Here is a 40,417-nt window from a genome sequence, read left to right as displayed (position 1 = left end):
TGGCGTGTTATCGATACGCCGGTGCTGGACGAAGCCGGGCCGTGGGAGACACCCCGCCAAAGCCGATCATCACGTACGGAATTGATGACCCGCCCCGGCGTACTGGCCTGCGGCCTTTTGTGTGCAATAGCTCTGAACTTGGTCGTCGTCGTCTTGGCTACGCGAGAGCAACTGACGCCACAATTCCCGTTGTCCGATCAGGCGCTTGAGACGCTTGAGCCACAGGTGACTGTCAAGCCGTTCGTCAGTTTGTCATCCGCACCGGAAGGCGTGGCATTCGCCGCTGACCTGTCCGAGGAACTGCTGACGAGCCTCGCGAAGCAGAAGCGTCTGCAGGTTTTTGCGGAAAATGGGCCGGTTAGTTCGGGGGCCGGTGACCGAGGCAGGCAAATTCCGCACCGGTACTTTGTTGAAGGCAGCATTCGCCAGGCAGCGGATAAGTGGCGCGTCAGCACGCGCCTGATCGACGCTCGTACGACTGCAGTGAAATGGGCCTACTCAACAAACGGCGAACTGCGGACCGGATCAAACTTGGCGGCCGAGCTGGCCGATTTGATTACCCTTCAATTGGACACCGCAGCGGCGGCATCATACGCATCGACGCGCACTGCAAGTCCTTCGAAACCACTGTCCGAGGTCGACAGCGGAGGATGGCCTTGAGATCGGCTTCGGAAGGCTCAATCTAGCAATTTTTGCCCAGTCACGCTTCAATTGGCCAGATTCCGGTCGACGTTTAAGACTCGGCCTATCGGTAGGCCAAGATCGCCTTAGCGCGCGGGAACCGTTCTGATTTTCTCCGGTTTTTATCCTGCCGCTTTCGAGCGCCGGTGAAATCCTTCATCGACGTGTTTAGGGGCATCCTCGGAAGGCGGTAGGGAGGCGCGTCAGAGTCGCACCTTCGGTGCGGCTTCCTTCGACTCTCTGCAAAATATCGTCCTGGAGGATGACGATGCAGAACTCGACCCAAACCCGCATTCTGCCGACATTCGAACCTATTGAGACCCCCGAGCAATTGCGCGAGGCACTTGAGCGCTTGCGACGGCTTGAGATCGCGGCCGAGGATTCTCCCCGAGCACGGGAGCGGGCCGAGCTTGAGCTCAACATCTGTCGCTATCTCGCTCGATGCGAAATCCGCGTGCGCTAGAATGAATACAGCATTGTATCAGGCACTTCTCGCACTCCTCGTCGAGGCCCACGACGTCACCGCTATGGCTCACAACGTGCTGGGGCCGGTCGATATTGACCCGGCCACCATCGACGCCGACGCACTCGCCGAAGCGTCCGACAAGCTCAGGCGACTCCCGGCGGAGATGGTGGCGCTGCAGTATAGTGGGGTTCGGTAGTTAAGCCCTGAACGCGGCTCGTGATGCAATGCCTCCCTCGGCCAGCACGGCGTTCCGATATTCGTGACGATCGGTGATTTCTTCTCCGACCCAAGCAGGAAGGTTGAGGGGCTGGTCAGCGCGTGTCAGCTCCACTTCCGCTAGTACCAAACCGGAGTGGGCGCCCCGAAACTCGTCAATATTCCAGATCAGACCCTCAGCTTCGACGATGTATCGCACCTTCTTAAGTTCGCGGTTTTCGCAGAGCGTTCTGAGTATCTCTTCACCGTCCGCAAGTGGTATCTCGTATTCGAATTCGGCCCGAGCGAGGCCAACGCGCGGCCCCTTTATCGCCAAGCACGCTTTGTCTGAAAGGCAACGAACTCGGACGGTGGCCTCTAATCCGACCGGGCTCAGGTAGCCTTGACGAAGCAAGCTTGCGGATCTGGCGCTCTGGCGCCATCCATCGCCGGTTACCAGAAATTTCCGTTCGATTTCTATAGCCATTGGCCAACATCACAAGGTTCGTGCCACTCCGAAACTACGGCCGAAGGCGGCGGTTCCGATCGGCCTTGATCTTGCGAACCGTTGCCCTGCTCCCAAAATTTTTCCCTGCGGTCCACTTCTAGGGAAAAGGAGGCCGTTTTCGCGCCCAAAAGCGACATGCCTACAGGAAGCCGATGCTGGGCAACGGCGGCTTCCTTCACTTGGCCGCTGGGCGCTCTGGCGGGCTTTTCGCGGCGCTGGAACCTCCTGAACTCGACCGCGTTCACCATCCGGATTTCCGAGAGGTGCCCGATCTGGCCAAGGTCGGACAAGGGGCTGGAGGCCCAGCGAACCCCGCCACCACCGTGGCGGGGTTTGCCGTTTCGGTGATCGCGACTACCGATTTGCGCACTAGCTCTCCAGGTCCCATCGATGCGGCCCGCGCTCGCTATCGCTCGGCTTTCCGATCGCCCCCTGTAGCCAGGTATCGCGACACCGCCAATTCCAAGCGGGTCCGCTCCTGAGCCAACGCGCTATTCGGCGGGGCGGACTCTAAGGCCCGCAACCTTGCCAATGCGGCCCGGTATTCAAATGGATTGGTTACGCGGAAGAAGACGAAGGCGACGCCATCCTGTTTCGAGTTGTCCATGATGCAGCCCCTTGTAACGAACATCAGTGACGAGCGATTCAACTGGCGTGATTGGATCGCTGTTCCAATCATTCAGCATCTGCCCTGGAGGGCTCTTTCGCACCTCTGGAACCCAGCGCCCCGCTCCGCATTGACACCTGTGGTATTGCGTCTGGAGTAAGAGTGCCATGGTAGCGGCGCGTGCGAACTGGAAGGGCAATCTGAAATTCGGCGAGATCAGGTCCGGTGGCGCTCTATACGGGTGCGAGCACCGCGGCGCGCGTGTCATTCGCGACCGAGCGGCGCGCGTCGAAGAAGGCGGCATAGCCTGACTTAAGCCCATTTGCGGTCCAGGACTCGGCCCATCGGTAGGCCGAGATCGCGGTAACGCGCGTGCGATCGTGCGGGCTTTTTCGCGCAGTCGGAACCCGGCTCCACGCGCCGCACTTCCTCCCTCAATCATTTTCAGCGTTCACGTCGCCACAATCGAACGCGATGCGCCCTCGATAGATCACTCGCCGATTCAGCTCCACCTGCATTGTCATCTCGCAACGGTCGCTGTCGGCTAGCGCATCGTACGCGGCCTCGGCAAAGGCCTTTCGCGCTTCCCGTCGGGCTGCGATGTCGCTTGGCAAATCAAGATCGACGGAGTGCGAGCGGTCGTTGTTGGTGATGAAGCGATACAGAGGCATGGCAAGTCTCAAAACCTACGCGGGTGAAGCTCAATCGCCGGCTGTCGTGGAAGCCGTGGGGGTAGTGATGTGCTCGAACGGCATTTCGCTGCTCCTTCGTCTGGAAGTGCGAACATGCGGGATGCCATCCAGTTCCACCGGAACGAATCACATCGGCGCCCGTTCGCGACTCGTTGGGCTGTTGAGTTGCGTTCGATGTGTGCGCGTCGGATTCTCAGAGCCGGGCTGGGCTGCGACACCGTCAAGGGGCCGCCGCTCAGCCGCCGGCGGAAGATCGTGCCTGAACGCGTCGAGCCGTGCGGGGCGCGGTTGAGCCGCAAGATTCCGCGCAGCGATGACTGGTACGCTTCCCGCCTCGTCCACCAAGAGCTTTTTGAAGCGCGCCGAAATCCGCTGTCCAACCCGAGCGCCTGGGCATCCTTTATCCGCTGGTGCGGACGTAGAAATCGTCTATGCCGCCGGAGACGCTATCCGCCCGGGCTTTGACCAGTTTGATCGTGGGATAGCGCGCCAGCTGCCGCCGCCTCGGCCAGGATGTCGAGCGGTGGCTTGTGATCGTGGCCGAGCATGCCATGCGAATGACCGGCGAAGCGATTCCGCGGCAGGCCGGTATCGAGAACGGAAACGTTGCGGCGGGCGCGGCCGAGTTGGAGGGCGCCGGCGAGATCGGCAAAGCTGCCTCCGATTACGATGACGTCGTCCGTGATGGTCGGCTCCGAATTGTTGATGAAGAGGGATGGATTCGGCTTGGCGTCAGCTTTGGCGCCCTCGATGCCGGTGGGCCGACCTTGCGACAACAACACGTCGACCTGCCGCAGCTTCGCGACGATCTCTTCAGGCTAATGCTTCCTCTGCGCCATAGCGGCAACCTCCAAGGCTCCAAAAGCCTACTTCACGGAGGACCACTTTTCAGGGGGCAGGCCAACGGGCGCGGCGCTTACTTACTGCACCCTGCCTTCGCATCGGCAGTACCTTTGACATGATCCATGGTTGTCTGGTTTCTGGGCCCTCCAACACCGCACTCAGATGACAACGATCTTGCACGATCTCATGCTGCCGCTGCACCACGTGAACTTCAGCCCGTGAAGATCCGGCAGATCGAGATCTTCCGTTCCGTGATGGCGGGCGGCTCCACCATCGCGGCGGCCACCGCGCTAGGGCTTTCGCAATCGGCCGTCAGCCGCCAGCTCACCCAACTCGAGGAGGAGCTGGGCTTCGAGCTCTTCGAGCGCAGAAAGGGGCGTCTGCTGCCGCGGCCTGAAGCTTTCGCCCTGATGGACGAGGTCGGCGAACTGACCTCGCTTGTCGCGCGGCTGAAGCGCTACACCGAGGATCTGCGAGCCGGAACCGTCGGCCAGCGCTTCCTGAAGGTGGCGGTGCCGCATTCCTTCATCGCGACGCTGATGCCGGAGGTGATCGAGACCTATCTGTCTGAGCGACGCGACGCATCGGTCGAATTGATCGGCGGCCATTACGACGCGATCGAACAGATGGTACTGGCGCGCGTCGCGGACATCGGTTTCGTTGGCCTGCCGCCGCGCGACAAGGGCTTCGATGCCCGCGAGATCGTGCGCTCCGAATCCGTCTGCATCATGCCATCAGGCCATCCGCTCGCGGCCAAGGCGACCCTGACGCCGCGCGACCTGTCGGGGCACGGCATTATCATGCTGGGCCGCCAACGCCCGGCGCGCCTGCGCTTCGAGCGGCTGTTGCGGCGGGCCGGCGTCTTCCCGATTGTGCGCATCGAGGTCCATTCCGTCGAGGCCACCTGCGGCCTGGTCGCGCGCGGGCTCGGCGTCGCCGTGGTACCGGAGCTGATCGCCGGGCTCTATCGGCACCTGCCGATCGAGCAGCGCCCCTTCAGCCCCTGCATCCACGGCGCCTACGGCATCGTCACGCTCAAGGGCGCGCCGCTCTCGCGCTCCGCTGAAGCCTTCATCGAGATCCTGAAGAACCGGCTCGAGGCGCAAGGCAAAGCATAGCCCGATGCGCTTTGCGCATAAGGTTGCGCGGGCTTCCGGTGCCGCCCATGGTCGCCACGATACGTGAACGGCGATCACGCCGCCGTATCGGACGCCGGGAGCCTTCGATGACAGTCTTCGTCATTCGACGACTGATGCAGAGCATATTGGTGCTGGCGGCGACCGCTGTCATCGTCTTCGTCGGCGTCTACGCCATCGGCGATCCCGCGGAGATGCTGATCGCGCCCGATGCGACGGCGGCCGAACGCGCGCAGGTCGAAGCGTCGCTTGGCCTCGACAAGCCGCTGCCGATCCAGTTCCTCGCCTTTCTCGGCAATGCGTTGCACGGCGATCTCGGGCGCTCCTTCGTGTTCAACCAGCCCTCGATCTCGCTGATCCTGGAGCGCCTGCCGGCCACGCTGGAACTCGCCTTCGTCGCGATTCTGATCGCGCTCGTCTTCGGCATTCCACTGGGCCTGATCGCCGGCCTGAAGCCGCGCTCGGTCGCAGACGAGACGATCATGACCGGTTCGATCCTCGGCTTCAGCCTGCCGAATTTCTGGCAGGGCATGATGCTGGTGATGATCTTCTCGGTCTGGCTGGGATGGCTGCCCTCCAGCGGGCGCGGTCCGACCGGGCATATGTTCGGCATCGAGACCAGCTTCGCCTCCTGGGAAGGCATCCGCCATCTCATCCTACCGGCGATCAATCTCGCACTTTTCAAGCTGGCGCTCGTCATCCGGCTGACGCGAACCGGCGTGCGCGAGACCATGCCGCTCGATTTCGTCAAGTTCGCCCGCGCCAAGGGCCTGAGCGAGCGCCGGGTCGTGCTGGTCCATGTGCTGAAGACGATCATGATCCCGCTCGTCACGGTGATCGGCATGGAGATCGGCTCGTTGATCGCCTTCGGCGTCGTCACCGAGACGATCTTCGCCTGGCCCGGCATCGGCAAGCTCCTGATCGACTCGATCATGCGGCTCGACCGCCCGGTGGTGGTCGCCTACCTGCTCGTCGTCGTCAGCCTGTTCATCCTGCTGAACTTCGCGGTCGATGTGCTGTATTCCATCCTCGATCCGCGCATCCGGCTGGGGCGCAACTGATGGCCTTCGCGAAACCCGCTTTGTTCGCGGCGCTGCGCCCCGATTCCGACAGTCTCCTAGCCCGCTCGCTGGCCGGTATCCTGAAGAGCCCGAAGGCGACGATCGCCGCCTTCGTCTGCATCCTGCTCATCCTGGCCGCCGTCTTTGGCCCGGCGCTGGCACCGCAGGATCCTTACGACCTGTCGACGTTGGACATCATGGATTCGAAGCTGCCGCCGGGCTCCGAGAGCATGAACGGTTCGGTCTACTGGTTCGGCACGGATGTGCAGGGGCGCGACATGCTCTCGGCCATGATCTACGGCCTGCGGACCTCGCTCCTCGTCGGCGCGCTCGCCGGTCTCGTCGCCTTGCTGGTCGGCACCGTGCTCGGCCTTTCCGCCGCCTATTTCGGCGGGCGCGTCGACAGCCTGATCATGCGGCTGGTCGATTTGATGCTGGGCTTTCCGACGCTGCTCGTCGCGCTGATGCTGCTCGCGATCCTCGGCCAGGGGGTGGGCAAGGTCATCTTCGCCCTCGTGCTGGTGCAATGGGCAATGTTCGCCCGCGCTGTCCGCGCCGCGGCGCTGGTCGAGAAGGGCAAGGATTACATCGAGGCGGCGCGCATGCTGGGCCTCTCGCGACCGCGCATGCTGTTCGGACATCTCCTGCCGAATTGTCTCTCGCCCCTCATCGTCATCGGCACGCTCCAGGTCGCGAATGCGATCTCGGCCGAGGCGACTTTGTCCTTCCTCGGCATCGGCCTGCCGATCACGCAGCCCTCGCTCGGCCTGCTCATCGCCAACGGCTATCAGGTGCTGCTCTCCGGCCAGTACTGGATCAGCGTCTATCCGGGGATTTTGCTGCTCATCCTCGTCTTCAGCATCAACATCGTCGGCGACCGCCTGCGCGAAGTGCTGAACCCCCGCCTGGCGGAGCGCTGAGCCATGACGCCGGTGCTCGTCGTCGAAAACCTCGAAACCCAGTTCGCCAGCGCGGCTGGCCTCGTTCGCGCCGTGGACGGCGTCTCCTTCAGCATCGACCGCGGCGAAATTCTCGGCCTCGTCGGCGAATCCGGCTCGGGCAAGTCGATCACCGGCTTCTCGATCCTCGGCCTGATCGAGCCACCCGGCCGGGTCGCGGGCGGGCGCATCCTGTTCCAGGGCGAGAATCTGGTCGGCCTCCCGACCGAGAGCTTGCGGCGCCTGCGCGGCAAGAAGATCGCGATGATCTTCCAGGACCCGATGATGACGCTCAATCCTGTGCTCTCGATCGAGACGCAGATGGTCGAGGCCGTGCTCGCCCATGATGCGGTCTCGTGGAAGGAGGCGCGCGAGCGGGCCCGCGACACGCTCGGCCTCGTCGGCATCCCCTCTCCCGAGGAGCGGCTGAAGGCCTATCCGCACCAGTTCTCGGGCGGCATGCGCCAGCGCGTCGCCATCGCCATCGCCTTGCTGCACAAACCCGACCTGATCATCGCCGACGAGCCGACGACGGCGCTCGACGTCACCATCCAGAGCCAGATCCTGTTCGAGGTGCGCCGGCTTTCCACGGAGTTCGGCATGGCGCTGATCTGGATCAGCCATGATCTCGGTGTCGTCGCCAGCCTCGCCGACCGCATTGCGGTGATGTATGCCGGCCGCATCGTCGAGACCGGCTATACCGACGACGTGCTCGACCGGCCGGCCCATCCCTATACGCGCGGCCTGATGGATGCCTTGCCCGCCAATGCGGCCCGGGGCGAGAGGCTGCACCCCATCCCCGGTCTTTCGCCTTCCCCGCTGGCACGGCCAGGCGGCTGCGCCTTCCGGACTCGCTGCTTCGCCGCGACCGATATCTGCCAGCAGGAGCCTGCATTGCAGGGAACCAGTCACAGCTTCCGCTGCCACCATCCGCTTGCGACCGGAGTGGCGGCATGACCGGAGCAATGATCGAAGGTCGCGGCCTCGTCCGGCGTTTCTCCCGCGGCCTCGACGCGGCGGAGAAGCTCGCCAGGGCGCTGGGCGCCAACATCTCCGAGGAGACCGTCCATGCCGTGGAAGGCGTCGACATCGCCATCCAGCAAGGCGAGGTGGTTGGCCTCGTTGGTGAGTCCGGCTGCGGCAAGTCCACGCTCGGCCGTTTGCTCGCCGGGCTCCTGCCGCTGACCGAGGGCAGCTTGCTCTGGCAAGGCAAGGACGTCGCCTCGCTTTCGCGCAGCGAAGCGCTGGAGATGCGCCTTGCCGTCCAGGTGATCTTCCAGGACCCGATGTCCTCGCTCAACCCGCGAAAGCGCGTCGTCGACCTTGTCGGCGAGGCGCCGCGGGTGCACGGCCTCATCCGGCGTGGGGAGGTCGACGACTATGTTGCCGAACTGCTCGAGAAGGTCGGCCTCGACCCCTCCTACCGCAAGCGCTACCCGCATCAGTTCTCCGGCGGGCAGCGCCAACGCATCGGCATCGCCCGGGCGCTCGCGGTCAAGCCGCGCATGATCATCTGCGACGAGTCGGTCTCCGCGCTGGACGTCTCGATCCAGGCGCAGGTGATCAACCTGTTCATGGACTTGCGCGAGGAGCTCGGCCTGACCTATCTCTTCATCAGCCATGATCTCGGCGTGGTGAAGCATATCAGCGACCGGGTCGCGATCATGTATCTCGGGCGCGTGGTGGAAACCGCGCCGGCCGAGTCGTTCTTCGCCGCGCCGAACCACCCCTATACCACCGCCCTGCTGGGCGAATTGCCTTCGGTCAAGGAGCGCCGGCGCGCCTTCACGCCGATCCGCGGCGAAATCCCCTCGCCGCTGCATCCCCCGGCAGGCTGCACCTTCCATCCTCGCTGCCCGCGCGTCTTCTCGCCTTGCGCCCAGGCCCGGCCGCTCCTGAAGCCGGTCGCCAAGCGGCATCTCAGCGCCTGCCATCTCAACGACGCCCCGGCCGTGCCGTTATCGGCCGGCGGCTGCGCCTGAGGAGGAGAATCTCATGAGCTTCAAGCCCCGCCTCGCCGCATTCCTCCCATTGCTCGCGAGCGTCGCCTGCCTCGGCTCGCCGGGAGGGGCGCAGGCTGCCGACCTCGTCATCGGCACGGCGAGCGAACCCTCCGCGATGGACCCGCTGTTCTCGCGCACCGGCCCGAACCAGAACATCGCCATGCAGATCTTCGACCGGCTCGTGGAGACGGATGCCCATCTGGGCATGCATCCGAGCCTCGCCGAGAGCTGGACGACGCTCGACCCGACGACCTGGCGTGTCACCCTACGCAAAGACGCTCGCTTCCAGAACGGCAAGCCGGTCACGGCCGACGATGTCGCATTCTCGCTGGAGCGGGCGCGCAATGTCCCGAACAGCCCGGCCCCGTTTTCCAACAACGTCTCGGGCGTGATCTCCGTCAAGGCGCTGGACGCGACGACGCTGGAGGTGAAGACCGACGCCCCGACGCCGGACCTGATGGAGCGGATCGGCTTCGTCTACATCCTCGAAAGGGCCGCCGCCGAGGGCAAGACCTTGCAGGACTACAACAAGGGCGACGGACTCGTCGGCTCCGGCCCTTACAGGTTCAAGGAATGGGTGCCGGGAGACCGCGTCGTCCTCACGCGCAATGATGGCTATTGGGGCGCGAAGCCCTTTTTCGAGACGGTGACGATCCGCTTCATCGCCAATGACGCGGCGCGCGTCGCGGCGCTGCGCTCGGGTGCGGTCGACCTGATCGACGGCGTCCCGCCCGCCGATCTGCCCGTGCTGGAGAAGACGGCGGGCTTGAAGGTGCATACGATCCCCTCGGCCCGGCTGATCTATCTCGCACTCGACACGGCGCGGGAGGAGAGCCCCTTCGTTACCGACAAGGATGGCAAGCCGCTGAAGCCGAACCCGCTCCGGGATTCGCGCGTCCGCCAGGCCCTCGCCAAATCGATCAACGTGCCAGCGATCGTCGAGCGTTTGCTCAACGGGGGGGGCGTGCCGGCCGGCCAGCTCGTGCCGGACGGTGTCGCCGGCTTCGACCCCTCACTCCAGCCCCTCGCCTATGACCTCGCCGGGGCCAAGGCCCTATTGCAGCAGGCCGGGCTGAAGGACGGTTTCGGCATCACCATCCATTCCTCGAACGACCGCTTCGCCGGGGACAAGGACATCGCGCAGGCGATCGGCCAGATGTTCGCGCGTGGCGGCATCAAGGTGAACGGCGTCGTCACGCAACCCTACAACGTCTACGCAGGCGCCGCGAGCCGGCAAAGCTTCTCTGCCTTCATCTTCTCTTTCGGCACGACGACGCCGACCGCCGGCCCCGGCCTGCGCAACCTGTTCATGACCGCCGATCCCAAGGCCGGAACCGGCGGCTTCAACCGCGCGCGCTATTCCAACCCCGCCTTCGACAAGGCGCTGTCGGAAGCGTTGACGCAGTTCGACGAGGGCAAGCGCATTGCCGCGATCCAGGCCGCGACGAAGATGGTCTTCGCCGATCTGCCAGTGATTCCGCTCTATTGGCAGAAGATCGCCTGGGCCTCGAAAGGCAACATCACTTATGAGGCGAACATGGCCGAGGACACTACGGCGGCGCGGGCGGGGCTGGCGAAATGAGCACCCTGTCGATGAAGGCCGGCTCTGAGCATCCCGCATCCGTCGCGACCGATGGCGATGTCGTCACGCTGAAAGACGTGATGGTGACGATGCGGGACGGCATCCGGCTTGCCACCGATATCTATCTGCCGGCGCGGGACGGGCAGCCCTTTCCTGGCCCGTTCCCGGTCGTGATGGAGCGCACGCCCTATGGCAAGGCCGAGCGCTCGCGCGCCGAGATCGGCCGTGGTGAGGCCAAGCCCATGGCGCGCTCCGATGTGGCCGCTCATTTCGTCCGGGCCGGCTATGCGGTGGTCTATCAGGATTGCCGCGGCCGCTACGGCTCGGAAGGCGAGTTCGTCAAATACGTTTCCGACGCGGAGGACGGCTACGACACCTGCGCCTGGATCGTCACGCAGCCCTGGTGCAATGGCAGAATCGGCACGATGGGCCTGTCCTACGCCGCCCACACCCAGGCGGCACTGGCTTCGCTGACTCCGCCCGGCCTCGCCTGCATGATCCTCGATTCCGGTGGCTTCTCGAACGCCTTCCAATGCGGCATCCGGCAAGGCGGCGCCTTCGAGCTCAAGCAGGCGACCTGGGCCTATAACCGGGCGCAGGAAAGCCCGGATGCCCTCGCCGACCCCGTGGTCGCCGCCGGCCTAGCCGCGGAGGATTTGCACGCCTGGTTCCGCGTGATGCCGTGGAGCGAGGGGCGCTCGCCGGTGCGCTGGGTGCCGGAATACGAGACCTATCTGCTCGATCAGTGGCGCGCCGGCTCCTTCGGCCCCGAGTGGAAACGGCCGGGCCTCTGGCTGGAGGGCTTTTACGACGCGGTGCCGGACATCCCCATCCTGCTGATGTCGAGCTGGTACGACGTCTATGTGAAGACGACCTTCGACAATTTCGCGGGCCTGGGCGCATCGGGACGCCGCCATCTCAACGTCATCATGGGACCCAGCCTGCACGGGAACCGCCAGTCCACCTTCGCGGGAGATGTTTCCTTCGGCGAGGCCGCGCCCTTCGACGGCAATGTCGGGACGAACTGGCTCGATTTCCGCCGGCGGTGGTTCGATCGCTGGCTCCGGGACGAGCCCAACGGGCTGGAGGCCGACCCGACGCTGCGCCTCTTCCTGATGGGCGGCGGCTCGGGCGAGAAGAATGCCGACGGGCGGCTCGTCCAGGGCGGGCGCTGGATCGAGGCCTCGAACTGGCCGCTGCCGGGCACGGAACGGCAGGATTGGTACATCCATGGCAACGGGCAGCTCTCGCGCGACGAGCCGGCCGCCGACGCCGCGCCCCTGACCTATGATTTCGACCCGGCCGACCCAGTCCCGACCATCGGCGGCGCGCTGACGAGCGGCCAGCCAATCTTCGAGGGTGGCGGCTTCGATCAGCGCGAGGGGCCGCGCTTCTTCGGCTCGCGCGCTGCCGGCATGCCGCTGATCGCGCGGCGTGACGTGCTCGCCTTCGAAAGCATGCCGCTGGAAGAGGACATGGCGGTGGTCGGGCCGATCACGGTCGAGCTCTGGGTGGCGTCCGACGCGCCCGACACCGATTTCACCGCCAAGCTTGTCGATATGCATCCGCCCTCCGCGGATTATCCCACCGGTTTCGCGCTCAATCTGACCGACGGCATCTTCCGCTGCCGCTATCGCAACTCCTGGGAGGAGCCGGAGCCGATCGAGCCGGAGGTCCCGTTCCGGATCACCATCGAGCCCTTCGCCACGGCGACCTTGTTCAAGGCCGGTCACCGGATCAGGCTCGACATCTCCTCCTCGAATTTCCCGAAATTCGACGTCAACCCCAATACCTTCGATCCGGAAGGGCGAGGCCGCAGGCGGCGGGTCGCTCGTAACACCATCCTGTGCGACGCAAAGCGCCCATCACGCATCATTGTCCCCGTTGTACCCTTATCCTCGTTGTCGGATCTGTAGCGCTTCTCCACGGCCTACTCCCCCGGCATCGCTGCAAACGACAGTGTTTGGAACGGGCCGGCCGTCCTCCCGCCACCGCCAGGTCGGCCGCTACGCTCTCCTGCGTATCGGTTAAACTAATCTCGATTGCATTGCTGTCGAAGCGAGGAATCTCTCCGCGGGAATTGAGCCAGGGATGACGCAGAATGCCTTCCCGATCGACATTCGCAAGGCTGTCATAGAGGGGATCGAGTATCTGCGTCTGGTACTGCGCCGGCGTCGCGATGCGCGGAGTAAAAATATCGCCGGTGACCAATGGATAACCCGTCGCGTTGTCGTCGCGATAGGCGATCAGCCGATAATCCTTTGCCCCGGCCATTCGGTCGATTCTGGGCACAACTTTGGCGGAGCGCGGCTAGCCTTACTGATGCGAGCTTTGCTGCCTCGCGGTATTCAGGAGCGAAACGGTTGCCCGGAGTCCGCCACCTTCCATATTCCTTAGCTCGACTTTGCTTTCGCGAAGGTGCGCAAGCGCAGCTTCCGCAATCGCCAAACCCAACCCGCTTCCGTTGTGGTGTTGCTCTCGGCCCCGATAGAAGCGCTGCATGACCAGCGCGAGTTCATCGACGGGAATACCCCGCCCCTCGTCTTCCACAAGGATGCTGCTCTCTCCGGCTCGCCAACGCCACAGGAGCCGACGAACTCTGCGCTGATGCCATGGATCTTCAAGCTCACGGCAAGCCCGTCGGCAAGGATGGGGTCGTCTTCGACGATCAGAACGCGCATGTCATTCCCTCGACGCCGGATTCCTCCCGTCAGCTTAAGGCTGCCTTAAGCTGGCGAAGCTCGATGGCCGCATCGTTCCCGAACGGGAACCGCAGATCTGCTTCGCGCGATACGATGGCTCGACCGCGAGCTCCGAGGAGCATTAGTCCTGATGAGCGTGGTCGCGATTACTTCTCGTTCGAGCCGATCGTAAGTCCTTATCTGGAGGGCGCCGATGAGATCGTGTTGCGCACCCCTATTCGCGAACCGTCGTCGAGGAATTACGCGCGGTGCCATGGGCGTGGTGGAACGGCGAGGACAAGGCCTGGCACGTTCCGTTTCGATCGTTCTATGAACTTCGCAGGAGATGGCCGGCGATTGAAGCAGCCGCGGAACGCAGCGACCCGGAAGCTCGAAGGCAAAGGCGCGAAGCGGCGAAATCCACCGCCGAAGACGAAGACGCGAAAGCAGCGGAGACCGAGCGCCGCCGCCGACGCTATCCCGTGCCTGCAAGCGAGCTGCCGCTTGACAGAGTGCTGATGTCCCATGAAGGGCCGCTCGTCGTCGTTGAGGTAACCGGCGAGCTCGTGCCTATGGAGACCGCCGCCCGGCATCACCCGTGGAGCTCCGGACTGCCCGACGATCTGGTCTGGGCTTTGTGGTGGCGTGCGACCCATGAGGAGCTGGTCAAAGCATGCGAACTGAGGTCGTAGAGGTTATTGGTTCAGGGCCGATTTGTGTGCAGTTCGAGCGTCGCTACGCAGATCTCTCCGCCAACAGCGTCCTGGACAGTCACCGCCATTGAAATGTGATCCCCGTTCGGCAGCTTCTCGATATTCATTGCGGTGAGCAGCTCCTTGGCAGCGTTGTAAGCGCTTTGCTCATCGGGCAGTTCCGTGCCCTCGTCATCCAGATCGAACTTCTCGCCATCGCGAGTGTGGAAGAAGTATCTTGGCATATTTGCAGAATGCAGTTGCGCCGAGGGAGTTCCACTATCTGCGTTCTGGCGCCGCTGTTCTTTTGATGTGGAGGTAGTCTGGATCGAAATCCGCCAAGGTGCAGAGGCCCTCCCAGTCGAGCACCTTCAACCGATTGCCTCAAGCGTCAGAAGCCCCGCCTCGCGAATCTCGCGCAGTTTCATATTCATGTGAACGGTCGACAATCCGAGCGCATTGGCCATTTCCGGCTGGGTCAATGGACGGGTCTAAATCTTGCCTGCGTCAAGGCTGCTTTCGAAGCTCTTCTTCCACCGCGCTGGCCAACGGCCCGACCTTGCGGACGACCTCCTCGAGTTGAGCTTTGGAGATAGCCAGCTTGTCGGTCCAATAGCGAACCTCTTAGTCCTCTCGGAGATTGATTCGCGAACGATCCGGGGGTCCGCGCTAGTGCTTATCGTCGGACATGATGGCCTTCTTCCAGAGAAGGAATCGACGAAACAGCGCTCGGTTCAAAGTCGGCAAAGCGCTATCTACCCACGACGTCGCCGCAGGGTGCTCGCCCGACTAGGAGAACGCTCCTCAGGCGGGAACCGCCGAAAGCCCCTTCGGTTTAGGGAGTTTCAACCCACCAAGGGAGGCCCTTATGGCAACCGAACCCAAGAAGCTCGACGACCTGTTTCTAGACACGCTCAAGGACATCTACTACGCCGAAAAGCAGATTCTGAAGGCGCTCCCCAAGATGGCGCGCGCGGCGAATTCGCCGGAGGTCAGGAAACTGTTCGAAACCCATCGCGACGAAATCGAAACACATGTCGAGCGGCTCACGGAGGTCTTCGAGATTCTCGGCAAGGCCCCGCGTGGCAAGACCTGCGACGCCATCGTCGGCATCATCGAGGAGGGCAAGAGCATCATCGAGGAGTTCGAGGGCAGCCCGGCGATCGATGCGGGGCTGGTCGGCGCCGCGCAGGCGGTAGAGCACTACGAGATTGCTCGCTACGGCACGCTGAAGACCTGGGCAGGGGAGCTGGGCCTTACCGATGCTGTCGCGCTGCTCAATCAGACGCTCGCCGAAGAGACCAAGACGGACCAGCTCCTGTCCAAGATCGGCATCGGCTCGGCGAATAAGAAAGCTGCCTGATCTCGGCGTCAGGCCATTCGCCTCTCGGATGCTCCGATCGAGCTTGAACGGTCGCGCGTTTCCGGGAGGCGATCGGGGAACGACATGTCGGGCATCAATTGTAGTCCGAAGGTCGGGGCAGGAGTGGCTGCTCAGCGATGGCGTCACCGAGACGCGGCATCTCTACCCTGCGCGGATCGTTATCGAGAGCGCGGTGGAGCGATGGCAGAACGGCGAGAATTCAGCAATGCGCATATCAACGCAGCAGGAATACGCGGAAGCGGCCGCGAAAATACATCGTCTGGCCGATGCAAAAGAGGGCACCCAGGGGGCTACTGAACTGGCCGAACTGGTCGCCGCCGTCCAGGAGTGGGAAGCGGCGGCTTCACCGCTCGCGCAGGGCGATGCTTCAGCGCGGGGGAACTTTCATACGCCGCGGCGACCTGGCCAGCCGGGAGATGAGGATCAGCGGCGGCCCGGGCCCAATCCGCGGTCGAGGAATGCAACGGGGTCGCATGCTCCTTTCGAGCAGGCTGATCGCGACGGCTTAGCTGCCGAGAAGCATCGGCCCCGCGATTGATCGGCTCTGTTTGAAGGAGGCGAGCGATGGCTGCCCACGGCCTGGTCAACGGGCCCCTCGGCGAGAACTGCATCCACCTTTTGAAGAAGGTCGCGTCGATCCAAGGCGAGCCGGATCGAGACGCGACGACGAAGGTCTCCGTCAAACCGGACGTTGATCGGAAGCCGGAGACGGAGAAGACGCAGGAGCGGCCGGGTAACACGCCAGCCGCGGCGTCGGCGAGTAGTTGCAGACCAACATTTCAATTGTCGCGCGGCGTCGTGTTCGGGTGGGGGCGATTCAGCGCTCTCCGACTTTTTTTCAACTACCCCCGCGAGGTTATGCAAAGCATCGCAACACCTCGGCACGCTCAGCGGTGATCGGGTTAGCATTGGCGGCGATTGTAGCGCCGCCACCCGTCCTGAAAGGCCGGAACTCGACCCGCTGGCCGATTGCAAGCTCGTGGTCGCCGAACACGTTACGATGGATGGCGAGCGGCCCGCCAGCACAGTTGATGCGGGCACCACGGAGCGCAATTGAAACAACCTCGTCGATAATCGGATGCCTCACAGCAGGTGCGTTGCTTCACAATTCTGACGCTGGCGCCGGACTGCAGAGCTCACGTCCATCGTCGCGCGTAGGTCCGCGCTGCGTGGGTAGGCTGGCAGTGTGATCTCGAATAGATCGACGTCAGAGATGGTCCGAGGCGGCAAACGCCAGTGCCATCGTCCCATTCTTCCGGCCTAGAGCGCCTTCGGTGCATTCCGGCGAAATGGGACGATATTCGAAGAATTCGCAGCGCTTCGTGCCGCATCTAGATTGTCGAATGCGCTCCGAATAGAATCTCGAAGGCGAAGGTCTTCTTGCCTTTCGCCAATTGCGCAAAGGAATGCGCTTCTCAAGAAAACCATACACTGTTCGTAGCTCGAAGAGAGACTTTCGTGATTGATATCTGAACGCATAATGGCCCCATGAGGTACACACTGTTTCGATTTGGGCCGGCATGGGCGTAGCGACTTAGAAAAGCAGAAAACTAGGCACGCGGATATGTAAAAAGACGCTTTAGAAAAAAGGTCTATCCGCAAAAATTCGGGATCGGACCGGGGAGGCTTCTGTCTCTGTGCTCGAAACCCACGCACGTGCCTGATTCGCATACGCAGCTAGATCTGATTTCGATCTGATTGAATCGTGCGTGCAAGGACAGATCCAGAGACCGCTCGAGCCGCGCGAGGGGTCTGACTCAGTTTCGCTGCAGGTTGGGGCTGTTCTGACGCTGGTTTCCAGAAGGAATCAGCATGATGAAGCAGCGATTTCGGCCAGCCAACCTGGTTCCTTCAGGATTGATGGTCGACGAGATCGCGATCGAAGGAGATCGTGTTGTTGTCCGAGCTCGGGCGGCCGTCAGCGCCGGTCCATGTCCTGATTGTGGGGCGATCTCGCAACGGATTCAGAGCCGGTATTTCCGGCGGGCAAAAGACCTGCCGCTCAGCGGCCGACGCGTCGAACTCCAGATCCTCGTCCGGCGCTTCAGGTGCGATGCGGTCCTATGCGGCCGCCAGATCTTCGCGGAGCGCTTTGGTGACAGTGTCCTTGCGCCGCGAGCACGCCGGACCGATCGTCTCGATCATATCGTCCAGCATCTCGGGCTCGCGTTGGGCGGCCGGCCGGGAGCGAGTTTTGCCGCCAGGATGATGCTGCCGGTCAGCAACGATACGCTGCTGCGCGTGGTCCGGCAGCGTGCCCGGGTGCCGAGCGAGCCGTTGCGCGTGATCGGCATCGATGACTTCGCGTGGCGGCGCAATCACCGCTACGGCACCATCGTCTGCGACCTCGAACGCCGCCGGCCGGTCGTCCTACTTCCTGACCGGGAGCCGGCGACATCGGAAGCCTGGCTCCGGCATCAGTCCGCTGTCCACACAGTCGCCCGTGACCGTGGCGGGGGCTACGGAGAGGCGGTGGCGCGAGCACTGCCGCAGGCCGTCCAGGTTGCCGACCGCTGGCACCTGATGGAGAATGCCAGCCGCGCTTTCCTCGACGCCGTGCGCAAGTCGATGCGTCAGATCCGCGGCGCCATCGGCGCCACCGTGATCAATCCCGCTTTGCTGACGGCAGCCGAGAAGCTGCAATATGACGGATATTTGCGGCGCGAGGAGACAAACGCAGCGGTCCTTGCCCTCTGGCAGGAGGGCGTGCCGATCAAACAGATCGTCAGGCGCACGGGCCATCACCGCCAGACCGTCAGGCGGATCGTCCGTGGCGAGCGCAGCGACGTCTTCCGACCTCGCCAGAGTTCTCTGGAAGCGCATCTACCCTGGCTTGATGCCCAATGGGATGCAGGCGACCGCAATGCATCAGCCCTTTGGCGCACAATGCGAAGGAACGGCTTCCGAGGAAGCCTTAGAGTCGTCTCGGAATGGGCAACACGCCGACGGCGCGCGGAAAAAACGGACGCAAGCAGCCTCGCTCGCGTCCCATCGGCCCGGACCATCGCGAGGTTGATGACCACTGGTCGCGACAATCTCTCGAAGGCCGAAACTGTTACGATCGCCGCGATCGAGAACGGCGTCCCGGCCTTGGTCGAGGCTCGCGAGATTGTCGCCGACTTCCATGCCATGATCAGAGCGAGGCGGGCCGAGCCCTTGGCTTCCTGGATCGAGCGCGCTTCCCAAAGCCTGGTCGCCTCATTGGCGAATGGCGTCCGACGAGACGAGGCCGCGGTGCGAGCAGCGATCCTCTCTGCCTGGTCGAACGGTCAAACCGAGGGCCAGATCACCCGGCTCAAGCTCGTCAAACGCCAAATGTACGGCCGCGGCAAGATCGATCTTCTCCAAGCCCGTCTGATCGGCGCGCAATGACCCAAAGCGTCAGCAGAACTGCGTCAGACCCACCGCTACACGCGCGTCAACGATCGGACGGTGATTGTCGAGCCGAGAACCCGCAAGATCATCCAGATTATCGAATAGGTCTGCTCTGACCCCGTGCTTACCGGCACGGGGTCAGAGCTCTCAAAAATAGAACGACCGCTAGTGGGCTTATTGCTCGTTTTAATCTACTGCCTCGATGGTGCAGGCGTCGCCTGTGCAATTTAGCCGAAAGGTGGTAACGTCGGCGTTTAAGCCGGACTTTTGGGCGGCTCCTTCGGACGGCTACCCGGAATGGCTAACACCCTCACCCTCTGACTTCGGCAGCACCGCCGCTACAGCAGTCATACATGCATAGCCGTCAACGAAGGCGCGGACATCCCGCCGCCATTCGTCGCTGGACTGCTCCCAAGTACACCGCCGCTTCTCGCCACGCCGGAAAGAAGCCCAAGGACGTTGCGCCGACGGCGACTCCCGAACAATGCCCATCCCAACTGACCCAACGAAAAAGGCCGATGCTGCCACGAAAGTGTTGCGCGAGGGCGTACTTCACCGGGACCAGGGCGCCGACAAGGCTATCGATGCATTACCCGATCGGACGCGCAGCACGGGTAAGTCGCAACGCTAGCGAAGTAACGCCCGGCTCAAGTCCCATTGGTACCGATCATCCCAACGCGATCATTCTGGAACCGGCGCGCGACTTTGCCGAGCTGCTGCTTGTCCTAGGCGTCGAAGCGCGCACCATTCGATCCCTTGCCATTGTGGCCGAGGTGATCCACGGCGCCCCCTGTCGCTTCACCGATCCCGCGCGGTTTTCCCTCGCCCACGGTTGCAAGGATCGTTAGACTTTAGCCGTTCCGATCAAGGTCTACATCAGACAATCTCCGTGCATTGGTCTGCCGTCGAGAAAGCCAAACTTGGACAGGACGACCGCTTGGCAGTGTTTGYGCGGCTGGATCAAGAGAGCCGAAGACTGGAACGGTCAGCCTCAGGGCTCACGCTGGGAGAATTCATCAGCGGGGAGAGACGACATTCGCAGTATGGCGCGCGCAGCGTCATTGGCTGGGGGCTGACACCGCTAACGGCGAGAAAAAACTCGTGAATGACTAATGAGGGCTCCAACAGCGCTCGGCATTTCCGGGTTTTGATGTTCTCAGAGAGGCTCTGACGCTCCGGCGTCCGCCCAGGATCCGCGATTGACGGATTGGGAGGAACCAATGCGCCAGGATTTTTGTTCTCTGCCGAACTGGGGGGTGTTCCAGCCGCTGCCGCGACAGCAAGGGACATCACATGCAAAGCCACAGTGATCACGCGATCAGGCGGCGGGACCTGATCATGGCCGGAGCGGCCGCTGGAGCGCTCGGTGTGCCGCCGCTGGCGCAAGCTCAATCTGCTGCTCCTGCTGAACGATCGACAATGCCGGCCCAATTCTCTTCGGAGGTGTCGATGGTCGTCAACGGCGAGATGCGTAAGCTGAGGCTGGATGTGCGCACCTCGCTGCTCGACGCGCTTCGCGAACATCTCCACCTCACCGGGACCAAGAAGGGCTGCGACCACGGCCAGTGCGGCGCCTGCACGGTGATTGTGGAGGGTCGCCGGATCAATTCCTGCCTGACGCTGGCGGTGATGCACGAGGGTGACCGCGTGACGACCATTGAGGGGCTGGGCACGCCGGAGAAGCTACATCCGATGCAGGCCGCCTTCGTGAAGCATGATGGCTACCAATGCGGTTATTGCACCCCCGGCCAGATCTGCTCGGCCGTGGCGGTGGTCGATGAGATCAATGCCGGAATTCCGAGCCATGTCAGCGCGGATCTGATGGCGCAGCCGCAGCTGACTGCAATGGAGCTCCGGGAGCGCATGAGCGGCAACATCTGCCGCTGCGCTGCCTATCCCAACATCATCGATGCCATCAGCGAGGTGGCGGGGAGGAAGGCATGAGGTCCTTCACCTACGAACGTGCAGATTCGCCAGCCGAAGCTGTGGCCGCGGCCCAAACGGAGGGCGCCAGATTCATAGCTGGCGGCACCAACCTGCTCGATCTCATGAAGCTCGAGATTGAAACGCCCGCGCATCTCATTGACGTGAACCGCCTCGACTTCGACAGGATCGAAGCGACGCCAGACGGCGGCTTGCGGATCGGTGCGCTGGTCAGAAACACCGATCTTGCGGCGGATGAGCGTGTGCGGCGCGACTATCCGCTGCTCTCTCGCGCCCTTCTCGCCGGCGCCTCGGGCCAATTGCGCAACAAGGCGACAACCGCAGGCAACCTGCTCCAGCGCACGCGCTGCCCCTATTTCTACGACACCAACCAGCCCTGCAACAAACGCCAGCCCGGCAGCGGCTGCTCCGCCATGGGCGGCTTCACGCGCAATCACGCGATCCTGGGTGCCAGCGACGCCTGCATCGCGACCCATCCGAGCGACATGGCCGTGGCCATGCGCGCGCTCGACGCGACGGTGGAGACGCTGCGCGGGGACGGCGGGACGCGGAGCATTCCGATCGCAGAGTTCTACCGGTTACCCGGCGACACGCCACAGATCGAGACCGCCCTTTTGCCCGGAGAACTGATCACGGCGGTGACATTGCCGAAGCCAGTCGGCGGCCAGCAGATCTATCGAAAGGTTCGCGATCGCGCCTCCTATGCCTTCGCGCTGGTTTCGGTCGGCGCGATTGTCCAAAGGGACGGAAGTGGGCGCGTGGCCCTTGGCGGCGTGGCGCATAAGCCTTGGCGCGTCGAGGTCGCGGAAGCCGCGTTGCCGCGCGGCGCGAAAGCTGCCGCCGCGCAGCTTCTCGCCGGCGCTAACCCGACCCAGCAGAACGCATTCAAGCTACCGCTGATTGAGCGCACCCTCGGTGCGGTTCTCTCAGAGGCGAGAGGATGAGCCATGAGGTTCGATAGCCCCGCGACCACCAACCCGATCGACCAACTCAAGGTGATTGGCCAGCCGACCAGCCGGATCGACGGCCCGCTCAAGACCACCGGCACGGCGCCCTACGCCTATGAACGCCACGATGTCGTGCCGAACCAAGCCTATGGCTATGTCGTGGGCGCAGCGATCGCGAAAGGGCGGATCGCCGCGATCGACCTCGAGAAGGCGCAGGCCGCGCCCGGCGTGCTCGCGATCGTCACGGCGGAGAATTCGGTCAAGCTCGGCAAGGGCGGTCGGAACACCGCGGCCCTGCTCGGCGGCCCCGCCATCGAACATTACCACCAGGCGGTTGCCCTGGTCGTCGCGGAGACATTCGAACAGGCGCGCGCCGCCGCCGGCCTCGTCCAGGTGGACTATGCGCGGACCGATGGCGCCTTCGATCTCGCGGCGGTCAAGAATTCGGCCGGGACGCCCAAAGCGGGCTTCGGCGGACCGCCTGATACCTCCGTCGGCGATTTTTCCGGTGCGTTTGCCGCGGCGCCCATCCAGCTCGATGAAATCTACACGACGCCCGATCAATCGCACGCGATGATGGAGCCTCATGCATCGATCGCGGCCTGGGACGGGGACAAGCTCACCGTTTGGACGTCCAATCAGATGATCGCTTGGGCGGCCGGCGATCTCGCGAAGACGCTCGGCATTGCCAGAGACAAAGTCCGTGTCATGTCGCCGTTCATCGGCGGTGGCTTCGGCGGCAAGTTGTTCCTGCGCGCCGATGTGTTGCTCGCGGCCCTCGGTGCCCGCGCGGCCGGACGACCGGTTAAGGTCGCCCTGACACGCCCGCTCTTGGCCAACAATACGACGCACCGGCCGGCGACGATCCAGCGCATCCGGATCGGCACGACGCGCGAGGGCAAGATCACCGCGATCAGCCATGAGAGCTGGTCCGGCGACCTGCCGGATGGCGGCCCTGAAGAAGCCGTGAACCAGACGCGCCTGCTGTATGCCGGGGCTGATCGCATAACTTCGACACGGCTGGCCGTGCTCGACCTCCCTGAGGGAAACGCGATGCGTGCGCCGGGCGAGGCTTCGGGCATGATGGCATTGGAAATCGCGATCGACGAAATGGCAGAGAAGCTGGGGTTGGACCCGGTGGAGTTCCGCATCCTCAACGACACGCAGGTCGATCCGGAACACCCGAAGCGCCCGTTCTCGCAGCGCCACTTGGTGGAATGCCTGCGCACCGGCGTCGAGCGCTTCGGCTGGAGCAAGCGTCAGGCGCAGCCCGGACGTCAGCGCGATGGTCGACTTCTGGTCGGAATGGGCGTCGCCGCCGCGTTTCGCAACAACCTGCTGACGAAGTCGGCGGCACGCGTCCGGCTCGACGGTCGCGGTACCGTGACGGTCGAGACCGACATGACGGATATCGGCACCGGCAGCTACACCATCATCGCCCAGACCGCGGCCGAGATGATGGGTTTGCCCATCGAGCAGGTGACAGTCCACCTCGGCGACTCGACCTTCCCGGTCTCCTGCGGCTCGGGCGGTCAATGGGGCGGCAACAATTCGACCGCCGGCGTCTATGCCGCCTGCCTCAAGCTGCGCGAAGCGGTGGCCCAGAAACTCGGCTTCAACTCCGCCGAAGCCGCTTTCATCGACGGTGAGGTCCGCTCCGGCAATCGCAGCGTGTCGCTTGGCGAGGCGGCCGGCGCAGACGGGCTCGTTGCCGAGGACGGCATCGAATATGGTGATCTCGACAAGAAGTACCAGCAATCGACCTTCGGCGCGCATTTCGTCGAGATCGGCGTCGATGCCGCGACCGGGGAGACCCGAGTTCGACGCATGCTCGCGGTCTGTGCCTGCGGCCGCATCCTGAACCCGAAGACCGCGCGCAGTCAGTTGATCGGCGCGATGACCATGGGCGTCGGCGCCGCCCTCACGGAAGAGCTGGTCGTCGACAAGCGCGCCGGCTTTTTCGTCAACCACGACCTAGCAAGCTACGAGGTTCCCGTCCATGCCGACATTCCGCACCAGGAGGTGATCTTCGTCGACGAAGCGGACCCGATCTCGTCACCGATGAAGGCCAAGGGCGTTGCCGAGCTGGGGATCTGTGGAGTCGCGGCGGCGGTCGCAAATGGGATCTACAATGCCACGGGCGTGCGTGTGCGGGACTATCCTATCACGCTGGACAAGCTCATCGATCGGCTACCGGCGATGCCGTGAACGCGTGGATGGGTTGTCGATCGGCTCCCCCGAACCATCTCAGTTCAGCTTCGTTCATGCTGCGTGAGGTCAGTTGGGCGCTATGAAGCGTTTGCGTCTTTCGGCTTTCGGATTTGATCGGCTGATAGCGAAGCTCATTGCCAGGAACAGTTCGCCGCGGGTCCAGCGGCCGTTGCAAATGTCGACCCGCGTTGCGGATGAGAACTTCTTGGTTCCGGCCGTCTCGACGACGATCGACAAATAGTCCGCATCGAAGGAAAGCCTCGGCAGCACGATGCTCCTGGCGAGGGCCAGCCAGTCGACCTTTACGACGAACAGTGTTGCGACATATGCCAAGAGGACCAGCGACAGCCATTTCAGCACCGCAACGCTTGGCCGATGCAAAGCCGATCCCGGTCGCGCCGCCCGTTATGACTGCCGTCTTGCCGTCAAGCCCGCTCATTTGGTCATCCTCTCGTCGAACTGCACCCGCGGCGGCTTCAGTTCGTGACGAACGACAGAATGTCCGGGTTCAGCACTCGGGGCTCAATTGCGCCAGAACCGAACCTTGGCTCTTGCCCGAAAGCGGACTTACCAGCGCAGAGCGACAGCCAACTGCCGCTTTCGTTCAGCGCCAGTAGCGGAAGTTGGCACCCCTCCAGGAAGCAGACATTGCGCGCTGGAGGGGGCCGGTGACTCATAATCCCTAGAAGGAGTCGCATGGCATAAGCTTCCGCCACCACCGCAAGCAGCACGGGTGCTCCCCACTCAGCCATATGATGGAATCACGCTTGAGCGCGCTGCCTGGAACGGAGAGGCGCTCCCATTCCAAAGGACCGCCTGAACAACGCTGTAAAGGCGCCACCGAAGCTTGCCCGATCCGCAATGCGGTGACGGCTTGAGACGGAGAAGAGCTTGATCAGCATTCTTATGCGTTCTGCATCGGGCAATTCGAACGAGATGATTGCGGCTTGATCCGATACAGCCTCGACCTTTGCGCTCACGAAACCGACATCGGCGATCAGGATCGTCATCGCCCTGGACGCGCATATTTTGGCGGCGTTAGCCAGGTCAAACGCCGCTGAATTTAACGACAAGTCGGTCAGACGGCAATTCCAGGGAAGATTGTCGTCGGCGAGAACGACCGCGCTTTCGTTCACGTCGAAACGCTCCTCCCGCCGCGGCCGCTCGAAACAGACGACAAAGGCGACGAATGTCATCGTCATCGCTACGCTGGCCCAGAGCAGATTGAACAGGTCGAGCGAAGAGACTTCCGATGAGGCTTCCGGCGAGATCAGGTACCAAACGATGCCCCCGGCCGAGAGCAGGCTGATCGAGCCGAAGGTCAGCGCCATCTTGAAACGCAGCTGGGACGAGGACCGGTCTCCACCTTTATCCGTAACCTTGAACGGGCGGCCGAAGGGGCGGATGAGCGCCGATAACAGCGTCAGCGTGACCGCTGGCGCCGGCAACAGGTGTGTCACCTCCATGAACAGAGGCAGTGTCCTTCGCGCCGAGATCCAGCCGCCATGGATCCAGAGAGCCAGCAGCGCCGGGAGGCCATAACGCAGAAAGCCCAGATAGTCCGCATAATAGGCCGGTAGGCCGAAAAGCCAGTATAGTGAGGGCGCGATCAGCATCAGGACCAGGAACGGCTTGCAGAGCCAGTTTAGGATGCCGTGGACGTAGTGCAAGCGCTGCACGAACGAATAGCCGCGGCCGCGAAGCGGCCCGTCCGGAAGCAGCGCAACCTGCATCGTGCCAAGGCACCATCGCGTTCGCTGTGTGATATATTCAGGAAGCCCCTCAGCGGAGAGGCCGATGCTCAGCAGCTCGTTGAGCCAATGCGTCTCGTAGCCACGACGCATCAGTGTATATGTGAGATTGATATCCTCGCAGATCGCGCTGTCCGGGAATCCCCCGATTTCGTTCAGGAGGTCCCGGCGAACGACGAAAGAGGTTCCGACGCAGAAGGCGGCGCCCCATGCGTCCTTGGCCGGCTGAAATACATCGAAGAAGATGCGCTGGTCGTCGACCCAACTATCCGCCGCCATGAGGTTATGCTGGATCGGATCGGCATTGTAGAAGAACTGCGGGGTCTGAACGATGCCTGTTCTGGGATTGCCGAAAAGGCCGACCATCCGGCGCAGAATATTGCGTTTCGGCGCGAAATCGGCGTCCAGCACGAGGATTAGCGGAGCGTTGGTCTCTGAGGCCGTGTGACCCAGCGCGTTGTTGAGATTGCCGGCCTTGGCGCCCTTGTTGTCGGCGCGCGTGATGTAGCGGGCGCCGACCTTCTCGCAATACTCCTTCAGCCAGGCGCGCCGGGTGTCGTCGAGAACCCAGACAGCAAAGTTGGGATAGTCGATGGCCAATGCCGGAATGATGGATTTTTCCAGCACGTCGAGCGGCTCGTTGTAGGTGCAGATGAAAACATCGACCTTGGGCCAGCAATTTCGGTCCGCGAGAATGCTCTCGCAGAGATCCGCATCGCCGGAACGGTCGCGCCAGCGCAGGAGAATGATGATCGACAAAAGGGTGTAGGTGATAGCGACAGCCTCGAAGCCGAAGAACACATGTGTCCAGAGGCTGCCGATACTCCACTCGAACGGCGGGAGCGTTTCCTGCCAACGCCAAGCTGCGTAGCAGATGATGATTGCTGCGGCGCAGGCGCCGAAAAGCGCCCGCCCCATTGCGCTCTCGCGTGACAACAGCCGCGACAGCAGGAGCAGGGTCACGAATATCCCCATGTCGAAGGCGAGAACGGTGCTGAGATCCTGAGGTTGCGGAAACATGCTAATCCACCTTCTTCCCGGTGAAGGGATTGAGGCCGGTCCGCGCGAGGATGGCCCAAGCCGTTGCTCCGAGATGCGGGCGATGAAAATAGAAGAAATCGGCTTCCTTACTCGTGTCGCCGATCGCGAGGCCGGTTGAAATCCGCGCTCGATCAGTCGCGTAGAGCAGGCCGGAAGGCGCTCGGAAACGTTCGATCACCGCGAGCAGGCGATCGGCCTCCGGACGATTGCCTGCGCGGCGTTCGACCAGAGCCGCTTGAGCGGTTCCTTCCGTCCACAAGCCGTCCTGATCGCCGTTGAAATCGTAGCCACCCGCCACAGCGAGGTGGGTCTCGGCGAGGGCCAGTGAGCGGCGCCAATCGGCAGGCGGGTCGGCGACCGCCAGTAGCGGCCAGATCAGCGCATCCAGCGCGTAGACATGCGTCGGCTGCAGCCGTCCATCCGGCAAGGTGCCCATTCGAAAACTGCCTGAAGCAGGATCGAACATCGCGTCGAGAAACGGCCGGGTAACCTTGACGAGTTTCCGGGCAGCGGGCTCGGCACTGTCGCGCGCGATCCAGCTGCCAAGCGCGAAAGCATCCACATTGTGCTCGGTGGATTTCCATGGGATCGGCGTCTGCGCGGCATCAAAGCCGGCAAGACCTCCGGTCACGCCGTTGGCCTCGTGCCTATCCACGGCGTTGTCGGCGATCCAACTGCTGAGCCGCTGGGCGGCGTCGCGGTAGCGCTGTTCGCCTGTCGCCTCCGCCAAAGCGAGCAGAGAGAGACCGACCCACGCCACATTGCCGGTTTGGCTGCCGTCCTGGTAAGCGTCTTCCGCCCAGATCAGCTGATGATCGTCCCACCAACCGGGAAGGAGCTGAGGCCCGGACTTGACGATACCCGCTCGATAGGCGTTGCGAATGCGCCCATCCTTGAATGTCCGGTCGCTCGTCATCGCTGACAGAAACGCATCACCAATCCGTTGGGCGGCACCAAACTCGCCACATGACACTAAGGCGACGATGGCCAGCGCGTTGTCGTACGAAAACGCCGATCGAGCGATCGGTGGTGGCAGTGCCGTCTCGCCTTCGCCGCGTTCGTAGCTGGGCAGGAAGAGCGGCGAGACGACATCTCCTGCCGCTGTTCGGTCGATGTGCCGTGTAATCGGTTCGCAGAGCGGTTGGGCCATGGCGACCGTTGCGCTCATCAACAGCATCGCTGCGGTTGAAAGAGCACGTGCTTGCGCCAACATCATCGCATGCTTCGCTTGGCAGGTTCATGAGCCCCCGCTGCGTCCGCACTCCATAGCGCCGAAACGGCACGCCCCATCACAGTGGAAGCCTGGTGCCAGACGACCGAGGCCGAAGGCACCCAGCCATCCGCCCGGGTGACGGTGACCCATTTCCCGACCGGGCAAGCCCCCGCGGGCCGGTCGGCCTCGTCGGCGAACTTGACCAGCACATACATTTCCCGGCGCTCGGTCTGCGGGAAAGGCAAGGCGTATTGCGCGTCACTCCTATCATTCGACTTCGGGACAATGTCCTGGACGATCCCCTCGCGCGGGCCGTTCCTATCCTCGCCGGACACGAGAACCCGAGTGCCGACGGAGAGAGCTGTAGCCTGGCGATACGAAAAGATCGCAACGGCGAAGAGGTCGCGGCAGTCGACCATTGTAGCAAGCGAGTCGCCGGCGTTGACGTGGCGGCCGACCGCAGCCTCGATGGACAGAATCTCTCCGCCCTTCGTCGCGGTCAGACGGGCCTCGGTCAGCGAATCCAGGCGGGCCTTCTCGGCGTCGACCGCAGCCAGTTGGACCTCAAGGCCGGCCTCCGCCTGGGCCTCCTCGATCGTCTGATTCTGGAGATGGAAAGCGATGTCCCTCCGCTTCTGGGCGAGAGTCGCCAGGCCCACGAGGTTGTCGCCGACGAAGATGTCGTTCCTGACAGCCTCCAACTGGCTCTGGCCGGCTGCGAGCTTTGCAGCGGCTGCGTCAAGCGATCCTTGAGCTGCCGATAGCTGCTGGGTCGTTGGCTTTAGCATGTAAGGACTGGCGGTGTTTTGAGCGACGAGACTTTGCTGGCGGTCGCGCAGCGCGCCCTTCTCGATCACTCCGGCTCTCGCTGCACTGAGGAGGCCGGCCAAACCCGCATTCTGATCCGTCAGCTGCGTGATCAGCTGGGCCTTTTGCGCAGAGATCTCTCTCTCGAGCGTTTCGATATAGCCGCGGTCCGCCTCTTTCCGCGCCCTGGCGGTGATGAGGGCCCGCTGGAATTCTTCAGCCTTTCCCTGAAGGCTTATGAGCGTGGAGCGATCGACGCGCTTGTTCCAAATTTCCGCCACCGCAGCATCTTCGGCCATCCGAGCGCCGGGAGCGACGTTCATCGCTGCGACTTCGCCCGCAATCGGAGATGTGAGCAGCGTCACAGGCGCATTCAGGATAGCCCGGTCAGATTGATCCGCCACCAGCGGCGGGAGCGTTGCTGTCAAAAGCAAACCGGCGAGTACCGTTGCGACAAAGTATGCACTCACTTTGATGAAGCGCGAGTGGGCACGGCCCTTGGGGTCGAGCCCCGCTTTGGTGGAGTGAGGCATCGTCAATTCCTTCGCTGGAAGGGTGAATGGGACCTCTCTCGCAAGGCGCTGTTTGCGAGCGTCGTTTCCTCTCCGGACATTCGCGTCAGGCCAGCAACAGGAAGATCGCAGCGATGTTCGAAGATTTTATTGCAATGCAGCAATGGGGGCTGTTGAAGGCGTAACAGGGGCTATTGGACGGCTTCTTTGAGCCTGGCCAGCAGCTGAGCGGCGGACGCCAGCCGCGCCGCGTTCCGATTGGGCGCGTCCTTGAAGATCGCGACCGGGGCGGTGGCGAGCGGCATGCCTTCGCTGGGATAAACCCAGACGATCCCCGCCTTTACCGCATCGGGGTCGAAGGCGCGGAAGTGGTCGACGGTGGCGCCGACCAGCGCCTCACCGCGCACCAACATGTCGATAAGCTGGGCCCGCGGTGGAGACGATGAAGGGCTCCTGCTGGCCCCAGCGCCGCATGAAGTCGGCGCCGAGCCGCTTCTCCAGCAGGTACATCTGGTTGAAGCTCGTGCCTGCCGCCGAATCCTGGATGCGAGCTTGCGGCTTGAGTTCCCGGTTGAGCAGGTCGGCACAGGCCTTGGGCGCCTTCTCCGGGGGAGAATGTTGCGGTTATAGGCCCTGATGACGCCAACGATCCGGCGATCGCCCATTGGTCGCGATCGGAGGCTTCCGGCGGAGCCACCAAGACGAGAGCCATATGGGACGGTCGCCAAGTTCGAGGATCTCTATGGCAACATCTGGGACCTCATCGAACCGGGCGTATCTGACTGATCCGAGACGTCGACATAAAGTGGACCCTCCGTCGGCTTCCAGCCCGCTGCGGACGAGTTGCGCCAATTGCCGTTGGCGTTCGGCAGGAACTGGCGCTCTGATCTTAGGTGCTGCCGGGCGTCGACTCTCGACCCATAGCTGACGCCGGCGTTAGACCAGCTGTAGACCGACGCCTTATCCGCATCTCTCGCAGGCCCTTGAACGAGGCATGCCGCAGCTTGCCGTCCGTCCAGGCACGGAAGGCTACTCCGCTATTAACTCGATCTTGAGCCAAACGGCTTTCTTCATTCGCGCGGTCTCCGTCGCGGCCGGCTCGTCGGTGACGAGCTAAGCCACATGATTATGCAGGCCGCACCACCTGCTGCGGTTCCCTGCTTTTTGGAACCGTTCGAAGAAAAGTTGGTTTTGTGAGCGCTGTCTCATCCAACCTTCGGACGACCATGATCGCGAAATCATTCATCATCAGCCTGACGGCACTAGGAGCCAGCATTGGCGCGGCGCAGGCGACCCACATCGACAACAAAGCGCTCACGCCGGTGGCAGGGCTAGAATTGGGCGAGCGGCTCAGTAAATCCAGAGCACCGGCGGATGTGGTGGTGGCTCCGCAAGCCGAAGCAATGACGGCTGACGCGGATGCCCAACCCGTGCGCGCCGAGCGCAAGGTCCGCGTTGTTTACCCGCTTCCCCGCTGAGTGCTGCCTCGTAAGTACTTATTGGAACTAATAGCGTTCCAACCTGTTGTGAGCGCGGTGACACTCTCTTCTTTATGGAGATTCTAATGTTCAAGCGTCTTGCCATCGTCTCCGTTCTTGCCATCGCTCCGACGCTCGCTCTCGCCCAGTCCAACTCCGGCGCCGCCGGCGGTGCGGTTTCGGGCGGCGCCACCGGCGCCGTTGGCGGAGCCATTGTGGGTGGCCCGGTCGGCGCCGCCGTGGGTGGCGTGGTCGGCGCCACCGCTGGTGCCATCATCGGTGACGCCGCCACGCCGAAGTTCCGCACGTACGTGACCGAACAACGCGTTCCCTCCTACAGCTACAAGGAGGAGGTCGCCGTTGGAGTAGCGCTGCCGGAGGAAGGCGTGGTCTATCGCGAGGTTCCGGCTGAATACGGTGCCCGCGAGTACCGCTACACCGTGGTCAACGGAAAGACCGTCCTGGTCGAGCCGAAAACCCGCAAGATTGTCCAGATTATCAATTGATACGATCGGGGGCCGAATATCTCGGCCTCCTTTTTCGAATCCATTTTCAAGGGGCAATCCTGGCAGATGGATCCGGATCGGGAGCCACCGACCTTCTAGGCATTATCATTGGTTACTTGTTATCGGCATCGGCTTCTTTTTCTTCAGCGGCGGCTTCGGCGGTGGAAAACGCATCGATGTGAATGTGAAGACGCCAGCCGTCGCGACGAAGTGACTCATCATCGTCATCAGCGAAGCCGGCCGTTGGGCCGGCTTCTGCATGTCGGGCGCCTCTTAGCGGCCGCTTCCGAAAGCCGGCGACCGACCCGTTGCAGACATTGACGCTCCGGTGAACGATGGTCCGCGAGACGGGTAATCGCTGGTCGTCATTCCATCAAATGACATAGACATTGCCTGGGCCATGGCGCCTTTATGTGACTGCAGTTATCTCCATGCCGCTTTTGGAAATGACCGCTGGCGGCGCGCATTGACGCCGCGCGGATGAGCCGGCAGCCCCCCTTTCGAGGATGAAGCGCCGTCGCCCTCCGGATCTCCAGCGTGACATGCATGCATGTCCGCCCCTGGTCTTAGTTGTGCCAAGAGCCGATGCCAGAAGCGCCCGATTGCACCGGCTGCACGGAATGGGGGGCTGACCACAGGTGGCGAACGAAGGTGACCGGCGCGAGCCGGCTGTCGACGCGCTGGCGACGTCAGCGCAGGAGCTGGCTTCTCGCCCCGCCACCGAGGATCGCAAGGGCGGTGCCTCGGCTCACGGGCCGGCCTCTGAAACCAGCGATGACGCGTCTCGCCAACCCGGGACGGCCCGGCCTGCGGGTGCCGGCTCGTTCCTGAGGAGGTTGGCATATGCCGGGCTGGCGCTCTGCCCGGCTGGCCTCATCGGCCTTTGCGGCGTCGTCGCCTACTACGCCTTGCAGCTGCCTCCGCTCAGTCAGCTCACGGTGCCGAAAAGGCCCCCGAACATCGCCATCCTGGCGCATGACGGCTCGTTTCTGGCCAATCGCGGCGAGACGGGCGGCCGCGAGGTCTCCCTCGGAGAGCTGCCGCCCTCCCTGCCCAAGGCTTTTGTCGCGATCGAGGACCGGCGCTTCTACGATCATTGGGGCATCGACCTGATGGGCCTCCTCCGTGCAGCCCACCGCAACCTGACCCATGACGGCGGCCTCCAGGGCGGCTCGACGCTGACCCAACAGCTCGCGAAAAACCTGTTCCTGACCCAGGAGCGCACGGTCTCGCGCAAGATCCAGGAAGCGATCCTGTCGCTCTGGCTGGAGCGTAGCTACAGCAAGGACCAGATTCTCGAACTCTATCTCAACCGGGTCTATTTCGGGGCCGGTGCCTATGGTGTCGAGGCCGCGGCCCAGCGCTACTTCGGCAAGTCGGCCCGCAACGTGTCGTTGTCGGAAGCCGTCCTGCTGGCTGGCCTCGTCCAGTCGCCGTCGCGCCTGGCCCCCAGCCGCAACCGCGAGGCCGCTCAGGCCCGCGCCGAACGCGTGATCGCGGCGATGAAGGAGCTCGGCTTCATCACGCCCAACATGGCCCTGACGGCCCTTGGTGCACCGGCCGAGCTCATGCGTCCAAAAGGAGCCGGCTCCGCCAATTATGCAGCTGACTACGTGATGGATGTGATCGACGACGTCGTCGGCACCATCGACACCGACGTCGTGGTCTCGACCACTCTCGAGCCATCCCTGCAGGCGGCGGCCGAGCGGGTGCTGGTCGACGAGCTCAACGCCAAGGGCCAAAAGTTCAATGTGAGCCAGGGCGCCTTCGTGGCGATGCGGCCGGACGGGGCCGTGACAGCGCTCGTGGGTGGCCGCGACTACGAGGCGAGCCAATTCAATCGGGCAACCTCCGCCCGCCGCCAGCCGGGCTCGTCCTTCAAGCCTTTTGTCTATCTGACGGCCCTTGAACGAGGGCTGCGCCCCGACACCGTGCGCTCGGATTCACCGGTCAGCATCAATGGCTGGAAGCCGGAAAATTATGACCGGGGCTATCGGGGGCCAATAACCTTACGCAAGGCTCTCGCGCTTTCCCTCAACACGGTGGCGGTAAAGCTCAATATGGAGGTCGGTCCCAAGGCGGTCGTCCAAACGGCGCACCGCCTCGGCATCACCTCGCCGCTCCAGGCCGCCCCCTCGATCGCGCTCGGCACCTCCGAAGTCACGCCGCTCGAGCTCGTCGGCGCCTATGCCACCTTCGCCAACGGGGGCTTCGCGGCTGTGCCCTACGTGATCACCGAGGTGAAGACCGCGGATGGCAAACTCGTCTTCAGCCGCCCGGCTTCTGGCGATCTGGAGCAAATCATCGATCCAAGCACTGATGCCATGATGAACGAGATGATGCATAACATTTTCGTCATCGGCACGGCCCAAAGGGCGCGGATGCCGGGCTGGCCGATGGCTGGGAAGACCGGCACCACCAACGACTACAAGGACGCGTGGTTCGTGGGTTATACCGGCAATCTGGTTGCCGGCGTCTGGTTGGGCAACGACGACAGCACGCCCACCAAGGGCGTATCTGGCGGCAACCTGCCGACCGACATCTGGCACAATTTCATGAAGATCGCCCTCAAGGACCAGAAGCCGGTCACCCTGGCGGGCGTGGCCGGTGCCGGACAGGATCCGCGCTACGCCAATGCCGGCGAAAGCGGCCGGGGCCAACCGCGGCAGCGCGCCAAGCGCCAGAAGAACTTCTTCGAGAGGCTGTTCGGGCTCTGAGGCTCAGTCATCCAGCCCAGAGCCAAGCTCATTGTTTTCCCGGGCCGCGTCTAGATCATCCATGAGCCAGCTCTGAGGCCCAGACCGTGTCCCTGGACGTTCACCAAAGCGGCCTCGCTACGCTTGGAGATGGCGGGGCGCGTTTTCCGTGATGAGGCCTCGGCAGCGAGTTGCGCGGGAACCGGCGCAGCTTGGTGGTGTTCTAAGGTCGCTTGCCTATCGCGGCCGGCCGCCATTCCGGGGGATTCAGCCTTGTCCGCACCGTCTCGCCGCGCGCTTCTCGCTCTGCTCTCCAGCGCGGGCCTGCTGGCGCACCGCTCCGTATGGGCGCAGGCGCCGGCGGGGCCTGCAAAGAGCTTCGGCTACGGCGACGTCGTGGAGCGCGCGACGGCGCTGGCTAAACAGCCCTTCGATGCCGAAAGCGCCAAGATCCCGGACGAACTGTCGAGGCTGACCTATGACAGCTATCGGGAAATCCGGTTTCGGCGCGACAAGGCCTTCTGGCGCGACGGCGGATCGGATTTCCGTCTCCTGCCGTTCCATCTCGGCTTTCTGCACAACAAGCCGGTCCAGGTTCACATCATCAACCACGGCAACGCGATCCCGATCCCGTTCACGACCGGCCTGTTCGAATACGGCAAGGTCCCCATTCCCAAGGGGCTCTCGCCGGCGCTGGGTTTCGCGGGTTTCGCCGTGACCACCAACCTGAACGACCCCAAGGTGCAGGACGAGGTCATCTCCTTCCTGGGCGCTAGCTATTTCCGGTTGATCGGGCGGGGCCACCGCTACGGGCTTTCGGCGCGCTCGCTGGCCTTGGATGTCGGAGGCAACGGCCCCGAGGAATTCCCTTTCATGCGCGCGCTCTGGGTGGAGGAGCCATCGCGCGAGACGACCGAGCTCGTCATTTACGCCCTGCTCGATTCCCCGTCCGTCGCGGGAGCCTATCGCTATGTCGTCAGCCCGGGCCGCGAAACCTATATGGACGTCACCGCGACGATCATCCCGCGCCGGGAAATCGAGCGGATCGGCATCGCGCCGCTGACGTCGATGTTCCAGGCCGGCGAAGGCGATCTTGGCCAGCGGACCGATTTCCGCCCCGAAATTCATGATTCCGACGGGCTGATGATGGTGTCCGGCAATGGAGAATGGATCTGGCGCCCGATCCGCAACCCGAAGGCGCTTCGCATATCGAGCTTCGGCGACAAGAACCCGCGCGGCTTCGGCCTTATGCAGCGGGACCGCGACTTCGGCAGCTATCAGGACCTTGAAGCGCGCTACGATGCGCGGCCCGGCTATTGGGTCCAGCCCCAGGGCGATTGGGGCGAAGGCCGGATCGACTTGATCGAGATCCCGACCGTGAACGAAGCATTCGACAACATCGTCGCCTGCTGGACGCCCCACACGCCCCTGCCAAGCGGACAGGCCAGCGAGTTCCGCTACCGCATATCGGCGGTATCGACGACCTGGCACCTGCACCCCTATGCACAGGCACAGCACACCTTCAACGGCTCGGATATCGAGGATGGCGTCGCCGAGGGCAGCGGAACGAAACGCTTCATAGTCGATTTCGCCGGGGGCGACCTCGCCTATTACCAAAGCCAGCCTGACCGCGTGGAGTTGGTCGCCACCACGACGGCCGGTACGATCACGTCCAAGATCCTGGCCTTCCATGCGCCGCTTAAAGGCGTGCGCGCCATCGTCGATGCGACACTACCCGACGGCCAATCGGCCGAGCTTCGCATGTTCCTGAAGTCACGCAATCGCACCTTGAGCGAGACCTGGACGGCAACATGGTCTGTGCCGACCGGCGATTCCGCAAAGCCAGCGCCTTCGAAGGATGAGTCAGCGCGCAAGTGACGCCTCTCTCACTGCAGTCCCGCATGCCCATGAAGCTCCGAAGACATCCTCTCCTGATCGCTCTCCTCTCGGCAACCACGGGAGTCCTGGGGTGCCTCCTGATCGGCAACCTGCTGCCCGAGCCGCACGAACTCAAGCAGCCGATTCCGCATCATCTTGCCTCGTCGGATCGCCAGCTTAGGACGTCGATGGGCGCCCTGTTCGGGTCAAATTTCATTCCCGGGAACAGGATCGAGACGCTCGCCAACGGCAATCAGATCTTTCCGGCGATGCTGCGCGCCATCCGCGGGGCGCGGCAGACGATCAGCTTCGAGACCTATATCTACTGGCGAGGCGCCATAGCCGAGGAGTTCGCCGATGCGCTTTCGGCGAAGGCCCGGGAGGGTCTGAGCGTGAAAGTGCTGCTCGACTGGATCGGCAGTCTGCCGATGGACGAGCAACTTATCGAGCGGATGCAGGCTTCGGGGGTCGAAGTCGTGCGCTTCCGCCCGGTCACCTGGTACACGATCGACCGGGTCAATAACCGCACACATCGGAAGCTGCTGATCGTCGACGGGCGCGTGGGCTTTACCGGCGGCGTCGGCATCGCGGATGAATGGATCGGCGATGCTCGCACGCCTAACGAGTGGCGCGACAACCATTATCGGGTCGAGGGACCGGCCGCGGCGGAATTTCAGTCAGCTTTCGCCGAGCACTGGATCGAGGCGACGGGCGAACTGCTGCTTGGCGACCGCTTCTTCCCGGAGATCGCCCCGGCCGGTGACCATGCCGCGCAGGTGGTCGTCAGCTCGACCCATCAGCGCAATGTTATGCATCTCATGCTGATGACCGCGATCGCCGCTGCGCAGAAGAGCATCCGCATCGCGACGCCCTATTTCGTGCCCGACGAACTGACCCGCCAGCAGCTTCTCGAGGCCCGCAAGCGCGGCGTCGACATACGGATCATCGTGCCCGGGCCGCGGACCGATGCACGCATCGTCCGGAAGGCATCGCGGCACTTGTGGGGCGATTTGCTTCAGGCCGGCGTGAGGATCAGCGAGTACCAGCCGACCTTCTTCCACTGCAAGTTGGTGATCATCGACGACATCTGGACCTCGGTCGGCTCGACGAATATCGACGACCGCGCCTTGCGCCTTAACGACGAAGCCAACATCAATCTCTTCGATCAGCAATTCGCCGGCGCCCAGACAGCCTTGTTCGACAAGGATGCTGCGGTCTCGAAGCCCTACACCTTTGCGGATTGGCAAAGCCGAACGGCCAGCGAAAAGATTTCGGACTGGGTTTCCAGCCTCGCACGATTGCAGATTTGACATCACCCAAGAGAATCTCAGCGATGAAAATTCTCCGGCCCTTCAGGCATCGAGCAAGCTCGACCATGAAGTTGCGCAGGATTTGTCGAGTGATCGGGGCTTGGCGATCGAGGGGTTGATTGATCGCAGCATGTTAAGGCCTAATGCCGCCGGTCCACAGCACAGGAGAACCCGATGCGATTGGCACTCGCCATCCTCACCCTGGCCCTGACCGGCTGCAACAGCACGCCTGAGGCCACCCATCCGACGCGTGATTACACTGTCGGCACCGCTCAATGTTCGAAATTCAAATTCGGCACGTCCGAGATGGCGCAATGCCTCGATCGCGCTGCAGAGAGCCAGGCCGCAACGGTCGCCGGCGGAAGCGGCACCAACGGTTAAGCCGGGAACATAGCGTTGCAAGGCGGCGTTTGCTCCCGATCACCCGGAGTCGCCCATGAAACGTCAATTCATCGCCGCCGCGGCAGCGCTTTTCAGCGCGCCCGAGCCCATGATGCCGATGAGGCGTGGGAGGCGGTCATGATCGGTGGCGTGAAGAATGTACCGGTGACGATCGCGCAGGAAGGGCGGGACGAAGACGCCTCGGCGTTCGGCTACGGGCTCTCGCTCGCGCGTCAAGCGGACGCCCATCTCACGATCCAGGCACCTGCGGGTCGGTTCCACATCCTCTATGCGAGAACCGATCCTTCGGAAACATGGAAGGCAGAGGCCCAGCGTTTGGCCGCGGCGGGCTCATTGTTTCGCCGGGACACTTTAGAGTGGGTAGCCGGTCGCCCTACCGGCTACCCAGACAGGTGCGAATTCCTCCGAATTCGTCACATACGGTGGGATGAAGAACGCGTAGTAGGCCGCAATCCGCATGTCCCATCTCACACTGCGAAACTGCTCCGCGGCGGCGCTTATTTTACCGCCTTGGGAAATGCCCGACTCAGGAAACGTGAACCTGCTAGGCCATATCGCCAGGGCCGCTCGGCAGCTTTCGAAATTCCAACGCGTGTGCTGCAGACGATCTCGGGAGCATATGATCGGTCAACGATCGAGAACGGGTGGCGCTCCAAACTTAGCCCATCATGAGCGCTTGTTATCCCGAGCGCCTGGGCCAACCGTCCCGGTCCATTACATAGGTTGACCGTGGCACCGCGACGCGCCCGCATTTCAACCAGCCCGACTGTTGGCTCGATGGCCCTGATCAAGACCGCGCCCGCGCCTTCAGCGACGATATTCAAACACCAGTGAAGCCCATAGGATCGATAGACATACGCGTGCCAGGAAGGCCCGAACATCGCCGCATTCCGCAGTGTCGGACCGCGGAAGCTGTGCGATGCAGGATCGTCGGCGAGATAGGCCTCTGTTTCGACGATTATCCCTCCTATCCGATCAACAAGGAGCGCGACGCCAATCAGGCGCGGAGCAAGCTCCAGCGCGTTCAAAGCCTTCAGCTCGGTCAAGCTTCTCAGCTTTTCTCGAATTGTGGTAAAGCGAAGCGTCACTGTTCAGCTTCGAAAAACTCGTGCAGCACTGCAGCCAGCTCAGATTGCACTTCTTCAGCCATATGGTGGCCAGTCCGGATTGACGCACCGCGAATGCGCATAGCCTCTTTTCCACTCGTCGACGATCAGGCGCTCGTCAATTTCCGAGCACACAGCAAGGATGGGAGAGGACTCCCGTTTTCATAGCGAACAGGAGCCGAACCGGCGCTTCGTCTTCCTCGGCAAGGCCGCGATCTATTCGGCCGGCGCGACCTTCATGAACTTCTTCGCTCGCTCAAACCGCTATCTGACCCGCGGCACGCGGCTTATGATCCACGAGCGAAAGTTGCAGCCCAATGTAATCATCGACGGGCCGTTGACCGCTTGCATCGCTAACCTCAATGCCAAACTGAACGAGATCAAGCATTCGATCCCGATTCAGAACGAGGGGCTCCAGAATCTCGTCGCGGGATCGTCCGTGACGATGGAGCAAGTTCTCAAGCTCGCTCCTGAAAATTGGTACATTGAAGCCAATGAGGCACAAAATCTCTGGCTTATCGAGGGGGTGATTTAAGCGCCCCTGGCCCCCCGTACCGTTGCGCCGTTTCGTGTCACGCAAGCATGCGAACTTTCGGTTCACGGTCCCACTGCCGCGTGCGGGCGACGGCGACGAAGTCGCCGTCCCGCGCAGCCAGATCGACGACTCCCGCATCCGCCGTAACGCCCGCCTTGTCGAGGAGAGGTTTCGCCGCAGATGTAAAGCCGATTGCCTTGAGGTGAACGAATGCGTTGGTGACAAAATCGACGGCCGCGCTTTCATTCAAGAGGACTTCACAACCTTCCTCCGATAGCACGAGAGCAACCGCATCGAAGATCACAGAAGGGGAACCAGCGAGTTGGCAATCCGCCTTTAACTTCCCGCCACCCTTCACCGTCACGCCACCGATCTTGGGCGCGACGATCTTGATCGTCCCTCCATCAGCCTCCACAGCGCTCCTGATTACTCCGACCATCGCCTCGTCAGCGCCTTCAGAGACCAGAATGCCCACGACGCGTCCCTTGAGGGTCTCGGGGTATTTTCCGACAATACGGAGGGCGGGCGACGGCTCCATATCCTGTGGCATGATGGCAGGCTTCGAGGGCTGTGGCAGCTCGACGTTCAGTCCCACGGCGACTCGCTGGGCCAGTTCCTCGTCCACATTCCCCAGGTTCGCCAGAATGCGGTTGCGAACGTGGTCGAGCGTCACCTTGGAAAGCTCGAACACCAGTGCGCTGGCGAGATGGGCTTGCTCGATTTCGGTTTGCGACCGATAGAAGAGTCGCGCGTGGCTGTAGTGATCAGCGAAGCTCTCTGAGCGCAGGCGAACCTTATCGCCCGCGAGAGGAACTCTCGCGCTTCTGAAGCCGCCCGCGGGGTCTTCGCGCGGACCGCCGGCCTCACCCGCCTCAGCGAGGCTGTTCGGCTCGTAATTCGCCCGTCCGCTAAACACCTGGGTCTGCATCTGACCGTCGCGCTGGAGGTTCTGGAAGGGGCAGCCTTTCGGCCGGTTGATCGGAATCTGGTGGAAGTTCACCGTGCCGAGTCGCGAGAGCTGGGTGTCCTGGTAGGAAAACAACCTGCCCTGGAGCAGTGGGTCGTCCGAGACGTCGATTCCCGGAGGCATGTTCGTCGGAAGGAAGGCTGCCTGTTCGGTTTCAGCGAAGAAGTTGTCCGGGTTCCGATTCAGTACCATCCGGCCGATTACCCGGATCGGAATCATCTCCTCGGGGATAACTTTCGTGGCATCGAGAATGTCGAACGGCAGGGCAT

Annotated in this window: 39 protein-coding genes and 3 pseudogenes (1 of these 42 only partly in view); 26 read left to right on the top strand and 16 right to left on the bottom strand. The window is 62.9% G+C overall.

Translation table 11 applies throughout. From position 1 onward, the window contains the following. The 3 genes and pseudogenes from AB4Z16_RS25985 to AB4Z16_RS25975 form a co-directional block, all read left to right on the top strand. Positions 1–660 (top strand): annotated as a pseudogene (locus tag AB4Z16_RS25985) (hypothetical protein); the annotation flags it as partial. Between the two features lie 289 nt (positions 661–949). Continuing rightward, positions 950–1,144, top strand: a complete 195-nt coding sequence (locus AB4Z16_RS25980) for a hypothetical protein (RefSeq protein ID WP_441514200.1) — start codon at positions 950–952, stop codon at positions 1,142–1,144. Between the two features lies 1 nt (position 1,145). Beyond that, positions 1,146–1,343, top strand: a complete 198-nt coding sequence (locus AB4Z16_RS25975) for a hypothetical protein (protein ID WP_441514199.1) — start codon at positions 1,146–1,148, stop codon at positions 1,341–1,343. Here the strand turns inward: AB4Z16_RS25975 and AB4Z16_RS25970 are convergent, their stop codons facing one another. The 3 genes and pseudogenes from AB4Z16_RS25970 to AB4Z16_RS25960 form a co-directional block, all read right to left on the bottom strand. Then, positions 1,344–1,829: a CYTH domain-containing protein gene (locus tag AB4Z16_RS25970; RefSeq protein ID WP_441514198.1), complete on the bottom strand. Its 486-nt coding sequence runs from the start codon at positions 1,827–1,829 to the stop codon at positions 1,344–1,346. Between the two features lie 1,062 nt (positions 1,830–2,891). Then, positions 2,892–3,128, bottom strand: coding sequence for a DUF6894 family protein (locus tag AB4Z16_RS25965; protein ID WP_441514197.1), 237 nt, complete (start codon positions 3,126–3,128; stop codon positions 2,892–2,894). Between the two features lie 430 nt (positions 3,129–3,558). After that, positions 3,559–3,835 (bottom strand): annotated as a pseudogene (locus tag AB4Z16_RS25960) (NAD(P)/FAD-dependent oxidoreductase); the annotation flags it as partial. Between the two features lie 375 nt (positions 3,836–4,210). Between AB4Z16_RS25960 and AB4Z16_RS25955 the strand changes: the two are divergent. The 7 genes from AB4Z16_RS25955 to AB4Z16_RS25925 all read left to right on the top strand — a co-directional run bounded on the left by AB4Z16_RS25955 (position 4,211) and on the right by AB4Z16_RS25925 (position 12,628). Next, entirely contained in the window at positions 4,211–5,110 is a 900-nt protein-coding gene (locus AB4Z16_RS25955; protein ID WP_441514196.1) for a LysR substrate-binding domain-containing protein, read from the top strand. Positions 5,111–5,217: 107 nt separating this feature from the next. Beyond that, positions 5,218–6,189 carry an ABC transporter permease gene (locus AB4Z16_RS25950; protein WP_441514195.1) on the top strand — a complete coding sequence of 324 codons (972 nt, stop codon included), beginning with the start codon at positions 5,218–5,220 and terminating at the stop codon, positions 6,187–6,189. After that, positions 6,189–7,109: an ABC transporter permease gene (locus AB4Z16_RS25945; protein ID WP_441514194.1), complete on the top strand. Its 921-nt coding sequence runs from the start codon at positions 6,189–6,191 to the stop codon at positions 7,107–7,109. Before AB4Z16_RS25950 ends, AB4Z16_RS25945 begins: the two co-directional genes overlap by 1 nt. Before the next feature lie 3 nt (positions 7,110–7,112). Next, a complete protein-coding gene (locus AB4Z16_RS25940; RefSeq protein WP_441514193.1) occupies positions 7,113–8,084 on the top strand; it encodes an ABC transporter ATP-binding protein in 972 nt (323 codons plus the stop codon). Continuing rightward, complete coding sequence (locus AB4Z16_RS25935) at positions 8,081–9,109, top strand: ABC transporter ATP-binding protein (protein WP_441514192.1); 1,029 nt, start codon at positions 8,081–8,083, stop codon at positions 9,107–9,109. Before AB4Z16_RS25940 ends, AB4Z16_RS25935 begins: the two co-directional genes overlap by 4 nt. A 13-nt stretch (positions 9,110–9,122) precedes the next feature. Further along, the gene (locus AB4Z16_RS25930) at positions 9,123–10,712 is read left to right on the top strand and encodes an ABC transporter substrate-binding protein (protein ID WP_441514191.1); all 1,590 of its coding nucleotides are present in this window, start codon (positions 9,123–9,125) and stop codon (positions 10,710–10,712) included. Then, positions 10,709–12,628 (top strand): CocE/NonD family hydrolase, encoded by a 1,920-nt coding sequence (locus AB4Z16_RS25925; protein ID WP_441514190.1) that lies wholly within the window; start codon positions 10,709–10,711, stop codon positions 12,626–12,628. Before AB4Z16_RS25930 ends, AB4Z16_RS25925 begins: the two co-directional genes overlap by 4 nt. On the opposite strand, the gene AB4Z16_RS25920 is transcribed toward AB4Z16_RS25925, so the two are convergent. Together AB4Z16_RS25920 and AB4Z16_RS25915 are read right to left on the bottom strand one after the other, a co-directional pair. Beyond that, on the bottom strand, positions 12,585–12,986 hold the full coding sequence (locus AB4Z16_RS25920; RefSeq protein ID WP_441514189.1) for a hypothetical protein: 402 nt from the start codon (positions 12,984–12,986) through the stop codon (positions 12,585–12,587). The two genes, AB4Z16_RS25925 and AB4Z16_RS25920, sit on opposite strands and share 44 nt — an antisense overlap. Before the next feature lie 42 nt (positions 12,987–13,028). Continuing rightward, positions 13,029–13,262 carry an ATP-binding protein gene (locus AB4Z16_RS25915; protein ID WP_441514188.1) on the bottom strand — a complete coding sequence of 78 codons (234 nt, stop codon included), beginning with the start codon at positions 13,260–13,262 and terminating at the stop codon, positions 13,029–13,031. 400 nt (positions 13,263–13,662) lie between these two features. On the opposite strand from AB4Z16_RS25915, the gene AB4Z16_RS25910 reads away from it, so the two are divergent. Continuing rightward, complete coding sequence (locus AB4Z16_RS25910) at positions 13,663–14,085, top strand: hypothetical protein (RefSeq protein ID WP_441514187.1); 423 nt, start codon at positions 13,663–13,665, stop codon at positions 14,083–14,085. 11 nt (positions 14,086–14,096) lie between these two features. Here the strand turns inward: AB4Z16_RS25910 and AB4Z16_RS25905 are convergent, their stop codons facing one another. Next, a complete protein-coding gene (locus tag AB4Z16_RS25905; protein ID WP_441514186.1) occupies positions 14,097–14,330 on the bottom strand; it encodes a DUF6894 family protein in 234 nt (77 codons plus the stop codon). A gap of 262 nt (positions 14,331–14,592) precedes the next feature. Next, positions 14,593–14,697: pseudogene (locus AB4Z16_RS25900) on the bottom strand (DUF3606 domain-containing protein); the annotation flags it as partial. 256 nt (positions 14,698–14,953) lie between these two features. On the opposite strand from AB4Z16_RS25900, the gene AB4Z16_RS25895 reads away from it, so the two are divergent. The 8 genes from AB4Z16_RS25895 to paoC all read left to right on the top strand — a co-directional run bounded on the left by AB4Z16_RS25895 (position 14,954) and on the right by paoC (position 23,943). Continuing rightward, complete coding sequence (locus AB4Z16_RS25895; protein ID WP_441514185.1) at positions 14,954–15,448, top strand: YciE/YciF ferroxidase family protein; 495 nt, start codon at positions 14,954–14,956, stop codon at positions 15,446–15,448. A gap of 585 nt (positions 15,449–16,033) precedes the next feature. Further along, on the top strand, positions 16,034–16,366 hold the full coding sequence (locus AB4Z16_RS25890; RefSeq protein WP_441514184.1) for a hypothetical protein: 333 nt from the start codon (positions 16,034–16,036) through the stop codon (positions 16,364–16,366). Between the two features lie 918 nt (positions 16,367–17,284). Continuing rightward, positions 17,285–18,841 (top strand): ISL3 family transposase, encoded by a 1,557-nt coding sequence (locus AB4Z16_RS25885; protein ID WP_441514214.1) that lies wholly within the window; start codon positions 17,285–17,287, stop codon positions 18,839–18,841. Positions 18,842–18,859: 18 nt separating this feature from the next. Then, positions 18,860–18,949: a DUF1236 domain-containing protein gene (locus AB4Z16_RS25880; RefSeq protein ID WP_441514213.1), complete on the top strand. Its 90-nt coding sequence runs from the start codon at positions 18,860–18,862 to the stop codon at positions 18,947–18,949. Between the two features lie 479 nt (positions 18,950–19,428). Then, complete coding sequence (locus tag AB4Z16_RS25875) at positions 19,429–19,692, top strand: DUF763 domain-containing protein (protein WP_441514183.1); 264 nt, start codon at positions 19,429–19,431, stop codon at positions 19,690–19,692. Positions 19,693–20,137: 445 nt separating this feature from the next. Beyond that, complete coding sequence (gene paoA, locus AB4Z16_RS25870; protein WP_441514182.1) at positions 20,138–20,788, top strand: aldehyde dehydrogenase iron-sulfur subunit PaoA; 651 nt, start codon at positions 20,138–20,140, stop codon at positions 20,786–20,788. After that, the gene (locus AB4Z16_RS25865) at positions 20,785–21,732 is read left to right on the top strand and encodes an FAD binding domain-containing protein (protein WP_441514181.1); all 948 of its coding nucleotides are present in this window, start codon (positions 20,785–20,787) and stop codon (positions 21,730–21,732) included. Before paoA ends, AB4Z16_RS25865 begins: the two co-directional genes overlap by 4 nt. 3 nt (positions 21,733–21,735) lie before the next feature. Further along, the gene (paoC, locus tag AB4Z16_RS25860; RefSeq protein WP_441514180.1) at positions 21,736–23,943 is read left to right on the top strand and encodes an aldehyde oxidoreductase molybdenum-binding subunit PaoC; all 2,208 of its coding nucleotides are present in this window, start codon (positions 21,736–21,738) and stop codon (positions 23,941–23,943) included. Positions 23,944–24,012: 69 nt separating this feature from the next. On the opposite strand, the gene AB4Z16_RS25855 is transcribed toward paoC, so the two are convergent. The 5 genes from AB4Z16_RS25855 to AB4Z16_RS25835 all read right to left on the bottom strand — a co-directional run bounded on the left by AB4Z16_RS25855 (position 24,013) and on the right by AB4Z16_RS25835 (position 29,683). Beyond that, a complete protein-coding gene (locus tag AB4Z16_RS25855; protein WP_441514179.1) occupies positions 24,013–24,306 on the bottom strand; it encodes a hypothetical protein in 294 nt (97 codons plus the stop codon). Positions 24,307–24,707: 401 nt separating this feature from the next. Next, the gene (locus tag AB4Z16_RS25850) at positions 24,708–26,717 is read right to left on the bottom strand and encodes a glycosyltransferase family 2 protein (protein ID WP_441514178.1); all 2,010 of its coding nucleotides are present in this window, start codon (positions 26,715–26,717) and stop codon (positions 24,708–24,710) included. A gap of 1 nt (position 26,718) precedes the next feature. Next, entirely contained in the window at positions 26,719–27,954 is a 1,236-nt protein-coding gene (locus AB4Z16_RS25845; protein WP_441514177.1) for a hypothetical protein, read from the bottom strand. Continuing rightward, positions 27,951–29,291, bottom strand: a complete 1,341-nt coding sequence (locus AB4Z16_RS25840) for an HlyD family secretion protein (protein ID WP_441514176.1) — start codon at positions 29,289–29,291, stop codon at positions 27,951–27,953. The genes AB4Z16_RS25845 and AB4Z16_RS25840 overlap by 4 nt, the downstream gene beginning before the upstream one ends. A 170-nt stretch (positions 29,292–29,461) precedes the next feature. Then, complete coding sequence (locus AB4Z16_RS25835) at positions 29,462–29,683, bottom strand: type 2 periplasmic-binding domain-containing protein (RefSeq protein WP_441514175.1); 222 nt, start codon at positions 29,681–29,683, stop codon at positions 29,462–29,464. Between the two features lie 813 nt (positions 29,684–30,496). Between AB4Z16_RS25835 and AB4Z16_RS25830 the strand changes: the two genes are divergently transcribed. Both AB4Z16_RS25830 and AB4Z16_RS25825 read left to right on the top strand, forming a co-directional pair. Beyond that, positions 30,497–30,748, top strand: a complete 252-nt coding sequence (locus AB4Z16_RS25830) for a hypothetical protein (RefSeq protein ID WP_441514174.1) — start codon at positions 30,497–30,499, stop codon at positions 30,746–30,748. 86 nt (positions 30,749–30,834) lie between these two features. Continuing rightward, positions 30,835–31,254, top strand: coding sequence for a DUF1236 domain-containing protein (locus tag AB4Z16_RS25825; protein WP_441514173.1), 420 nt, complete (start codon positions 30,835–30,837; stop codon positions 31,252–31,254). Between the two features lie 105 nt (positions 31,255–31,359). Here the strand turns inward: AB4Z16_RS25825 and AB4Z16_RS25820 are convergent, their stop codons facing one another. Next, on the bottom strand, positions 31,360–31,515 hold the full coding sequence (locus tag AB4Z16_RS25820; protein WP_441514172.1) for a hypothetical protein: 156 nt from the start codon (positions 31,513–31,515) through the stop codon (positions 31,360–31,362). A gap of 377 nt (positions 31,516–31,892) precedes the next feature. Here AB4Z16_RS25820 and AB4Z16_RS25815 point away from each other — a divergent pair, with 377 nt between their 5' ends. The 4 genes from AB4Z16_RS25815 to AB4Z16_RS25800 all read left to right on the top strand — a co-directional run bounded on the left by AB4Z16_RS25815 (position 31,893) and on the right by AB4Z16_RS25800 (position 37,519). Further along, a complete protein-coding gene (locus AB4Z16_RS25815; RefSeq protein WP_441514171.1) occupies positions 31,893–33,971 on the top strand; it encodes a transglycosylase domain-containing protein in 2,079 nt (692 codons plus the stop codon). 252 nt (positions 33,972–34,223) lie between these two features. Beyond that, positions 34,224–35,828, top strand: a complete 1,605-nt coding sequence (locus AB4Z16_RS25810) for an OpgD/OpgG family glucan biosynthesis protein (protein ID WP_441514170.1) — start codon at positions 34,224–34,226, stop codon at positions 35,826–35,828. A gap of 23 nt (positions 35,829–35,851) precedes the next feature. Then, on the top strand, positions 35,852–37,138 hold the full coding sequence (locus tag AB4Z16_RS25805; RefSeq protein WP_441514169.1) for a phospholipase D-like domain-containing protein: 1,287 nt from the start codon (positions 35,852–35,854) through the stop codon (positions 37,136–37,138). A 174-nt stretch (positions 37,139–37,312) separates the two neighbouring features. Then, on the top strand, positions 37,313–37,519 hold the full coding sequence (locus AB4Z16_RS25800) for a hypothetical protein (RefSeq protein WP_441514168.1): 207 nt from the start codon (positions 37,313–37,315) through the stop codon (positions 37,517–37,519). Between the two features lie 63 nt (positions 37,520–37,582). Here AB4Z16_RS25800 and AB4Z16_RS25795 read toward each other — a convergent pair whose 3' ends face one another. Then, entirely contained in the window at positions 37,583–37,768 is a 186-nt protein-coding gene (locus AB4Z16_RS25795; protein ID WP_441514167.1) for a hypothetical protein, read from the bottom strand. Positions 37,769–38,037: 269 nt separating this feature from the next. Further along, on the bottom strand, positions 38,038–38,586 hold the full coding sequence (locus AB4Z16_RS25790) for a DNA-3-methyladenine glycosylase (protein WP_441514166.1): 549 nt from the start codon (positions 38,584–38,586) through the stop codon (positions 38,038–38,040). Positions 38,587–38,788: 202 nt separating this feature from the next. Between AB4Z16_RS25790 and AB4Z16_RS25785 the strand changes: the two genes are divergently transcribed. Beyond that, a complete protein-coding gene (locus AB4Z16_RS25785) occupies positions 38,789–39,181 on the top strand; it encodes a hypothetical protein (protein WP_441514165.1) in 393 nt (130 codons plus the stop codon). Between the two features lie 37 nt (positions 39,182–39,218). Here AB4Z16_RS25785 and AB4Z16_RS25780 read toward each other — a convergent pair whose 3' ends face one another. Then, on the bottom strand, positions 39,219–40,417 hold the 3' portion of the coding sequence (locus AB4Z16_RS25780; protein WP_441514164.1) for a catalase. 898 nt of this gene lie beyond the right edge of the window; only the last 1,199 of its 2,097 coding nucleotides appear in the window; its start codon lies off the right edge, out of view; its stop codon occupies positions 39,219–39,221.

Source organism: Allobosea sp. TAF32, assembly GCF_052113585.1.
Taxonomy (GTDB): domain Bacteria; phylum Pseudomonadota; class Alphaproteobacteria; order Rhizobiales; family Beijerinckiaceae; genus Allobosea.
This window is presented reverse-complemented; position numbering and strand designations above follow the sequence as displayed.

Coding starts and splice junctions, on each gene's coding strand:
- AB4Z16_RS25980 (WP_441514200.1), top strand. CDS start 950: ATGCAGAACTCGACCCAAACCCGCATTCTGCCGACATTCGAACCTATT.
- AB4Z16_RS25975 (WP_441514199.1), top strand. CDS start 1,146: ATGAATACAGCATTGTATCAGGCACTTCTCGCACTCCTCGTCGAGGCC.
- AB4Z16_RS25970 (WP_441514198.1), bottom strand. CDS start 1,829: ATGGCTATAGAAATCGAACGGAAATTTCTGGTAACCGGCGATGGATGG.
- AB4Z16_RS25965 (WP_441514197.1), bottom strand. CDS start 3,128: ATGCCTCTGTATCGCTTCATCACCAACAACGACCGCTCGCACTCCGTC.
- AB4Z16_RS25950 (WP_441514195.1), top strand. CDS start 5,218: ATGACAGTCTTCGTCATTCGACGACTGATGCAGAGCATATTGGTGCTG.
- AB4Z16_RS25945 (WP_441514194.1), top strand. CDS start 6,189: ATGGCCTTCGCGAAACCCGCTTTGTTCGCGGCGCTGCGCCCCGATTCC.
- AB4Z16_RS25940 (WP_441514193.1), top strand. CDS start 7,113: ATGACGCCGGTGCTCGTCGTCGAAAACCTCGAAACCCAGTTCGCCAGC.
- AB4Z16_RS25935 (WP_441514192.1), top strand. CDS start 8,081: ATGACCGGAGCAATGATCGAAGGTCGCGGCCTCGTCCGGCGTTTCTCC.
- AB4Z16_RS25930 (WP_441514191.1), top strand. CDS start 9,123: ATGAGCTTCAAGCCCCGCCTCGCCGCATTCCTCCCATTGCTCGCGAGC.
- AB4Z16_RS25925 (WP_441514190.1), top strand. CDS start 10,709: ATGAGCACCCTGTCGATGAAGGCCGGCTCTGAGCATCCCGCATCCGTC.
- AB4Z16_RS25920 (WP_441514189.1), bottom strand. CDS start 12,986: ATGGCCGGGGCAAAGGATTATCGGCTGATCGCCTATCGCGACGACAAC.
- AB4Z16_RS25905 (WP_441514186.1), bottom strand. CDS start 14,330: ATGCCAAGATACTTCTTCCACACTCGCGATGGCGAGAAGTTCGATCTG.
- AB4Z16_RS25895 (WP_441514185.1), top strand. CDS start 14,954: ATGGCAACCGAACCCAAGAAGCTCGACGACCTGTTTCTAGACACGCTC.
- AB4Z16_RS25890 (WP_441514184.1), top strand. CDS start 16,034: ATGGCTGCCCACGGCCTGGTCAACGGGCCCCTCGGCGAGAACTGCATC.
- AB4Z16_RS25885 (WP_441514214.1), top strand. CDS start 17,285: ATGAAGCAGCGATTTCGGCCAGCCAACCTGGTTCCTTCAGGATTGATG.
- AB4Z16_RS25875 (WP_441514183.1), top strand. CDS start 19,429: ATGCATTACCCGATCGGACGCGCAGCACGGGTAAGTCGCAACGCTAGC.
- paoA (WP_441514182.1), top strand. CDS start 20,138: ATGCAAAGCCACAGTGATCACGCGATCAGGCGGCGGGACCTGATCATG.
- AB4Z16_RS25865 (WP_441514181.1), top strand. CDS start 20,785: ATGAGGTCCTTCACCTACGAACGTGCAGATTCGCCAGCCGAAGCTGTG.
- paoC (WP_441514180.1), top strand. CDS start 21,736: ATGAGGTTCGATAGCCCCGCGACCACCAACCCGATCGACCAACTCAAG.
- AB4Z16_RS25850 (WP_441514178.1), bottom strand. CDS start 26,717: ATGTTTCCGCAACCTCAGGATCTCAGCACCGTTCTCGCCTTCGACATG.
- AB4Z16_RS25845 (WP_441514177.1), bottom strand. CDS start 27,954: ATGATGTTGGCGCAAGCACGTGCTCTTTCAACCGCAGCGATGCTGTTG.
- AB4Z16_RS25840 (WP_441514176.1), bottom strand. CDS start 29,291: ATGCCTCACTCCACCAAAGCGGGGCTCGACCCCAAGGGCCGTGCCCAC.
- AB4Z16_RS25835 (WP_441514175.1), bottom strand. CDS start 29,683: ATGTTGGTGCGCGGTGAGGCGCTGGTCGGCGCCACCGTCGACCACTTC.
- AB4Z16_RS25830 (WP_441514174.1), top strand. CDS start 30,497: ATGATCGCGAAATCATTCATCATCAGCCTGACGGCACTAGGAGCCAGC.
- AB4Z16_RS25825 (WP_441514173.1), top strand. CDS start 30,835: ATGTTCAAGCGTCTTGCCATCGTCTCCGTTCTTGCCATCGCTCCGACG.
- AB4Z16_RS25820 (WP_441514172.1), bottom strand. CDS start 31,515: ATGCAGAAGCCGGCCCAACGGCCGGCTTCGCTGATGACGATGATGAGT.
- AB4Z16_RS25805 (WP_441514169.1), top strand. CDS start 35,852: ATGCCCATGAAGCTCCGAAGACATCCTCTCCTGATCGCTCTCCTCTCG.
- AB4Z16_RS25800 (WP_441514168.1), top strand. CDS start 37,313: ATGCGATTGGCACTCGCCATCCTCACCCTGGCCCTGACCGGCTGCAAC.
- AB4Z16_RS25795 (WP_441514167.1), bottom strand. CDS start 37,768: ATGGGCGTCCGCTTGACGCGCGAGCGAGAGCCCGTAGCCGAACGCCGA.
- AB4Z16_RS25785 (WP_441514165.1), top strand. CDS start 38,789: ATGGGAGAGGACTCCCGTTTTCATAGCGAACAGGAGCCGAACCGGCGC.